Source organism: Pontibacter chinhatensis (assembly GCF_900113285.1).
In the GTDB taxonomy this organism is placed as follows: domain Bacteria; phylum Bacteroidota; class Bacteroidia; order Cytophagales; family Hymenobacteraceae; genus Pontibacter; species Pontibacter chinhatensis.
Genome location: NZ_FOOT01000012.1, coordinates 1 through 57,671, shown reverse-complemented (window position 1 = coordinate 57,671; position 57,671 = coordinate 1). Strand labels below are relative to the sequence as shown.

At 52.4% G+C, this 57,671-nt stretch carries 48 protein-coding genes and 1 tRNA gene (1 of these 49 running past the window's edge); 29 read left to right on the top strand and 20 right to left on the bottom strand.

From position 1 onward, the window contains the following. Together BM040_RS20205 and mutY are read right to left on the bottom strand one after the other, a co-directional pair. A protein-coding gene (locus BM040_RS20205) for a single-stranded DNA-binding protein (RefSeq protein WP_092105380.1) crosses the window boundary here: on the bottom strand, positions 1 to 180 show its 5' end (the start). 297 nt of this gene lie to the left of the window's left edge; the window shows 180 of its 477 coding nt (coding positions 1-180); the start codon lies at positions 178 to 180; its stop codon lies off the left edge, out of view. Between the two features lie 113 nt (positions 181 to 293). Continuing rightward, on the bottom strand, positions 294 to 1,385 hold the full coding sequence (mutY, locus tag BM040_RS20200) for an A/G-specific adenine glycosylase (RefSeq protein ID WP_092105378.1): 1,092 nt from the start codon (positions 1,383 to 1,385) through the stop codon (positions 294 to 296). Positions 1,386 to 1,707: 322 nt separating this feature from the next. Here mutY and BM040_RS20195 point away from each other — a divergent pair, with 322 nt between their 5' ends. From BM040_RS20195 to BM040_RS20185, 3 genes are all read left to right on the top strand, one after another. Next, positions 1,708 to 2,013, top strand: a complete 306-nt coding sequence (locus BM040_RS20195; protein ID WP_092105376.1) for an HU family DNA-binding protein — start codon at positions 1,708 to 1,710, stop codon at positions 2,011 to 2,013. 62 nt (positions 2,014 to 2,075) lie between these two features. Then, positions 2,076 to 2,939, top strand: coding sequence for a tetratricopeptide repeat protein (locus BM040_RS20190; protein WP_092105374.1), 864 nt, complete (start codon positions 2,076 to 2,078; stop codon positions 2,937 to 2,939). 227 nt (positions 2,940 to 3,166) lie between these two features. Then, a complete protein-coding gene (locus tag BM040_RS20185) occupies positions 3,167 to 4,765 on the top strand; it encodes an Rne/Rng family ribonuclease (RefSeq protein WP_092105372.1) in 1,599 nt (532 codons plus the stop codon). 79 nt (positions 4,766 to 4,844) lie between these two features. Here the strand turns inward: BM040_RS20185 and BM040_RS20180 are convergent, their stop codons facing one another. Next, positions 4,845 to 5,516: a porin family protein gene (locus tag BM040_RS20180; RefSeq protein WP_092105370.1), complete on the bottom strand. Its 672-nt coding sequence runs from the start codon at positions 5,514 to 5,516 to the stop codon at positions 4,845 to 4,847. A gap of 75 nt (positions 5,517 to 5,591) precedes the next feature. On the opposite strand from BM040_RS20180, the gene gldB reads away from it, so the two are divergent. The 4 genes from gldB (at position 5,592) to BM040_RS20160 (ending at position 11,623) form a co-directional block, all read left to right on the top strand. Further along, a complete protein-coding gene (gldB, locus tag BM040_RS20175; RefSeq protein WP_092105368.1) occupies positions 5,592 to 6,596 on the top strand; it encodes a gliding motility lipoprotein GldB in 1,005 nt (334 codons plus the stop codon). A 95-nt stretch (positions 6,597 to 6,691) separates the two neighbouring features. After that, entirely contained in the window at positions 6,692 to 7,906 is a 1,215-nt protein-coding gene (locus BM040_RS20170; protein WP_092105366.1) for a glycosyltransferase family 4 protein, read from the top strand. A gap of 164 nt (positions 7,907 to 8,070) precedes the next feature. Then, a complete protein-coding gene (locus BM040_RS20165; RefSeq protein ID WP_092105364.1) occupies positions 8,071 to 8,571 on the top strand; it encodes a DUF4890 domain-containing protein in 501 nt (166 codons plus the stop codon). Positions 8,572 to 8,833: 262 nt separating this feature from the next. Continuing rightward, positions 8,834 to 11,623 (top strand): outer membrane beta-barrel protein, encoded by a 2,790-nt coding sequence (locus BM040_RS20160; RefSeq protein ID WP_092105362.1) that lies wholly within the window; start codon positions 8,834 to 8,836, stop codon positions 11,621 to 11,623. Between the two features lie 213 nt (positions 11,624 to 11,836). On the opposite strand, the gene nth is transcribed toward BM040_RS20160, so the two are convergent. The 6 genes from nth to BM040_RS20125 form a co-directional block, all read right to left on the bottom strand. Beyond that, positions 11,837 to 12,520 (bottom strand): endonuclease III, encoded by a 684-nt coding sequence (gene nth / locus BM040_RS20155; protein ID WP_092105360.1) that lies wholly within the window; start codon positions 12,518 to 12,520, stop codon positions 11,837 to 11,839. A 225-nt stretch (positions 12,521 to 12,745) separates the two neighbouring features. Beyond that, positions 12,746 to 13,348 carry an RNA polymerase sigma factor gene (locus BM040_RS20145; RefSeq protein WP_092105356.1) on the bottom strand — a complete coding sequence of 201 codons (603 nt, stop codon included), beginning with the start codon at positions 13,346 to 13,348 and terminating at the stop codon, positions 12,746 to 12,748. Positions 13,349 to 13,891: 543 nt separating this feature from the next. Next, positions 13,892 to 14,284, bottom strand: a complete 393-nt coding sequence (locus BM040_RS20140) for a group III truncated hemoglobin (protein WP_092105354.1) — start codon at positions 14,282 to 14,284, stop codon at positions 13,892 to 13,894. A 261-nt stretch (positions 14,285 to 14,545) separates the two neighbouring features. Then, positions 14,546 to 14,884, bottom strand: a complete 339-nt coding sequence (locus BM040_RS20135; RefSeq protein ID WP_092105351.1) for a hypothetical protein — start codon at positions 14,882 to 14,884, stop codon at positions 14,546 to 14,548. Positions 14,885 to 15,295: 411 nt separating this feature from the next. Continuing rightward, positions 15,296 to 15,418: a 30S ribosomal protein THX gene (locus BM040_RS20130; RefSeq protein ID WP_092105349.1), complete on the bottom strand. Its 123-nt coding sequence runs from the start codon at positions 15,416 to 15,418 to the stop codon at positions 15,296 to 15,298. A 102-nt stretch (positions 15,419 to 15,520) separates the two neighbouring features. Further along, positions 15,521 to 16,570: a hypothetical protein gene (locus tag BM040_RS20125; RefSeq protein ID WP_092105347.1), complete on the bottom strand. Its 1,050-nt coding sequence runs from the start codon at positions 16,568 to 16,570 to the stop codon at positions 15,521 to 15,523. A 399-nt stretch (positions 16,571 to 16,969) separates the two neighbouring features. Here BM040_RS20125 and uvrA point away from each other — a divergent pair, with 399 nt between their 5' ends. From uvrA to BM040_RS20090, 7 genes are all read left to right on the top strand, one after another. Further along, positions 16,970 to 19,777, top strand: a complete 2,808-nt coding sequence (gene uvrA, locus BM040_RS20120) for an excinuclease ABC subunit UvrA (RefSeq protein ID WP_092105345.1) — start codon at positions 16,970 to 16,972, stop codon at positions 19,775 to 19,777. Positions 19,778 to 20,716: 939 nt separating this feature from the next. Next, complete coding sequence (gene tpiA, locus BM040_RS20115; protein WP_092105343.1) at positions 20,717 to 21,478, top strand: triose-phosphate isomerase; 762 nt, start codon at positions 20,717 to 20,719, stop codon at positions 21,476 to 21,478. Positions 21,479 to 21,568: 90 nt separating this feature from the next. Then, on the top strand, positions 21,569 to 21,922 hold the full coding sequence (locus tag BM040_RS20110) for a 7(1) septoil knot domain-containing protein (protein ID WP_092105341.1): 354 nt from the start codon (positions 21,569 to 21,571) through the stop codon (positions 21,920 to 21,922). Between the two features lie 8 nt (positions 21,923 to 21,930). Continuing rightward, entirely contained in the window at positions 21,931 to 22,758 is an 828-nt protein-coding gene (gene prmA / locus BM040_RS20105; protein ID WP_092105339.1) for a 50S ribosomal protein L11 methyltransferase, read from the top strand. A gap of 52 nt (positions 22,759 to 22,810) precedes the next feature. Then, positions 22,811 to 27,571 carry a hypothetical protein gene (locus tag BM040_RS20100; RefSeq protein WP_092105337.1) on the top strand — a complete coding sequence of 1,587 codons (4,761 nt, stop codon included), beginning with the start codon at positions 22,811 to 22,813 and terminating at the stop codon, positions 27,569 to 27,571. Between the two features lie 169 nt (positions 27,572 to 27,740). Then, complete coding sequence (plsY, locus tag BM040_RS20095; protein ID WP_092105335.1) at positions 27,741 to 28,388, top strand: glycerol-3-phosphate 1-O-acyltransferase PlsY; 648 nt, start codon at positions 27,741 to 27,743, stop codon at positions 28,386 to 28,388. A 96-nt stretch (positions 28,389 to 28,484) separates the two neighbouring features. Then, positions 28,485 to 29,849 carry a dipeptidase gene (locus tag BM040_RS20090; protein ID WP_092105333.1) on the top strand — a complete coding sequence of 455 codons (1,365 nt, stop codon included), beginning with the start codon at positions 28,485 to 28,487 and terminating at the stop codon, positions 29,847 to 29,849. A gap of 58 nt (positions 29,850 to 29,907) precedes the next feature. Here BM040_RS20090 and BM040_RS20085 read toward each other — a convergent pair whose 3' ends face one another. From BM040_RS20085 to BM040_RS20045, 9 genes are all read right to left on the bottom strand, one after another. Continuing rightward, complete coding sequence (locus BM040_RS20085; RefSeq protein ID WP_092105331.1) at positions 29,908 to 30,567, bottom strand: porin family protein; 660 nt, start codon at positions 30,565 to 30,567, stop codon at positions 29,908 to 29,910. Positions 30,568 to 30,692: 125 nt separating this feature from the next. Next, positions 30,693 to 31,361 (bottom strand): porin family protein, encoded by a 669-nt coding sequence (locus BM040_RS20080; RefSeq protein ID WP_092105329.1) that lies wholly within the window; start codon positions 31,359 to 31,361, stop codon positions 30,693 to 30,695. Between the two features lie 299 nt (positions 31,362 to 31,660). Beyond that, positions 31,661 to 32,239, bottom strand: coding sequence for a porin family protein (locus BM040_RS20075; protein WP_092105327.1), 579 nt, complete (start codon positions 32,237 to 32,239; stop codon positions 31,661 to 31,663). 241 nt (positions 32,240 to 32,480) lie between these two features. Then, on the bottom strand, positions 32,481 to 34,019 hold the full coding sequence (locus tag BM040_RS20070; RefSeq protein ID WP_092105405.1) for a YifB family Mg chelatase-like AAA ATPase: 1,539 nt from the start codon (positions 34,017 to 34,019) through the stop codon (positions 32,481 to 32,483). Between the two features lie 110 nt (positions 34,020 to 34,129). Then, positions 34,130 to 34,768: a hypothetical protein gene (locus BM040_RS20065; RefSeq protein ID WP_092105325.1), complete on the bottom strand. Its 639-nt coding sequence runs from the start codon at positions 34,766 to 34,768 to the stop codon at positions 34,130 to 34,132. A 140-nt stretch (positions 34,769 to 34,908) separates the two neighbouring features. After that, complete coding sequence (lpcA, locus tag BM040_RS20060) at positions 34,909 to 35,484, bottom strand: D-sedoheptulose 7-phosphate isomerase (protein ID WP_092105323.1); 576 nt, start codon at positions 35,482 to 35,484, stop codon at positions 34,909 to 34,911. 9 nt (positions 35,485 to 35,493) lie between these two features. Continuing rightward, positions 35,494 to 35,835: a hypothetical protein gene (locus BM040_RS20055; protein WP_092105321.1), complete on the bottom strand. Its 342-nt coding sequence runs from the start codon at positions 35,833 to 35,835 to the stop codon at positions 35,494 to 35,496. A 128-nt stretch (positions 35,836 to 35,963) separates the two neighbouring features. Then, a complete protein-coding gene (locus BM040_RS20050) occupies positions 35,964 to 37,802 on the bottom strand; it encodes an ABC transporter ATP-binding protein (RefSeq protein ID WP_092105319.1) in 1,839 nt (612 codons plus the stop codon). A gap of 352 nt (positions 37,803 to 38,154) precedes the next feature. Further along, entirely contained in the window at positions 38,155 to 39,816 is a 1,662-nt protein-coding gene (locus BM040_RS20045; RefSeq protein ID WP_092105317.1) for a hypothetical protein, read from the bottom strand. Positions 39,817 to 40,064: 248 nt separating this feature from the next. Here BM040_RS20045 and upp point away from each other — a divergent pair, with 248 nt between their 5' ends. Both upp and BM040_RS20035 read left to right on the top strand, forming a co-directional pair. After that, positions 40,065 to 40,721 (top strand): uracil phosphoribosyltransferase, encoded by a 657-nt coding sequence (gene upp / locus BM040_RS20040; protein WP_245756315.1) that lies wholly within the window; start codon positions 40,065 to 40,067, stop codon positions 40,719 to 40,721. 95 nt (positions 40,722 to 40,816) lie between these two features. Further along, entirely contained in the window at positions 40,817 to 41,302 is a 486-nt protein-coding gene (locus tag BM040_RS20035) for a hypothetical protein (protein WP_245756314.1), read from the top strand. 996 nt (positions 41,303 to 42,298) lie between these two features. Here the strand turns inward: BM040_RS20035 and BM040_RS20030 are convergent. Then, positions 42,299 to 43,657: a DEAD/DEAH box helicase gene (locus tag BM040_RS20030; RefSeq protein ID WP_092105312.1), complete on the bottom strand. Its 1,359-nt coding sequence runs from the start codon at positions 43,655 to 43,657 to the stop codon at positions 42,299 to 42,301. A gap of 256 nt (positions 43,658 to 43,913) precedes the next feature. Between BM040_RS20030 and BM040_RS20020 the strand changes: the two genes are divergently transcribed. The 8 genes from BM040_RS20020 to BM040_RS19980 all read left to right on the top strand — a co-directional run bounded on the left by BM040_RS20020 (position 43,914) and on the right by BM040_RS19980 (position 50,931). Beyond that, positions 43,914 to 44,351 carry a hypothetical protein gene (locus BM040_RS20020; protein WP_092105308.1) on the top strand — a complete coding sequence of 146 codons (438 nt, stop codon included), beginning with the start codon at positions 43,914 to 43,916 and terminating at the stop codon, positions 44,349 to 44,351. 339 nt (positions 44,352 to 44,690) lie between these two features. Then, complete coding sequence (locus BM040_RS20010) at positions 44,691 to 45,914, top strand: serpin family protein (RefSeq protein ID WP_092105304.1); 1,224 nt, start codon at positions 44,691 to 44,693, stop codon at positions 45,912 to 45,914. A gap of 74 nt (positions 45,915 to 45,988) precedes the next feature. Beyond that, the gene (locus BM040_RS20005) at positions 45,989 to 47,323 is read left to right on the top strand and encodes a dihydroorotase (protein ID WP_092105302.1); all 1,335 of its coding nucleotides are present in this window, start codon (positions 45,989 to 45,991) and stop codon (positions 47,321 to 47,323) included. Positions 47,324 to 47,328: 5 nt separating this feature from the next. Further along, a complete protein-coding gene (locus BM040_RS20000; protein WP_092105300.1) occupies positions 47,329 to 47,697 on the top strand; it encodes a DUF6980 family protein in 369 nt (122 codons plus the stop codon). 335 nt (positions 47,698 to 48,032) lie between these two features. Further along, positions 48,033 to 48,109: transfer RNA gene (locus BM040_RS19995), tRNA-His, on the top strand. Positions 48,110 to 48,250: 141 nt separating this feature from the next. Next, on the top strand, positions 48,251 to 49,174 hold the full coding sequence (locus BM040_RS19990) for a PfkB family carbohydrate kinase (protein WP_092105298.1): 924 nt from the start codon (positions 48,251 to 48,253) through the stop codon (positions 49,172 to 49,174). A 185-nt stretch (positions 49,175 to 49,359) separates the two neighbouring features. Further along, positions 49,360 to 49,560 carry a hypothetical protein gene (locus BM040_RS19985; protein ID WP_092105295.1) on the top strand — a complete coding sequence of 67 codons (201 nt, stop codon included), beginning with the start codon at positions 49,360 to 49,362 and terminating at the stop codon, positions 49,558 to 49,560. A gap of 132 nt (positions 49,561 to 49,692) precedes the next feature. Further along, positions 49,693 to 50,931 carry an NAD(P)/FAD-dependent oxidoreductase gene (locus BM040_RS19980; protein WP_092105293.1) on the top strand — a complete coding sequence of 413 codons (1,239 nt, stop codon included), beginning with the start codon at positions 49,693 to 49,695 and terminating at the stop codon, positions 50,929 to 50,931. Positions 50,932 to 51,268: 337 nt separating this feature from the next. On the opposite strand, the gene BM040_RS19975 is transcribed toward BM040_RS19980, so the two are convergent. Then, entirely contained in the window at positions 51,269 to 52,984 is a 1,716-nt protein-coding gene (locus tag BM040_RS19975; RefSeq protein WP_092105291.1) for a M61 family metallopeptidase, read from the bottom strand. 783 nt (positions 52,985 to 53,767) lie between these two features. Between BM040_RS19975 and rpmH the strand changes: the two genes are divergently transcribed. The 5 genes from rpmH (at position 53,768) to BM040_RS19950 (ending at position 57,424) form a co-directional block, all read left to right on the top strand. Further along, complete coding sequence (gene rpmH / locus BM040_RS19970) at positions 53,768 to 53,929, top strand: 50S ribosomal protein L34 (RefSeq protein WP_092105289.1); 162 nt, start codon at positions 53,768 to 53,770, stop codon at positions 53,927 to 53,929. Positions 53,930 to 53,970: 41 nt separating this feature from the next. Continuing rightward, entirely contained in the window at positions 53,971 to 54,378 is a 408-nt protein-coding gene (locus BM040_RS19965) for a ribonuclease P protein component (RefSeq protein WP_092105287.1), read from the top strand. Between the two features lie 30 nt (positions 54,379 to 54,408). After that, positions 54,409 to 56,058 carry a S41 family peptidase gene (locus BM040_RS19960; protein ID WP_092105285.1) on the top strand — a complete coding sequence of 550 codons (1,650 nt, stop codon included), beginning with the start codon at positions 54,409 to 54,411 and terminating at the stop codon, positions 56,056 to 56,058. Positions 56,059 to 56,197: 139 nt separating this feature from the next. Then, entirely contained in the window at positions 56,198 to 56,893 is a 696-nt protein-coding gene (gene tsaB / locus BM040_RS19955) for a tRNA (adenosine(37)-N6)-threonylcarbamoyltransferase complex dimerization subunit type 1 TsaB (RefSeq protein WP_092105283.1), read from the top strand. 15 nt (positions 56,894 to 56,908) lie between these two features. Next, the gene (locus tag BM040_RS19950; protein ID WP_092105281.1) at positions 56,909 to 57,424 is read left to right on the top strand and encodes a DUF2480 family protein; all 516 of its coding nucleotides are present in this window, start codon (positions 56,909 to 56,911) and stop codon (positions 57,422 to 57,424) included. Positions 57,425 to 57,671 lie beyond the last annotated feature (247 nt).

Below are 57,671 nucleotides of genomic sequence, written 5' to 3'. Positions count from 1 at the left end.
GCCTCGCCATACCACGATGTTATGCCACTCGGTGCGCTCCTGTCTCTGCCCGTTCTTGTCTTTAAACGTTTCAGAGGTTGCAATTGGGAAGCGGGCAACGGCCACGCCACCTTCTAAATGACGTACTTCAGGGTCTTTGCCCAGATTTCCGATCAAAATTACTTTGTTTACACTTGCCATGTCTTTTTTTGTCTAAATATTAAATTGAATTGGGCTACTCCAGCAACCAAGCTGGAGGCAAATATGGCTTTTACTGAACCTCTTAATGCTTTTGTTTAAAGAAAAGTTTCAGCCTATAAATATACTAAAATCTTAGCATCCTGCAAATAACTATTGATTAAAACTGGCTTCGGCAAAGCATCTATTTCTCCAACGTTATAAGCGGCTAATCTTGTTTCCTGGAGCACCTCATCTTTTAGCGAATCCTTGAGTTTTATACGGTAAAAACGCGCCGTTATTTTCTGGTGGCTCAGGATATGTTTGTAATCTTTTGCCGGTGGCTGCAGCAGGGCCGCCTGCACCGGAATGCCCGCCTCCTGCAGCTCGCGCAGCAGCTGCTCCATGGGCAGGTCTTTGTTCTCGCTCTCGTAGAGGTAAAAATCATAAAGCCCCTGCCAGATGTCGCCCTCAAGCCGCTTACGGAGGTAGTAGGTGCCGTTGAGCTCGAACACGATGTAGTGGAAAAAACGCGGCCGCGCCGCCTTGGCCTTTGATTTTACCGGCAGCTCCTGCACCATGCCGTGGTTAAAGGCAAAACAGCTTTGCTGCAGCGGGCAGAACATGCAATCAGGCATGAGCGGAGTACATTGTATGGCTCCAAACTCCATAATGGCCTGGTTGTAGGTATCGGGCTCCTGGGCAGGCACCAGTTCATCGGCCAGTTTCTGGAACACCTTCCGCGACGCAGGGGCCGCAATATCCTCCGTAATGCCAAATACGCGCGCCAACACCCGGAACACGTTGCCGTCCAGCACCGCCACCCGCTCCTGAAAGGCAAAGGCCGCAATGGCCGCCGCCGTGTAGCTCCCCACGCCCTTCAGCTTCAGCAACTCCTCATACTTGTCCGGAAACCGGCCACCGTGCTTTTCCACTACTAACTGGGCCGTGTGGTGCATGTTGCGAGCCCGGGAGTAATAACCAAGTCCCTGCCACAGCCGCAGCACCTCATCCTGCGGGGCGGCGGCCAAATCGTGTACGGTAGGGTAGGCGGCCACAAAGCGCTCATAGTAGGGTAATCCCTGCGCTACCCGCGTCTGCTGCAGAATCACTTCGGAGAGCCAGATAAAGTATGGATTTTTCGTGTCGCGCCAGGGCAGGGAACGTTTGTGCCTGCTGTACCAGTTAGTTAGAGTCGGCGCGAAAGAAGGGTTTGGAGCGGGTTGCATAAATTGTACAGTTTAGGTTCTGCAAAACAAACAGCGTAAGGTATTGTTTGCTCTTTGGGCAGGCGCAAGGTAAGTGGCAGACGTTAAAATATAAACAGTTAAGGCGCGTTAGGGAAGGGTGAATGCGGCAGGCAAGTTGTAGAATCGAAGGGCAGCTTTATAGGAGGCAGGAGGTTAATAGTTAATAATTTAGCGCTAAATCTTTTGCAATTCGAAAAGTAAAACTACCTTTGTGCCCCGAATTTCATCGTTCTGCGGAACCGCCTGATTTTCCAAAGATTAGAAAGTTAACATATTATTAATATTCTAAAAATTTAAGAAAGTGACTAAAGCAGAAGTAATATCAGAGATTGCTGATAAGACAGGGATTGATAAGGCAGATGTTCAGTCTACAATCGAGGCTTTCTTCAAGGTTGTGAAGGACTCTATGGCTGATGGTAACAACATCTATGTGAGAGGTTTTGGTAGCTTTGTGAATAAGAAGCGTGCGAAGAAAGTAGCTCGTAACATTTCTAAAAACACATCTATCATCATCGACGAGCATTTTATTCCAAGCTTCAAGCCGTCTAAGACCTTTATCCAGAAGATCAAGAACAGCAAAAAGATTCAGGAGCTAGCGCATTCTTAATTTTTTGTATCTTTGCTGAACGAACTTTATTTTCAGTAACATATTAACGTAGCGTAAAAAGAATGAAACGGTCTCAGGTATTGATAGTTGTTGTAGCCATCGCTCTGGTGGCCGTTTTATTCTTTTTGCCTAAGGTTGTTGTTAACAACGAAGATCAGGATAACTTAGCCAAAACTGAAGAAAGCAGCGGTTTACCGGAGGGCCACTCAGAAGACGATGGCCACGACCACGGGGCCGGTGAAGATGCAGTTAAAGCACACAGGGTTGCCACACCAGAGCAACTGATGGCGCTGACAACTGCGCGTTCTAAGTATAACAAAGCTACCGACGAGCAGACACGTAGCCTGGTGGCTGTGGAGCTTGCCGAAGCCTACTCCAACGCTGCCAGGTATGACAGCGCTGGGTACTACTACGAAATTGCTGCCAACGCCCGTGGAGGTGAGAAAAGCTTCAAGAGAGCCGGAGACGCCTACTATGAGGCTTTTACCTTTGCCGCCACTCAGGAGCGCGCCAGCGAGCTGGGAGCCAAGGCCCGCAACATGTATGAGCAGGTGCTGAAGAACAACCCTTCGGACAACGACGCCAAAACAAATGTGGCCATGACCTACATTGCCACTTCTAACCCAATGCAGGGTATCACCATGCTGCGCGAGGTGATTGTGGCGGATCCGAATAACCAGAAGGCTTTGTTCAACCTGGGCATCCTGTCCATACAGTCTAACCAGTACGACAAGGCGGTGGGCCATTTCGAGAAGCTGGTGTCGGTTAACCCGAAACACGTGGAAGGAACCTTCTACCTGGCGGTGTCGTTGGCTGAGACGGGCGAAACTGAAAGAGCCAAGGAGCTGTTTAACAAGGTGAAAGGCATGAGCAACGACCCAGCTTTGAATACCTCTGTGGACGAGTACCTGGCCAGACTGCAGTAAATGCTTTAAAAGTAACTGAAGAAATCATTTATAAAACCAAACCTACAAGAATATGCCTTGCGGAAAGAAAAGAAAAAGACATAAAATCGCTACGCACAAGAGAAAGAAGCGCCTGAGAAAAAACAGACATAAGAAGAAGTAATTTCTTCCGCGTTCAAGAGGGCCCACTTTACGCAAGTTAAAGTGGGCTTTGGTCTTATACATCCAACATAACCATTTGAGAGAAATTGAGCAACGAGCTAATCATCAATTCTACTCAGGATGGGGATCGCATTGCGCTTTTACAGGACAAACGATTAGTTGAATATCACTTCGAGTCGAAAGACACGGACTACATTGTAGGTGATATTTTTCTGGGCACTGTAAAAAAGGTAATGCCTGGACTGAACGCCGCTTTTATTGATATCGGTTACCAGAAGGATGCATTTCTGCACTACCATGACCTGGGAGCCAACATCAAAACACTGAACAAGTATGTAAAAGCGGCGCAAACACAGAAGAACGCAACACCCAAGCTAAACCAGGCAAAGTTTGAGCCTGAGATAGACAAACTCGGCAAAATAGCTGATGTGCTCAAAAAAGGGCAGCAGCTGTTGGTGCAGATCGTAAAAGAGCCTATCTCAACCAAAGGACCACGCTTATCCTGTGAGCTTTCTCTTGCCGGCCGTTACCTGGTGCTCGTACCGTTCTCAAACACGGTAAGCGTATCCAAGAAAATTGTCAGTAAGGAGGAACGCACCCGACTGAAACGCCTGATCACGAGTATCAAGCCGGAGAACTTCGGTGTGATTATACGTACAGTGGCAGAAGGCCGCGATGTGGCAGAGCTCGACAGAGACCTGCGCAACATGTTAGCAAATTGGGAAGAGGGCTTTAAAACCCTCAGAATAGCGAAGCCAAACGACAAGATCATTGGCGAGCTCAATCGTTCTTCCTCCATCTTGAGGGATTTACTAAACGAGAGCTTTGACAACATAGTGGTGGATAACACCCAGCTCTATGATGAGATCAAAGCCTATGTGCAAAGTATAGCGCCGGAAAGGGTTAAGATCCTGAAGCACTATACTGGCAAAACCAAGACCTTTGAACACTTCCACATCGAGAAACAGCTAAAGGCTGCTTTCGGCAAAACCGTGACGATACCAGGGGGCGGATACCTGGTGATAGAGCACACCGAGGCGCTGCATGTAATCGATGTGAACAGTGGGAACAAATCCAATACCGAAACCGATCAGGAGGCAACCGCACTGCACGTAAACATGATGGCCGCCAAAGAAGTGGCCCGTCAGCTGCGCCTCCGGGATATAGGTGGTATCATTGTAGTGGACTTCATCGATATGAAGTCGCCCGAAAACCGCCAGAAAGTATACGAGGTGGTGAAGGAGGAAATGAAGCGCGACCGCTCCAAGTCCACCATCCTTCCAATCTCGAAATTCGGCCTGATGCAGATCACCAGACAGCGCGTGAGGCCCGAGCAAAACATTGTAACCGGTGAGGTTTGCCCTACCTGCGGCGGCACCGGTAAAACATCTGCCAGTATACTGGTAACAGACGAAATTGACGCAGCGGTAGACGACCTGCTGACAAGCCACAACCATAAGAGTCTGGAAATATACCTACACCCGTTCGTGCATGCCTACTATACCAAAGGCTTGTTCTCACGGCAGGTGAAATGGTTCTTTAAGTACTTCAGGTGGGTAAGCCTGATCAAAGATACTTCCCTGGGCATCATGGAGTTTAAAGTGATGGACAGCAGGGGTGAAGAAATAGAACTACGCTCCGCCTTCAATGATATGAACGGCGTGCAGGACAAAGATGAAGAGTAAGCCTTGGCTTACGGGCACAAAAAAGCCGCTGCTAGTAAATAGCAGCGGCTTTTTTGTATTTTAGGTAAAGTATGGCAGGCTAGAACTTCAGGCCAAAGTCAACCGACACACCGTTGTTTTTCACGGAGATGTTCTTGTCGCTGAGCTTCTTCTTGTAATGGTCGTCGATATTGGTCAGGCCGCGGTGGTAGGTGAGGCCCCCGAAGATTTTCGTGCTCTGGCCCAGCTCAAACTCCACGCCGCCGCCAAGTATGGCATCCGTCTCGAAAATGTTGAAGCGCTTGATTACCTTATTCCCGTCTATTACCTTTTTGTTGTTTACCTGTGCGGCAACCTTGGTATTAAGCGCGCCACCCACCTGGAAGTATAAAATCGTGCCTGGGGCCACCTCGTTGGTAAAGAGCTTCAGCGTTATCGGGAGCTGGATATACTGTATGGAGATGTCGTCCTTGCCGCTGATGCGCTCTGTGGAACCGTCGCCAAGCTCACGGGTGTAGTTGTAAGAAATCTCGGAGCCCTTGCTGCGGTACATCAAACCGGTGCTGAAAGCATAGTTCTGGGCAAAGAAGTAATCTACTACCACGCCCACGCCAAGGCGCAGCTTGTTGTTCTCCTTCTCCAGGTTATACCTGTCCTCGGCCACAAAGCGGTTGCCAGAAATAGTAGGCGAGAGCTGCAGGCCAATCTCAACCTGTGCCATCGATGTGAACCCAACGCACAAAAACAGCATTAACAGTGTGATTTTCTTCATTAGCTTAGCTTTTATTATACTTTACGTTACCCTATTACAAAGTAACCCCTATTTTTGCGTAAAGATACAAAAACAATGTATTACAGATTACTTATACTTGCCATACTTGTGTTTGCCTTTGGCTGCGGCAAAAAGGGTTGCGAGCTACCCAAGGAGATAGCGCAAATCCCGATGGATGTGCAGATTGAGCGGCTGGAAAAACCATTCTTCGAGGCCAAAACAAAGGCCCAGATGGCAGGCTTTATCCAGGCCCATCCATACTTTGCAGAGCAGTACCTGCAGCGAAGCGAGTACCCTTCCGACTCTGCCTTCATAAACCCGCTGCATGGCCTGGCCACCAACCCGGAGCTGGACTCGCTGGCACAGCAGGCCATGCAAACCTTCGGCGACATGCAGCAGGAAGAGCAGCTGCTGGCGGATGCTTTCCGGGTGATAAAGTATAACTACCCCGATTTCAGGGCGCCGCAGGTGAAGACCTTTGTGACGGGTTTGGGCACGCTGGGCAACGACTTATACGTGTCAGACAGCCTGATCGTGTTCGGCATCGATTACTTTATCGGGGAAAAGGCAAAATACCGCCCGCAGGCTTACGAGTATATCCTGAAGCGCTATGAGCCGGAGAAGATGGTGCCGGCGGCCATGCTGCTGCTCTCCAACCGCTTTAACAGAACCAACTTTAAGGATCGTAACCTGCTTTCGGAAATGATTGGGATGGGGAAAGCCTATTATTTCGTAAAGTCGGTGCTGCCGTGCGTGCCGGACTCTTCCATCATTTCCTACACCGATAAGCAGATAGCGGATGTAAACTACAACGAAGGCCGCATCTGGGCGCATTTTGTGGAGAAGGAACTGCTGTTCGAGAAAACGCCTTTTGTGGTGAACAAATACATTGGCGAGCGCCCTAACACCCCTGAAATAGACGCTACTGCCCCCGGTCGTATTGGAACATGGGTTGGCTGGCAGATTGTACGCAAATACATGGAGCGTAACCCTAAGGTAATCTTGCCGGAACTAATGGCAGAGACGGACTACCGCAAGATTTTCGAGGAATCAAAGTATAAACCGGAAAGAAGGCGGTAGCTTTAGCGGTTACGTGGCTGAGTTGTTGACTGTGCGGAGAATCTACTTAGATAGCGTTTCAACAATTTAGCGAAGCAACAATTTAACAATCAAGAATGCACATTGCCCTCCTGAACCAGCACCACCACAACCCGGACTGCCCTGCTACGTGCCGCCACTACACGTTTATGCAGGAGCTGGTGCACAGGCATAAGCTAAGCCTGGTAACAAGCGATGGCTGGAGGAAGACCAGGGTAACCTACAATCATTTCTGGGTGCCGGAGGGAGTGGAGCTGCATGAGTGCCTGGCGCCATACTCGAACAAAATGGGGGTGCGCAAGCGCCTCAAAGCCTTTGCCGGATTTGCGGGGAGCGCCTTTAAGAAAACCATGCAGCTGCAGAAGCCTGATGTGCTATGGGCAGTGTCTACCCCGCTCAGCACGCCTTGGGTGGCGGCGCAGGTGTCCAGGTTGCGCGGTGTGCCGTGGGTTTTTGAGGTGCAGGATCTTTGGCCAAGCTTCCCGATACAGATGGGGGCGGTGCAGAACAGCTGGCTGCAGCAGCGCCTCTATACCATGGAGCAAAGCCTTTACGAGAGCGCCAGCCACATTATCACCCTTTCCCCGGACATGACGGCGTACGTAGCCAGCTTGGGCATCCCGAAGGAGAAAATCACAACCAACTACAATGGCACCGACCTGGATTTAGTAGATGCTGTGCAGGAGCAGGAGGTGGAACAGCTGCGGCAAAAGTATAACCTGCACGGAAAGCGGGTGGTGCTTTATGCCGGCACCTTCGGGCGGGCCAACAGCATGCCCACGCTCATGCAGACGATCCAAAATATGGCCTCAGACCCAAGTATAACGTTCATGTTTACAGGCAACGGGTACTATGAGCCACAACTTAAGGAGCTGGCTGCGCAGACGCCTAACCTGCTGTTACTGTCGCCACAGCCACGCCCCGATGTGTTCAGGCTCTTTAAGCTGGCCGATGTTTCTTTAGTGCCTTTTAACGACCTGCCGGTACTGGCCAGCAATTCGCCCGCCAAGTTCTACGACAGCCTTGCCTGCGGCACGCCTGTTATCGTCACCAACCCCGGCTGGACCAAAGCCTTTGTAGAAAAGTATGGCTGTGGCTGGTACTCGCCTGCCGAGCAACCGGAGCTACTTGCGCAGACACTGCGCGAAGTGCTGGCTGATCCGCAGCAACTGCAAACTGCCTCAGCCAACGGCGCTTCCATAGCCCGCCAACTCTTCGATCGCCAGCAACTGGTACTGCAGGTAGAGGAGGTGCTGGAGAAGGCGGTGAAGGACGCTGTTCAGTATTACTAGACTCTTCTGTTTTACCTGCTTATAATCAGTTGATTATGAATTTTTGAATTTTCGCTGCTGCTGTTCTACAGAAAGTGGCACAGCATTTGGTAATGTAGAGGTAGCAAACACACCGGGCCCGGGCTTTGCTGTTAATCTATCCAATCCCATAAAAGCAGAAGAAGATGAGAAAGAACATATTGATGCTGGCATTAAGTGTGCTGGTAGCAGGAAGCGCTGTGGCACCCGCAGTAGCACAAGGCCCTGAAATGCAGCGGCAGGAAGTACGGGTTAAAAAATACAAAGACGATCGCAAGCGAAAATCTCCTGAGGAAAGGGCAAAGCTGAGGGCGGAACGCATGACCAAAGAGCTGGACCTTAACAAGTCGCAGGCCCGGAAGGTGGAGGCGCTATACCTGAAAGAAGCGAAAGAGCGTGAATCGAAGCGGGGCGATTTTAGGAAAGGCGACAGGAAAAGCGCCGAGTCTCGTGAGGCCATGCGTAACGAGATGATGGCAGCCCACCAGCGCCACAACGAAGAGCTGAAAGATATCCTCAACAAGAAGCAGTACGCCAAGTATGAGGAGATGCAGGCGCAGAAACGCGAGCAAATGAAAGCCAGACACCACGAGAAAGGCGGAAAGGGCAAACGCGGCTACCATGAGAGAGACAGGTCGCAGTCCTAAGAAGTATATCCAGTAAAAGAGGCAAGCCGGTTAAGCTTGCCTCTTTTTTTGTTCTTTCGCTAAGGCTGTTGTTCCTGCGTCCATACTTGCAGTGCCCTTACTCGCTTGTAATTGTGTCTAGCTTTCAAAAGATTACATTTTGCGGTGCTTTATATTAGCTTTTACTTATATTGTAAAAGCACATGTCCTGTTTGCTCTCTAAATTCTACTGAATTTCCCGTGCAGGCAAGCAGTTACCCCTTCTACCTGACAAGCACTGCCTATGAAACTCCTCCTGATTTTCACGTTGCTGCTGCTCGTGCTGTACCCAGAGCACTCCTTCTCCCAAAGCCAGAAAGGCGAGCTAAAGGGCATACTCCTGGACGCGGAAACGAAAGAAGCGCTGCCCTATGCCGCAGTAGCGGTTTATACTGCCAGCGACACAGCGATGGTCACGTTTCGGATGAGCGATGAGAAAGGCGTATTCAGAGTGTCGGGGCTGCCCTTTGGCCGGGAGCTTAGGGCAGTGATTACGATGATGGGCTTTAAAGTATACCGCAAGGAGTTTATACTTTCGGCGGAGCAGCCCGTGCTGGACCTGGGCGAGCTAAAGATGGAACCAAGCTCCGAGCTGCTGAGCGAGGTGCTGGTGGTGGCCGAAACGCCGCCGGTGCTGGTGAGGAATGATACGCTGGAGTTTAACGCCTCCTCTTTTAAGACACTGCCCACCGCATTGGTAGAGGACCTGCTGAAAAAGCTGCCGGGGGTAGCGGTGGACGCGGCGGGTAACATTAGTGTGAATGGAAAAACGGTGCACAAGATACTGGTGGATGGGAAAGAGTTCTTCGGCAGTGACCCCACTATTGCCAGCCGCAACCTACCGGCCGATGTAATTGAGAAAGTACAGGTGATGAATGACCCAGAGGTAGTGCGACGGGACCCATACTTGCCCGAGAACGAAATCCCGCAGGTGGTAAACCTCACCTTCAAAAAAGGAGTCAAAAAGGGCATGTTCGGCAAAGTATATGGGGGTATCGGCACCGACAACCGGTATGAAGGCGGCGGCCTGATAAACACTTTCCGCGATACCACACAGCTAAGCCTGCTGGGTTACTCTAACAACCTGAACCGGCCGGGCTTTGGCATGGGCGATATGAGAAAGATAGGAGGGTTTGACCGGAGCGGGATGAACAGCGTTGCCATGTCGGGCAGCGGTTATGAGCTGAACGGAGTCTCCTTTGGCGGAATGGGGGAAGGGGTGCAGCAGTCATCCGGCGGAGGTGCAAACTTTAATACGGTCACCAAAAACGGCATCAAACTGAACCTGCAATACTTCTACGGAGGCATAGACGAAGAGGTAAGCCAACATGTAGATGCCAGGCAATCGTTAGGGCGCGATACCCTAATCACACGCCGCAGCCGGGACCAGAACAGCAGGAGCCATAAGCACCAGATAGGGGGTAAGCTGGAGTGGAAGCTGGACTCCCTTACGGAATTTTACTTCAGACCAAGCATATTGCTCGGCCAAAGCACTGCAAGACAGAAGGAGTTGACCAATACCTACCGGAATACCGGCAGAATGATAAATGAGGGAAATAATAACGAGCGTTTAGAGGGTGACACGGACAGCTTTGCCGGCACATATTCCTTAAGCCGCCTCTTCGCTAAGAAGGGTCGGGTGTTTAGTTTATTTGGCACCTATAAGTACGGCACCACACTTCAGGACAAGTATAACCTGGCCCTCAACCGCTTTTTTGAGCCACAGCCTCAAACAGCGGAGCTTAACCAGCTCCGGAACGAAGGCAGGGACAATCTGGGCGTCCGCAATACCCTTGCTTACATCGAGCCGCTTTCAAAGAACCTGGGTGCCGTTATCAGGCTGAACTCTCACTATTTTAAAGAAGATAACGCCGTAAGCACCTACGCCTATGATCCGGAAAACAACGATTATGATGTGCTGCTGGATGATTTTTCCACGCTTTTCGATCGGAAAGGCTGGCGAAACTATGTAACCACAGGCCTCAACTGGAAAAAGGGAAAGCTAACAATGGAGCCCGCAGTGGAGTTTATGTCGCTCAATATCAAGACCGCCTTCCGGGAAGGAAAACCCATTCTGCAGGACTACCTCTATGCCTTCCCATCGCTGCGCGTGCGCTGGAAAGAACTGAACTTAAGCTACTCATCCGCGCTACGTGAGCCGGGAGCTGCAGATATCCAGCCTGTGGTAGATAACGCTAACCCGCTGTTTATCCGGTATGGGGATCCGGCTCTGGCACCTACTGTCTCCCATACTTTTAACTTAAATTTCTATAAGTATGATTTCAACAAGTCGCTCAACTACAACCTCTTTGCCTACGGAAGTATAAACCGGGATGATATTACCAGAGAGCGGACAATCGGGCCTGACGGGGTGCAGACTTCCCGGCCTGTCAACACCGATGGGAACTGGCAGGTGAACGGAATGGCAAGGGTATCAAAGGAATTTAAGTATGATTCAGGCAGGCGGTTTTCGCTGGGAGCATCGGCTGGCGGGGGCTACCGTAAAATGCTGATCATCCTGAACGGGGTGCGGAGCTATGGGCAAATCGTCAATTTTAATCCTTCGGTAAACGCGGGGATAAACCTGAACGACAAGCTTGAGTTTTACCAGACGTTGCGGGTGAGCATGAATCGCAGCCGCTATGAGGAAGATGTATTCGATAGTTATAATACTCTGTTCAGAGCTGCCACTAGCCGCCTGGTACTTCGGGTGCCGAAGCGCGTGGTGTGGGAGGCGTACCTGGAGCAGTGGCACACTTCGGATGCCGTGCCTGGCTTGCAGGACAGTTACAGCAGGCTTACTGCCGCCGTTACCTTCCTGTTCCTGAAGGATGACCGGGCACAATTGAAGCTATCGGTATTCGACCTGCTGGACCAGAACATCAGCGCCAACCGCTTTATCCGCGAGAACATGATAGAGGATGTGCGGGCAACAGCACTAACCCGTTACGGCATGGTCACTTTCATCTACGATATCCGCAACTTTGGCGGCAAGGCAAGGAGCGAGAGCAGAAATACCCTCTTCCGGTTTTAGCAAGTATAAAGTATGGGGATAGTGCCAGATTGAAGTATAAAAGAATAGTCTCATGCTGAAAGAACCTGCTAGAATTTAAGCTTATGTGGCTACCCACAAGATCCTCTCAGGATGACAATAAAGTGTAAACGACTATTGCTCCGTACTTACCAAAGTATAAACTACAGGATACTACCCCATGCCGCTCATGATTTATACTTTATACTTCCACGCTTACACCCCGCCTAGCTTATTCTCCGGATCATCGGGGATGTTAGGGAAGTTCTTCTGAAAGAAGGCGCAGAAATGGGTAAGGGGGCACTCCTCGCACTTGGGCCGGCGGGCCAGGCAGATGTAGCGGCCATGAAGTATAAGCCAGTGGTGCGCTTTGGAGATAAGCTCCTGCGGGATGTTTGCCACCAGTTGCTTTTCCACCTCCAGCGGCGTTTTAGCGGTTTTGGTTACCAGGCCCAGGCGCTTGCTCACACGGAACACGTGCGTATCCACCGCCATAGCCGGCTGGTTCCAGATAACAGACACAATCACGTTGGCGGTCTTACGGCCCACGCCTGGCAGCTTTACCAGTTCCTCCACTGTGCTGGGTACTTCCCCGTTAAATTGCTCCACCAGCATCTTGCCCAAACCGGCCAGATGCTTTGCCTTGTTGTTGGGGTAAGAAATACTCTTGATCAGCGGAAAAACATCCTCGGGCGTAGCCATGGCGAGTGCCTCTGCCGTAGGGTAAGCCTCAAAAAGGGCAGGTGTTACCATGTTCACGCGCTTGTCTGTGCACTGGGCGCTAAGCACCACTGCCAGTATCAGCTCGTACGGGTTACTGTAGGCCAGTTCTGTCTCCGGCTCCGGAAAGTGTTGGGTAAAGTACTCTATCAGGAGCTTGTAACGTTCCTTCTTAAGCATAAAAAAAGTTTGCAATCTGGTTAGGACTGCAAACTTAAGCTTTTTGAGTAATTTAATATGTTTTGTACCGCGCGCTCATTGGGTGATTTCAGGGCACCGTCAAGCAGGTTCTGGAGCATAAGCAGGTCGGAGCAGCCCTCGGCTAGCTCTGAGTCTTGCAAAAACGCTGATTCCAGCTGTGCGCAGGCGTCGTCGGCCAACTCATCATAAACATACTGGATCAGTTCATTCTGTGTAGAGGTTTGTATCATACGCAATATTACTTTTCAGCATCTTTTTCCTGAGGTTTATCAGCGCATAGCGCATGCGCCCCAGGGCAGTGTTGATGCTCACACCGGTAGCGTCGGCGATTTCCTGGAAGCTCATTTCTGCATAATGACGCATCATGAGCACTTCCCGCTGCGCCTGTGGCAGCGTTTGGATTAGTTCGCGCAATCGGGCGTGTGTGTCCTCCTTTATCTGGCGGGACTCGATAGAGTCCTCCGCAAAAGACATGGTGTTGAACACGTTGCTGCCGTCTTCCAGCGTGATCACCGGGCTTCTCTTCTCTTTACGGAAATGGTCTATTGCCAGGTTATGTGCAATGCGGCAGATCCAGGAAGAGAACTTGCCTTCCTCGTTATAGCGTCCGCCCTTCATGGTATGGATGGCCTTGATAAACGCATCCTGCATGAGGTCCTCGGCCGTGTACGAGTCCTTTACGATCAATAAAATAGTTGTGTAGACTTTGTTTTTGTGCCTGTTTACAAGCTGTTCAAACGCACCTTCATTACCTGCGATGTAGAGCGATACTAATGCTGAGTCGCTCATCTGGGTAGTTGTATTCATCTTAAAGCTACATTAAGTTAACGTAGAGCTTTATATCATATTGTCGCGTTTACTTGTTTTAAACAGTTTTTTTCAGAAATGTAAATCAAATATATAGAACGCCTTTTGGATGTGCAAGCTTTGATGCCGGTAATAGACAAAAAAAGAAGTGGCCCTTATACTTGCCAATCCCCTAAAACGTTGCGCTTCAGACTTGTAAAGTTGTATATACGTAAGTAAAATGAAAGTTATAATGCGATGTGTTAAATTTTGTTTCCCACATATAGAAAAATGCTATCTTTTAAAGTGCAATTTGTTGGATGTGTGAGGCTTACAAAATAGAAGAAAAAACCTGGCGGGGCGATAGTGCATGCAGCTGGCGCAGGTAGCGGAGCAGAAAGTGACAATTATTGTGGGAATGAGCCTCTGCTTCGCAGACTTAACAGTTGAATTTACCTTCGGCAAAAGCGCCGCAACTATACCATAAAATACGGATGCAGAATAAGTATAAAAACAAAAGGCAGTAAGCCGGAGCCACTGCCTTAAAATTTGTGCTATGCAACGCTATTGCATCTCGGGCTCCTGGTCCAGGATGCTGAGCAGGCCCATGCGCATCTGGAAAATGCGGGCTATACTTTTGGCTTTATACTTGGCCTCCTCCGCCTTTACGCCCTCAAAAAGCTCTTCAATGGTTTGGGTAAAAAGTATAACCCAGCGCCCGAAGTGCTCCTGTTTGATGGGCAGGCGCGTGTGCTTCGGGAAAGGCTGGCCTTTGTAGGCCATACTTCCGAAAAGCAGCGAGCTCCAGAAGTTATACATCACCGGCAGGTGGTGCTGCCAGTTTACCTTTGCCACGTCATTAAATACAGGCGCCAATAACCCATCCTCGTTTACGTGGGCGTAAAAGGTGTCAACGAGCAGTTTTACGTCTTCCTCAGTCTCTATGTCTCTCTTCATCGTTGTTACTTTAGCAGCGCCCTCCTGTGGCAGACCGGCAGTAAATGCAGGGCTAATTGCCTTTAGCCGTTAAGTATGTTGTTGTTTAGTTGCCGTGTAGTAGGGCTATCCTGCAAGTATAGCAGGTGTGCTGCTGCAAAAAAATGACATGCATCATGTATGGCAGCGAGAGGGGAAAGAAAGGGCCGGAAATAAAAAATCCTTCGAAAGAGCTGAGGAATCTTGCGAAGGATAGTCTTTAAAAATGACAGGTGCCGGTTGCTATTTTCTGCTGTAGCCTTTCAGGCGGTTCAGGATAAGCAACAGGCGGCGGTTGATCTCGCGCTCCTCTAAGGGTTTGCATTGGGCCGAGATATCGCAGGGCTTGCGGAGTTTAGCCTCCACAGCCTTCAGGTGTTCCAGGTAACACTCCAGGGTGGTGCAGGAAACGTTTTTCAGCATATCTTCCTCGGCCTCGTTCTCCTTTTTATACTTCAGGTTGATGGCCTTGGCAATTTCAGCGTTGATTAGTTTCGTTACTGCGTCGTCAGTCGTGATTTCCTGCTGGTACACCTGCCGCTCAATGTTTTCTAGCAATTGTTTGATGTCCAGTACTTGCATGGATTGGTGTTAGTTAAGTTTTAAATGGGTTAATAAACGTCTTACTGTACTGAAGGCGTTTGCCTTGCAGCCAAGCGTTAGCTCGAGAAATTATACTTTACAAATTCCAGGCACGAGCCATTCTTACAACAGGTAGGTCGTGCGGTTGTTTCTGTGGGCTTTTTTTGCTGGCCAGAGGCGCCTTCGGGGAGCAAAGCCCGGAACTGAAAATAGGTAAATGTTTATACTTTTTTCAGAAACCATAGTTGCATAATCGGGCCTGTTTTTAGTAAGAATTTTGGATATGCCTAATACAGAGGTGGTACGGCGGTTTCAGCAGAAAAATAGCAGCATGGCAAGTATAAAAGCAGGTTCGCCCTGCCGCGGGAGTAGTTCCGGCGGCAGGGCGAACCTGTGTAGCGTTTACTTTACTTAAGAGGCATTATCCTTATTGGCGGGCTTCATTTTCAGGTTGTAGTGCTTGCGCGCGCGTCTCTTGCCAAAGGTGCCCTTGGCTATCTTGCCTCTCCGGCTCTTCTTATCTCCTTTTCCCATAGTAAAACGATGCTTTTAAGATTGGTTTAACAGTAACCAACCATACGTTTCAGGGGTGGGGGTGGGTTGTGCCTTGAGGCGCAGAAAAAGTCAGTTTATACTTTACTCCAGCACCACCCGCTGCCGCACTACCTCCTGTCCGGCTACAGCCGAAAGTATAAACACCCCGCGCAGCCGCTGCAGTTGCGCTTGTGTTAGCTGCAGGGGCTCGCCATCGTGCTGCATACTTTGCTCAAACACCACCCTTCCCGACAGGTCCTTCAGCTGCACCCGCACCGGCTGGCCTGCCGTGGCAGTAGCGATGCGCAGCTGGCAATCGCCATTGAGGCAGGGGTTGGGCACTACCTGCACCTGCAGCGCCTGCGTAGTCTCAGGGGCTGTTACGGCTATCACGTTGCTGTACTCATACTTTCCGTCGAAGTCTACCTGCCGCAGGCGGTAGTAGTTGGTGCCGGGGTTGGGGTGCTTGTCCAGGTAGCTGTACTCTATAGTTGCCACCGAGTTGCTGTGGCCGGCTACGCTGCCGAGTTGCTCGAAGGCGCTGCCATCGGCGCTGCGTTCAATCTCGAAGTGGCTGTTATTGATTTCACTGGCTGTTTCCCACTCCAGGCTGATGCCGCTCTGGGTTGCCTTTCCTTCAAACCGGGATAGCTCTACAGGCAGCGGGGTGATGGGCAGGCAGGGGTCGTCAGTGTCTAAACGGGCCTGGAAGTCTATAATGTAGAGCGGCCACGGAATAATTATTGTACCAATTAATGGAACATAATCGATGGCTGTAACAATTACATCCGGTGTGGTCAAAAACACCTCCCTATCTACTACAAGCTCTACGAATGGGTCTTCTATTAATTCATCAAGGGTATAAGTGACAAGAATGGCCCCCGGGCCAGGCGCTAAGAACGTTAGCGCATCTATGCCAGCTGGATTTGGCTCCGGCACAACAACGTTTAGTACAACTGTCAGATTTTCCGGGTCGGCCTCGTCTTCTGAAACAGCCTCATAAGATAAGAATAGAAAAGTAGTGTCTAACGCACAAACAGCATCTTCGAAGACAGGTGGATTTGGAAATTGCGCCAGTGCTTTGCCCTGAGGCAGCAGTAGCGCAAAAGAAGTAATTACGCACAACTTCAGCAGCGTGTAGATATTTTTCATAATAGGGTATGTTTTGGTTCAGAAGTAAGTATCAACAGAAGGCATACCCAGGAAGTGGGTACAGTGGTACTACTGAAGGGTGAGCAGCAGAGCACTACTCGGTGTGGTTGTTATGGTATTTACGAGCGCGGGGAGGGTATGAGTAGCCCTTGTGTTATATTTTAGTGAAAGCCCTGATTTTTTTTGTGAATCCACGCAAGGAGGCATCAGACCTGGTATTGCACTAATTACAGGAGAAGCCACTAACAAAAAGGGATATAAAGTATAAGCTGCCTGAGCACCAACTGCAACAAAGGCCTTCAAAAAGCGGTTATCTATTCGTATCTTTACAGATTGAAAATTAGCTTAAAACAGCCTCAGCAACGGCTACTTATACTTGCTGCAGAGGCTATCTAATGTATGGTAAACATAACCAAAGATAAACTGGACGAGCTCGATGCCCGTCAGCACATCATTATTAAAGGCGCGCGGGTGCACAACCTCAAAAACCTGAGTGTGGCGCTGCCCCGCAACAAGTTCATCGTCATTACCGGCCTTTCCGGCTCCGGCAAGTCGTCGCTGGCGTTTGACACGCTCTATGCAGAGGGGCAGCGCATGTACGTGGAGAGCCTGAGTTCTTACGCGCGCCAGTTCCTGGGCCGTATGGACAAGCCGGACGTGGACTATATCCGTGGCATCAGCCCGGCCATCGCCATCGAGCAGAAGGTAAGTATAAAAAACAACCGCTCCACGGTAGGCACCAGCACCGAGATTTACGATTACCTGAAGCTGCTCTACGCCCGCATCGGCAAAACCTATTCGCCCATCTCCGGGGAGGTGGTGCAGAAAGACACCGTTACCGACGTGGTGGACTTTATCTTCTCTTTAGAGGATGAGGCCCGCGTGATGATTCTGGCGCCGCTGCACCAGCACAAGGAGCGCAGCCTGGGCAAGGAGCTGGACCTGCTGCTGCAGAAAGGCTACTCGCGCATCTACGCCAACGGGCAGGTATACTTTATAGAGGAGCTGCTGGAGGAGAAGAAGCCAAACCTGGGCAAGGAAGTATACATTCTCGTGGACCGTGCCGTGATCTACAAATCCGACGAGGACCTGCAGTTCCGGATTGCCGACTCGGTGCAGACAGCCTTCTTTGAGGGCCACGGCGAGTGCCGCGTAAAGTATGGCGACGGCGAGGAGCGTGTTTTCTCCAACAGGTTTGAGCTGGACGGAATGACGTTCGAGGAGCCGTCGGTCAACTTCTTCAGCTTCAACAACCCCTACGGCGCCTGCCAGACCTGTGAGGGCTTCGGTAGCGTGCTCGGCATTGACCCGGACCTAGTAATTCCCGATAAAAGCCTGACGGTGTACGAGGGGGCCATTGCCCCGTGGCGCACCGATAAGATGAGCGAGTGGCTGCAGCCGCTGCTCAAAAACGGCATTCGCTTCGATTTTCCGATTCACCGGCCCTATAACGAGCTGACGGAGGCGGAGCAGGAACTGCTGTGGACCGGCAATAAGTACTTCTCCGGCCTCAACGCTTTCTTTAAGGAGATTCAGTCGCAAACGCACAAGGTACAGTACCGCGTGATGCTGTCGCGCTACCGCGGCCGCACTACCTGCCCCGACTGCAAAGGCTCGCGCCTGCGCAAGGATGCCAGCTACGTGAAAGTGGGCGGCAAAAGTATAACTGACCTGGTGCTGATGCCGATTACGCAGGTGCTGCCATTCTTCCAGAACCTGCAGCTGACAGAGCACGAGCAGAACGTGGCTGAGCGCCTGGTAACGGAGGTCACCAACCGCCTGGGCTATCTGGAGCGCGTGGGCCTCGGGTATCTGACGCTCAACCGGCTTTCCAACACCCTTTCCGGCGGCGAGAGCCAGCGCATCAACCTGGCTACCTCGCTGGGCAGCGCCCTGGTGGGCTCCATGTACATCCTGGACGAGCCAAGCATTGGCCTGCATCCTAAAGACTCCGAGCAACTGATTGGCGTGCTGCGCTCGCTGCAGCAACTGGGCAACACGGTAATTGTGGTGGAGCACGAGGAGGAGATGATGCGCGCGGCTGACCAGTTAATTGATATTGGCCCGGAGGCCGGCTCTGGTGGTGGTAACCTGATGTTTCAGGGAACGCTGGACGAGCTGACTAGAAAGGCAGATACCTATACTTCCAGGTACCTGAGTGGCCGCATGGAGGTGCCCGTTCCCACGCAGCGGCGCAAGTGGCGCAATGCCATTCAGATTATTGGGGCGCGCGAGAACAACCTCAAAAACCTGAACGTGAAGATTCCGCTGGATGTGATGACGGTGGTGACAGGCGTAAGCGGCTCCGGTAAATCGACACTGATCAAGAAAATCCTGGCTCCGGCCATGCAGAAGCTGCACGGCGCTACCGCAGAGGCTACCGGCAAATTCGACAAGCTGGCCGGCGACTACGGTAAGATTGAGCACGTGGAGTTTGTGGACCAGAACCCGATCGGCAAGTCGTCGCGCTCCAACCCTGTAACCTACGTGAAGGCTTACGACGCTATCCGTACCCTGTACGCCGATCAGCCGCTAGCAAAAGCGCGTGGGTTCAAGCCGTCGCACTTCTCGTTTAACATCGAGGGCGGCCGCTGCGAAGTATGCCAGGGCGAGGGACAGGTGAAGATCGAGATGCAGTTTATGGCCGACATCTACCTGACCTGCGACAGCTGCCATGGCCAGCGTTTTAAGCAGGACGTGCTCGATATCAAGTATAAGGACAAGAGTATCTCCGAGGTGCTGGATATGACCATCGCCGATAGTATTGGCTTTTTTGCCGATCAGCCGAAGATTATCGAAAAGCTGCGGCCGCTGAACGATGTGGGGCTGGGTTATATCCGACTAGGTCAATCGAGCAACACGCTGTCGGGTGGCGAGGCGCAGCGCGTAAAGCTGGCCTCCTTCCTGACCAAGGGCATACAGCCGCACCACGAGAACATCCTGTTTATCTTCGACGAGCCAAGCACTGGCCTGCACTTCCACGACATCAGCAGGCTTCTTACCTCCATCAATGCTCTGATTGAGAATGGCAACACCGTCGTTATCATCGAGCACAACATGGATATCATCAAGTCCGCCGACTGGATCATCGACCTTGGTCCGGAAGGAGGTTTAAATGGCGGCCACCTGTTGTTCGAAGGTACCCCAGAGGAAATGGCGAAGCTGGAGGACAACCATACGGCTCGGTTCCTGAAGGATAAGCTGTAGGCGAAGTATAAAGTATAAGTATAAAGCCGCTGCAAGTATACATGCAGCGGCTTTATCGTTTGCGGTGCCAGGCTAGATTGCCTCTAGCCAAGTATAAACCCCACCGCCCTTCCCTAAAAACAGGCGAGGGGGGCTATGTGCAATACCGGGTCCAACCACCCCTTACCCCTCCTTAGCCAAGGAGGGGAGTCTGTGATTACTGGTGCTGAAGTATAAGCTTTGTAGTTGCAGTTCTCGCGCGGACAGGTCGCGACCTGTCCCTACACAGTATAAACCTAACAGACGATTACACCCCACTTGAGCTTTGCTCGCAAGCTTCGAACTCGTACTCTCACTTGTCCTCAAGGGGACAGTTTATACTTGCCGCTCCACCTGTCATCTCGAGCAGGGCGAGAGAGCTATCCGGAATTCTCTTCAGATCTCTCACAGCTACGCTGGCTCTCTTCGGCTCCCGCCTCAAGAGGGTCGAGATGACAGCAAGGGCCGTGGCTATCGAATCTGTTCCCAGCCTTTGAGTTGAGCGCCTTGTGAGATCCGGTGCCCGTCAAGGGCATGCTGAGCGCTAGCGAGACAAGGAGGGAACACAGCGCGATGCCCGAAGGCGAGGCCTCCCGGCCTTGAGGGAGCCAAATATAGATGCAACGATAGGTATGTAAGTCTGGAGGATGAGCGGTAACTAGAAAGGATAGCTTGTTTCCAGCTGTGGGAAGCCGAGGCTAGGAAAGTATAGCTAAAGAGTAACGACACAAGCGGACGCTTTCGCCAGATAAGCATAGACGTATAGGCAAAGTATAAAGTATAGCGAAGTATAAACCAGCAAGTATAGAACTACTTAAATACTCCGGCAAAGTATAAATATCAGGTACACCATTTTTTCCTATCTTGCCGTAAAGCTTCGGAACAAGCCAAGTATAAAATCATCAATACAAAGTATAAAACATGAGAAAGAAGATTGTTGCAGGCAACTGGAAAATGAATAAAACAGCCGAAGAGGCGCTCTCGCTGGTATCGGAGATCGACAACATGGTGCGGGACGAGGTGAACAGCGAGGTGACCGTGGTAGTGGCCCCTCCGTTTCCGTTTCTGCAGAGCGTAGGCAAGCTGGTGCAGGGCAACGACAAAATGCACCTGGCCGCGCAGGACGTGAGCGAGCACGAGAGCGGCGCCTACACCGGCGAAGTATCGGCTGCCATGCTTAAGTCGGTAGGCGTGGAGTATGTGATCATCGGCCATAGCGAGCGCCGCATGTACCACCACGAGGACGCCCAAACGTTGTACCAGAAAATGAAAGCCACCATTGCCCACGGCATGAAACCAATCTTCTGCTGCGGAGAGCCGCTGGAGGAGCGCGACGCCGACCGCCACTTCGACTATGTGGGCAAGCAGCTGCACGACAGCCTTTCTTACCTCAGCAACGAGGAGTTTGACCAGGTGGTGATTGCCTATGAGCCAATTTGGGCCATTGGCACCGGCCGTACGGCCAGCAGCCAGCAGGCACAGGAAATGCACGAGTATATCCGGGAGCAACTGGCCCGCATGTTCGATGCCGAGGCAGCCTACAACGCCTCTATACTTTATGGCGGCAGCTGCAACCCGGGCAACGCCAAAGAACTATTCTCTCAGGCCGATGTAGATGGCGGTTTGATCGGTGGCGCATCGCTTAAATCAAGGGATTTTACGGATGTGATTAAATCCATTTAAAATACAATAGGAAATTGTTAAAAAGGTCGCTGGTCTGCTGGACGAGCGACCTTTTTTTGTATCTTGCCTATATTTTAACAAATTAATATTATGCAGTTACTGTTGACGCTCTGGATTTCGCTGCTACCTTACCTGGGTGCTGCTCCTGCGGCAGAGGCAGCCCGCAACCATTGCCAGGTGTACGGGGCCGTTTACCTGGAGCGTAACCCGCTGTATAAAAACACCGCCTCGCATGTGGTGTATTTGGGCGAGCAGGAAGCCTTTGCCGACATGGTCGTGTACCGTGAGAGCAACAAGCTTTTTGCCGACGCGCCTGCCGTGTGGTTCGTGACGCCCACCAAGGCTTTCGCCAGCCACGTGCTCTATGTAACTGACCAGCGCCACCAGGCCGATTTTACCGTGCATTTTACCGATGTACGCTCTTTTGCCACTTGTCGAGATTAATTTTTACCATGGATTTTTTAGAAGTAACCTTAAAAGTAAACGCTGATTTTGCGGATATACTCACTGCCGAGCTCGCAGAGCTGGGCTTCGATGCCTTTGTAGAGACGGAGGACGGCTTTAGTGCCTATGTGGAGGAGGACAAGTATAGCCAGCAGGATCTGGAGGAAGTACTGGCCCGCTACGCTGATTTTGTGCAGGTGGAGTACACGGTGCAGAAAATCGAGCGCCAGAACTGGAACGAGGAGTGGGAGCGGAACTTCGAGCCGCTGTTCATCGGCGGTCAGGTGTCGGTGCGCGCCTCGTTTCACGAGAAACCAGCCGAGGCAAAGTATGATATCGTGATAAACCCGAAAATGTCGTTTGGCACGGGCCACCACGAAACCACCACGCTTATGATTGAGAACCAGCTCACGCTGGACCACCAGGGCAAGCGCGTGCTGGACATGGGCTGCGGCACCGGTATACTTGCCATCATGGCCGGCGAGCTGGGCGCTACAGAGATTGTGGCGGTGGAGATAGAGGACTGGACCGTGGAAAACGCCCGCGAAAACGCCGAACTAAACGGTTACGCCAGTATAGACGTACGCCTGGGCGGTGCCGAGACCATCGCAGGTGATGAACCATACGATATCATCCTGGCCAACATCAACCGCAACGTTTTGCTCGAAGATATGCCGGCTTACAAGGCAGTGCTGAAGCCAGGCGGCTACCTGCTGCTGAGCGGCTTCTATACCGAAGATCTGCCCATGATACAGCAACGATGCGAGGAACTGGGCCTGACCTATGGCTCTCACCGGGTCAAGAACAACTGGGTTTCTGCCATTTTCAAGGCCTAGCCTACGCATCCAGAAGTATAAATTACCATCCAATCACCCAACCGCTACCTTTATGAAACAACTTTTACCCCTTATCCTGTTTTTTACGGTTCTGACGGCGCAGGCGCAGCAGGTAAAACTTTCTGCCGAGCCAGACAAGTTTGTGGCAGATGCGAAAGCGATGCTACTGGCGGGAAAGGTTGAGAACGCTGAGGCACTTTCTGCCGACCTGGAGGAAGTATGGAGCAGCGGAAAGCTTTCCTCCAAACAGCAGAAAGAGGTGGTGGAAATCGCGCAGCGCATGTACCGCAAACGCATGCGCACCAGCCCACACTTCTCCGACTTCTTTACCATGCTAACTGCCGGTGTCAAGAAGCAGAACCTGCGCCCGGCCCAGCTGGATAACCTGCTGGAGGTAACGGCAAAGGCAGCACAGCAGGAAGACGTGAAACAGCTGGAGCAGTTCCTGCGCACGCTCAGCCTGTTCATGGATCAGAATAAGTTGTTTCAGAACTCCTACTATAGCCTGCGTACCTCCGGGGGCAGCTTCAGTTTTGCCTACGAAGGGGCCAGCAAGGCGGTAGAGGAGCAGGCGGGGGACGCCGATGCCTGGGGAAGCGTGTCCTGGGACGATGAGCCGGCCGCAAGTGAGGATACCTGGGATGATGACGGTTGGGGAACGGTAGCGCCAAAGCCTAAGAAAGAGGAGAAGCAGAAGAACGCCCAGAAGCAGAAGGAAAGTATAAAGCGCATGTTTGTGCCAGCTATGCCCAAAGTATCGGGGCCTGTGCTGAAGCTGGAGAAGGTGGCACTCGTGTTCGTCACGCCCTGGGACTCTGCCGCTATACAGAACACCTCGGGCCAGCTGATGCTTGCCCAGAACATGTTTGTGGGCGAGGGAGGCGAGTTTAACTGGAAGGTAAAAGGAGAGCCGGCCAAAGCCGAGTTCAACAAGTATAGCTTTAACACCAGCTTTGCCGGTTTCAAGGCTCCTGATACCAAAGTAACTTATAATGCGGTGCTGGCAGCGCCTGTGGATGGCGCCCTGGAGTGGATAAGCAGCAAGCGCAAAACCGGCAGTTACCCTTATCCAAAGTTTACCTCCTTCACCAACGATGCCCGGCTGAGCAGCCTGGGAGGCGACATTGCCTATACCGGCGGCTTCTCGCTCAGCGGCGACATGATTGGCAGCCGCCCGCTGGATGGCAGCCTGTCGCAGCTGGTGGTGTCGAGGCAGGGGCAGCGGAAATTCCGCACCATGGCCCGCAACTATACCTTCGAGGACTCGGTGGTGGTGGCTAGCCGTGCCTCCGTGTCCGTGTACATGGGGCAAGACTCGCTCACGCACCCGGGCATGCAGCTGCGCTACTCCCGCGTAAACCAGGACCTGACCCTGACGAAAGACAAAGGTCCTTACGCCCGCACCCCGCTTTACGACTCCTACCACAACCTGGAGGTGACGGCGGAGCGCCTGCACTGGAACCTGAATCAGCCGGAAATCGAGTTCTCCATCCTGAACACCAAGACACTGATACCGGTGCAGCTGGAGTCCACGGAATATTACTCCAATGTGCGTTACCAGCAACTAGTGGGCATCGCGCCTTTCCACCCGCTGCAGGTGCTGGTAGGCTACGGGGCCAAAGTGAAGTCCAGCACTTTTTATACTGCTGACGTGGCCCGCGCCACCCGCCTGGATGAGAAGGCCGTGCGGGAGGCGGCCCAGAACATGGCCTACCAGGGCTACCTGGACTACGACCCTGCCTCCGGCTTTGTGGAGCTGAAAAACAAGGCCTGGCACTACGTTGGGGCCTCGCGTGACAAGAACGACTACGACCATATTGTGATAAAGTCGGTGGTGCCCTCCGGACGCAACGCCACCCTGAACCTGGAGAATAACAAGCTGACGGTGCGCGGGGTAAACAAAATCACGTTTAACAACGACACGGCCAGTGTATACATTCTGCCCCGCCGCCAGGAAATCCACGTGCTCAAGAACCGCGACATCGAATTTGACGGACAAGTATACGCCAGCCGGTTGGCCCTGCGCGGCACGGAGTTCCGGTTTAACTACGATGAGTTCTCCATCGACCTGACCAAGCTGGACACCATCGCCCTGGTGACCGACAACCGCAGGGCCAAAAACAATAAAGCCAGGGAGCAGGTGATGACCAGTAGCTCGTCGGGCAAGCTGTATATCAACAAACCGGATAACAAATCGGGGGAAAAGTTTATGGCGGAGTACCCCAAGTTCGATGCGGTGGCCGGTGCGCAGATGGCTTTCTCGCGCCCCGAGGTGGCAGGAGGGGCCTACGACAGCACTGTATACTTCGACATGCCTCCGTTTAAGCTCGACAGCCTCAGTTCAGGAAACCACAAAGTAGCCTTCGACGGCACTTTCCACTCCGGAGGGATTTTCCCGCCCATCAAGGCAAAGCTGCAGTTGATGCCCGATGAGACCATGGGTTTCTATTATCAGCCGTCGGCCAAGGGATTGGAGACCTACGGTGGTAAAGGGATGGTTTACGATACAATCATGCTGAGCTCGGCGGGTATCCAGAGCCGCGGTAAGTTAACCTACCTGGCTGCAACGCTCCATGCCCCTGAGTATACGTTCTACAAAAATGGAGCCGTAGCAGAGGGCGGCACAGAAGTAACCATCAGCGAAACGACGGTAAACGGCATTGCTTACCCGGCTGCCTCGCTCAAAGGCTTTAACATGAACTGGCAGCCTCAGGCGGATACCATGTACCTGCAAACCGCGGAGGAGCCGATGAACATGTACAAGGAAGGCTATACTTTCAAGGGAGTGGCCAAGATGTCGCCGGGCGGTTTGTACGGCACCGGCGTACTGGACAATGCAAACGCCAACGTTACGACCGATAAGTTCAGGTTCGACCAGCGCAGTTTCAGCGGCAACAATGCCCAGATGCTTGTGAAGTCGGACGTGGAGGGGCGCCCAGCCATTAAGGCGCAGGATGTGGCCTTTACCTACGACATGACCACCGGCTTTGTGGACTTTGCGAGTGAGCAGAAGGGAGCGGCCAGTATGGAGTTCCCGAAAACACAGTATAAAACCTCCATGAGTAGCGCCCGCTGGGACATGAACCAGAAAAAGGTAAACCTGAAAGCGGATGAGAACGGCGGCAAAAACTGGTTCTACTCCCAGCACCCCGACCAGGAAGGACTGCGGTTTATGGCCGAGGGCGGCGAGTTCAGCCTGCAGGATAACACACTGCACGCCTCTGGGGTGCCTTACATTGCTGTAGCCGACTCGTACGTGGTGCCGGACAGCGGCAAGGTGGCCGTGCAGGCCGGGGCGAGCATCCGCACCCTGCGCAATGCCCAGGTACTTACCGACTCCGTGCAGCAGCACCACAAACTATACGCCGGCAATATCGATGTGCTGTCGCGATACGAAATGCGGGGCGATGCCATGCGCGATTACTACAATGCCGCCGGCGACTCGTTTAAGCTGCACTTCGGAGACTTTGTGTACGGCAACCCGCAGCAGAAAAAGAAGCCGATTTATACGTATGCCACAGCCAGCGTGGAGGAAGGAACCGCACCGTTCTACATCTTCCCAAGAATCATGTACCGCGGCAAGGCTGTGCTGCATGCCTCTAACCAGAACATGGATTTTAACGGCGAGGTAAAGCTGAACTTCACCGGAAATCCGGAAGACTCCGACTGGTTCCCATACAAGAAAGACACCCTCGACCCGAACAACGTGCGCATCCCGATCCTGAAGCCGAAGGCCGCTGATGGCTTGCCGCTGCATACGGGCTTGCACGTAAGCGCTGGCTCTGGTACACTCTACAATACTTTTGTGTCCAGGAAGCAGGCGGAAGAGGACCTGGACCTTTTCACGGTGGATGGGCTGCTCTCGTATGACAAGGAAAGTGGGGAGTTTAAAATGGGGCGCGAGGCAAGGGCCTATGGCAATGCCTATGAAGGCAACGTGCTGCGCTACAACGAGGCATCGAACACCGTGCATTTTGAGGGCAAGCTTAACCTGGTGAAGCCGAAGAAAGGATTTAACATCACGGCCTCCGGCAGCGGCGACGCCAACGTGGACAGCAGCCGCTACAGCCTGCATACCCTTCTGGCTTTTGACATGGATGTGCCGGGAGCCGCCCTTGGCGCCATGGCAGGCAACTTGCGCGGCAATGCCGCCGGGGCACCCGCCATCAGCAAGGTGGATGATGCCCTGCTCTACCAGATAGGGGAATTTGTGGGAGACCGCGATGCACGCAAGTATAAAGAGCTGTCGGTGGTGGAGTACGTGCCGCTGCCGAAACTATCTAAAAAACTGGAGCGAAGCCTGATACTCTCTGACGTGAACCTGCGTTGGTCTAACGACCAGAAAGCCTGGTACAGCGTGGGCGGCCTCGGGGTGGCCAGCAGCATGAAGGAGGACATCAACGCGCGCATGAACGGTTACCTGGAGATGAAGCAGGACATGCACGGCGACCCGGTGGTGAATTTATACTTGCAGGCCGACCAGTATACCTGGTACTACTTCAGCTTCTTCGAGAATGGCCTGACCATGGTATCGTCTGACGACAAGTTTAACAAGGCAATACGCGGCAAGTCCAAGGGCAACCGCGGCTCCTCGGCCAGCTTCGGCATATACGAGGGCCTGACGATGGAGAAAAGCGAGTTCATCAACCACTTCCAGAACATGTACCTGGGTGGGCAGCCTGGCTTCAAAACCGCCACTGAGCAGGTTGTAAGCCAGCCTACAGGTAACTTCGACTTCATCTCGGAAGACGATGACAAGAAGAGCCGGAAGAAGAAAAAGAAGCAGGAGGAAGAAGGGGAGGGAGCCTTCTGATATAACCAGGAGGCATGAGCGGAGCGTATAGGTTAATGCGGCGCTTAATTATTAGTTAGGAAATCAAGATTTACCTATATTTGGGCTTGTTTTGCGCCTTTTTATGCACCTGCGCCTGCAAATCGGTGCTTTATGGCAGTAGCAAGCCCCTGGTTGTAATCTGAATTGTATGGAAATAGTAGTAATAGTTGCGTTTGCCATCGTGGCCTACCTCGTCGGCTCTATATGCTCGGCTGTGTGGATAGGCAAGGCATACTATGGCATCGATATCCGGCAACATGGCAGCGGCAACTCCGGTGCCACCAATACCTTCCGGGTGCTGGGCAAAAAGCCCGGTACCATCGTAATGCTGCTTGATATTTTTAAGGGTTGGACGGCTACCTCGCTGGCCGGCTTTCTGGTGATTTTTAATGCCATCGAGCCTGATAACCTGATCTTTTACCAGTTGGCTTATGGTGCCATCGGCGTGTTGGGTCATATCTTCCCGGTGTACGAGCGCTTTAAGGGCGGCAAAGGAGTGGCTACCTTGCTGGGCATGATGCTGGCCATCGAGCCGGTGGTGGCGCTGGTGTGCATTGCCATTTTCGTGGTGGTGCTCTTCACGTCAAAGTATGTTTCGCTGGGCTCCATGATTGCGGCACTGGCCTTCCCGATGCTGCTGTTGCTGGTGCCCCGCTTCCGCCCCGAAAACCCGATTCTCATTATCTTCGGGTTTATACTTTTCGCGGTGGTGGTGCTCACGCACCGCAAGAACATCAACCGCCTCATCGCCGGAGAGGAAAGCAAGGCCAACATCAAACTCGGCCGCAAACGCTAAAGTATAGCACGTATAAAAGTATGAGAAAAGCCGCCCCGCCTGTAAGGGGTGGCTTTTTTTTGTATCTTTATCCCTTACTGAGTAAACCCAAACGCTATGCTTAACCAATATATCAACGATAACAAAGATCGTTTTGTAGACGAACTGCTCGACATGCTGCGCATCCCATCGGTTAGTGCCGACCCTAAGTTTAAGGCCGATGTCATGCGCAATGCCGAATACCTGAAGGCGCGCCTGATAGAGGCCGGTGCCGATAACGTGGAGCTGGTGGAGACTGCCGGTAACCCGGTGGTGTACGGCGAGAAGCTGGTTGATCCCAACCTGCCGACCGTGCTGGTTTACGGCCACTACGATGTGCAGCCTGCCGACCCGTATGAGCTGTGGACCTCGCCTCCGTTTGAGCCCGTGATAAAAGATGGCAAGATATACGCGCGCGGCGCCTGCGACGACAAGGGCCAGATGTACATGCACGTAAAGGCGTTCGAGACGATGGTGAAAACCGGCACGCTGGCCTGCAACGTTAAGTTCATGATTGAGGGCGAGGAGGAAGTGGGCTCCGTGAACTTGGGCGCTTTTGTGCGCGAGCACAAAGACCGCCTGCAGGGGGACGTGATCCTGATCTCCGACACCGGTATGCTGGCCAACGACACGCCATCCATTACCACCGGCCTGCGCGGCCTGAGCTACCTGGAGGTAGAGGTGACCGGCCCGAACCGTGACCTGCACTCCGGCCTGTACGGCGGCGCCGTGGCGAACCCCATCAACATACTGTGCCAGATGATTGCCTCGCTGCACGACGAGAACAACCACATCACCATACCCGGTTTCTACGACAACGTGCAGGAGCTGAGCCAGGAGGAGCGTGCCGACATGGCCCGCGCCCCGTTTGACCTGGAGAAGTATAAAAAAGCGCTGAACCTGGGCGATGTACACGGTGAGGCCGGCTACGTAACCATGGAGCGCAACTCCATCCGCCCGACGCTGGATGTGAACGGTATCTGGGGTGGCTATACCGGTGAGGGCGCCAAAACGGTGATTCCTTCCAAGGCCTATGCTAAAATCTCGATGCGCCTGGTGCCTAACCAGACCTCAGAGGAGATTACTGAGAAGTTTAAGAAGCACTTTGAAAGTATAGCGCCTAAGAGCGTGAAGGTGGAAGTGAAGCCGCACCACGGAGGCGAGCCAGTGGTAACGCCTACCGATTCTCCGGCCTACCAGGCAGCTGCTAAGGCTTATGAGGAGACCTTTGGGGTGAAGCCCATTCCGGTGCGTAGCGGTGGCTCCATTCCGATTGTGGCCATGTTCAAGTCAGAGTTGGGGCTGGATTCGGTGCTGATGGGCTTTGGCTTGGACTCGGATGCCATCCACTCACCAAACGAGAGCTACGGCCTCTTTAACTTCATGAAGGGCATCGAAACGATACCTTTGTTCTACAAGTATTTTGCAGAGCTGAAGAAGTAATCTTAAAGTATAAAGTATAAAAAGGCCCGGTTGCTACTGCAACCGGGCCTTTGGTTTTTCAGAGCATCATTTCGTCTACTGAGGGTGGGCGCAGCAGGTAACCTATACTTAGCTTGAAGCCAAAGTTCTTCTGGTCCAGGGCTTTGGAGAAGGAGGTAAGGCCGCCCATGTTGTGCAGGCTCACGAAGAACCCGTTGTCCAGTTCCAAACCAATGCCGACCGTATAACCATAGTCCCAGCGCTCAAAATCCGTTAGGTGTAAGGAATAGTTTCCAAGTATAACAGGGTTGTCGCTGCCGGCGCTTTGGCTGTCTACGCGCTTCACCTGCGTAGACTCGCCCACCAGGTAGCCCACGTAGGGGCCGCCTTCCACAAACAAGCCCCCTTTCTGCAGTTTTAGCATCAGGGGCAGCGTCAGATAGTGTAGCCGGTGGTCATCAGTGAGTACCTCGTTCGTGCTGATGGGGTAGTTGTCGTAAACAAAGCCCTTCTGCTCGTACTGCAGCTCTGCCTGCAGGGCCAGCCGCGAGACAAACTCATAGCTAAGTATAAGCCCGCCATTAAACCCTGCCAGGTTGTTTGTGAGGCTGGAGGAGCCGTCGGAGCCCTGTACCCGGGACAGGTTGCCGCCCACCTTGGCGCCCAGGCGGGCGTATTGCGCCTGCGCCAGCAGTGCCGGCACAAGTATAAACAGCAGTAGTAATAGCGTCTTTCTCATAGCAGGCAGGGATTGTGTGTATAGTTTAATGATACTGCTGCCAATGAGAATAGGTTGAGAAGCAAAAAAGCCAGCCCTACCAAAATGGCAAGGGCTGGCTTAGGCATTACAGGAAAAGAAAATTCTTATCTGGAGGCCGAGAAGTTCAGGCCAAGCGTCAGCATGATAGTGGAGTGACGGGCGTCGGTGAAGTTCTCATCATCAAAAAACTCAGTGGAGGACTTATCCATAAAATCGGTGACACTGCCGTTGTAGCGCACGCCCACGCTCAGCATGCCGCTAGTAATACCTATACCGGCAGCGTAACCAAGCTCAAAGTCCTTGATGTCGCCTTTGCTGATTTCGGTGGTGGCGGAGCTGGTGCGGTCCCCGTTCATGTACTCCTTGATATTGTTGTTCACGCTGAGTAGGTAAGAGGCCTGCGGACCAGCCTCAAAATAGATGGGGCCGGCTTTGATGCGGGCCAGCACCGGCAGCTCGAGGTAGTTGTAGTTCATGTTGCCCTCCCGGCGGAAGGTGCCTCCCACCGGCAGTGTTACCTCGGTGTCCTCATACTTAAAGCCTTTGTTAGAGTATAAAAGCTCTGGCTGTATCGAGAAGAAGTCGCCCACTACCGGTATGTTGTAGGTAAGGCCGCCATGGAAGCCCACCTTGTTCTCATACCTCGACTCGTCTTTCAGGTCGCCGGAAAGGTTGGAGAAATTAGCGCCTCCCCGAACACCCAGCCCAGACTGGGCCTGCGCCACCGTAAATGATGCCAGCGCGATGGTTAATGATAATAATAGCTTCTTCATACTTTTATAGGTTAACGTATGCGGCACCCGGGGCCACATACTCTGTGGTTAATAAATTGTCCTGGAGCAGCCTTTCCTACAAGACTTCGGCGGACGGTGCGCCAGCGGCCTTCAGGTTCTCCTGTTCCGGGTATCTAGCAGATATCAACAAGCAGGCCAAAGTATAGCCTTATGGTATATAGTATCTGAAAATATGTGTGGGCACTATGCACAGGGAGGTGGCATAGGGGCAAAAAAAAGTTCGGCGCTTAGCCGAACTTTTAGTTTTTCGATAGTTTTATTTCATACTAAAGGCAATCTTACCGGCCAGGCAAAGTATAAGCCAGCGTGAGCATGAATACGCTGTTGCGGGCGTCGGAGATGTTATCGTTGTCGTAAAGTTTGGAGATATCGCCGTTATAGCGCACGCCCACGGTAAGCCCCGAGGCGCCGGCGGCAAAGCCCACACCTGCAGCGTATCCTAAACTAGTCCGCTTAAAGTCGTCGAGGTCATCCTGTATGTTGGTGCCGTTCAGTTCGATATCGCCCCCTACCCGGAAGGATACCTGCGGACCTGCCTCGAAGTAAATTGGTCCCGCATTAATGTGGGCCAGCACCGGCACATCGATGTAGCTCACCTTCACCTTAAAGTCGTCGTCATCCGACTCCGCCCCCTTCAGGGAGAACAGCAACTCGGGCTGTATGGCGAAGAACTCATCGGTGGTTAGGAAGAACTTGGAGGTTAGGCCGGCATGGAAGCGGAACATCCTGTCGCTGGCGAACGAGTCATCGCCCGAAAAACCGCTGTAGTTAACACCTGCCCGCACACCTATACTTTGGGCATCGGCGGCAAAAACGGTTGCCAGCAAGAGTGCAAAGATTAATAAGGTTTGTTTCATAGCTTTTCTTCATTGGTAAAAAACTTCTGTTCTTGTCAGCGCCTATCAGGTTCGTGGCTAACAGTCGTATGGTATTACGCAAGGTTCGCGGAAAAGTATAGGCTCAAAGTATAAACTTGGCGATGCAGGAGTACAATTTAGGGAGTATAAAGTATGAATAAGGTAAACAAAAAGCAGCAACCGGGTATGGTTGCTGCTTTTGTTAAGTTATTGTTAAACAGGTTTATTTGCTGTGCTGTTGTTAGCCTGCCCAGCCTTCGCGGTCGAGGCTGCGGTACTGAATAGCCTCTGCTAAATGTTCAATTTTTATCTCTTCGCTGCCTGCCAGGTCGGCAATAGTGCGGCTCACTTTCAGGATGCGGTCGTAGGCGCGGGCCGAGAGGCCCAGGCGCTCCATGGCCGTCTTCAGCAGCGTGCGCCCGGCTTCGTTTATCTGGCATACTTCCTTCACCATTTGCGAGGGCATCATGGCGTTGGAGTGGATTTGCGGCACGTCCTTAAAGCGATCCGTTTGCACGTCGCGTGCCTTCATCACACGTTCCCGCACGGAGGCGCTGTCCTCAGCCTTACGCGTAGCAGTCATCTCGTCAAACGTAACAGGGGTCACCTCCACGTGCAGGTCGATGCGGTCCAGCAGCGGGCCGCTTACCTTGTTTAAGTATCGTTGCACCACACCGGGGCCGCACACGCATTCTTTCTCAGGGTGGTTGTAGTAGCCGCAGGGGCACGGGTTCATGCTGGCCACCAGCATAAAATTAGCGGGGAAATCGATGGTGGTCCTGGCGCGGGAAATGGTCACGCGGCGTTCCTCCAGCGGCTGGCGCATCACCTCCAGCACCGTGCGCTTAAACTCGGGCAACTCATCCAGGAACAGCACCCCGTTATGCGAGAGCGAAATCTCGCCGGGCTGCGGCACGCCGCCGCCTCCCACCAGGGCCACATCCGAAATGGTGTGGTGCGGGGAGCGATAGGGGCGTGTGGTCAAGAGTGAGGCGGCCTCGCCCAGTTTGCCCGCTACCGAGTGTATCTTAGTCGTCTCCAGTGCCTCATGCATTGAAAGAGGTGGCAGTATGGACGGCAGCCGCTTGGCCAGCATGGTCTTACCGGCTCCCGGCGGGCCAATCATAATCAGGTTGTGGCCTCCGGCAGCGGCAATCTCCAGGGCACGCTTAATATTTTCCTGTCCCTGCACATCCGAGAAATCAGCAGCGTACTGGTCGGCGGTGTTGCCGAAAAGCTCGCGGGTGTTTATCACCAGAGGCTCAATCTCGCGCGCACCATCCAGAAACTCTATGGCCTCCAGTATGTTGTTCACCCCGATTACATCCAGGTTGTTCACGATAGCGGCCTCCTGCGCGTTCTGGGCCGGAAGTATAAAGCCTTTGAAGCCCTCTTTGCGGGCTTGTATGGCAATGGGCAGCACTCCTTTTATCGGCCGCAGCGAACCGTCCAGCGACAGCTCTCCCATGATCATGTATTGCGAAACCTTGTCGGCGGAAATTTGGCCGGAGGCGGCCAGGATGCCCATAGCCAGCGTGAGGTCGTAGGAGGAGCCTTCCTTGCGGATATCGGCGGGAGCCAGGTTGATGACAATCTTCTGGCGCGGTATTTTGTAGCCAAAGTGCTTCAGGGCCGACTCGATGCGCTGCTCGCTCTCCTTCACGGCGTTGTCGGGCAGGCCTACCAGGAAGTATTTGGTGCCGGGGCTAACGCTAACCTCTACGGTAATGGTGTAGGCATTGACGCCCTGCACGGCGCTGCCAAAGGTCTTAATCAGCATGTTTGCTTTCAGTTGGAAGTATAGGTTCTCGGGATTTTTTTTGATGCGGAACAACGCTGGCACCTAATTGATTCCGAGTTATACTTTTAAAAGTATGGCCTGTGGCAAAATTACTTAATTCGGGTCATGTCCGGGTGCAGGGGCAGGTAGATGTCGGCCATATCCTCGCCTTTGGGATGCACCGTGATGGCAGAGCACAGGCTGTCGGGCAGCGTTACCTCAAAGGCGATGCCCTGGGCCTGGTTGTCGAAAATATACACCTGTTGCTGCTGCGCGTTCTGGAAATAAGCCAGTGGCCGGAGCGGGCCATACTTCTGCCGGATCTCGGAGAGGGGCTTGCCCGTGCCAATGCTGTCTTTTGTCAGGAACCGCGGCGAGGTGATCTGTACCTGCTGCACCACCGGCTTCTCTACCTGGCCTCCGAAATCGGTTACCGTAAACACCGACACATAATGCGCCGGCTGTTCGCCTTCCCAGAAGTAGAGTGCCTTGCCCATCGCGGCGTCGCTGCTGTCGGGCTCGCCAAGTATACGCGCCAGTGCCTCGCCATACATCCCCACCTTCACCTTGCCTATACTTTCGCCTGGAACGATGAGGTAAGTCGAGTCCGGGGCGGGAGGCTTGGGTGGTTGTGCAGCCGTGGTATCTGCGGGTATGGTGTCCGGCTCGGTTTGCCTGCTGTTTTCCTGGCTTTGGCAGGAGGCGAGAAAGGCGGCCAGCGCAAGTATAAGGTATAGCGTGTGTTTCATCCGGCAGAGTATAAATTTATACTTACTACGTACGAGTTTTCTGTGTTTAGAATGCCCAGGGCAGGTTAAAAGTATAAATCCGGGTGGTAGAAACTGCGCTGCCACCCGGATTTATACTTTGGTTTATACTTGGAGGTGAGTTACACCAGCTTCTGCTCCAGCAAAAGTATAAAGATGTGGATGACCTTGATATGGATTTCCTGCACGCGGTCGGCGTAGCCAAAGTGCGGCACGCGTATCTCCACGTCGCAGAGCGGGGCCAGCTTGCCACCGTCCTTGCCGGTCAGGCCAACCACTTTCATGCCTTTGGCTTTGGCGGTTTCAGCAGCGCGCAGCACGTTGCCCGAGTTGCCGCTGGTGCTGATGGCCAGCAGCACGTCGCCCTGGTTGCCCAGCGCCTCCAGGTAACGGGAGAACACGTACTCGTAGCCGTAGTCGTTGCCCACGCAGCTCATGTGGCTGGGGTCGGAGATGGAGAGGGCCGGTAGGGCGCGGCGGTCGTTGCGGTAGCGGCCGGAGAGCTCTTCGGCAAAGTGCATGGCATCGCACATGGAGCCGCCGTTGCCGCAGCTGATTATTTTACCTCCGTTTTGGATAGAGGCGGCCATCGTTTCGGCGGCCTGTTCAATGGATGCGATGTTAGCCGCATCAGACAGAAACGCATTAAGCACGTCCTGTGCCTGCGTCAGTTCTGCAAGTATGGTAGTAGCTGTCATGTGGGTATGTTACGCCACCTCTGCCTGCCGCTCCTCGGCGTACACTTCTTTGTAGCTGTTGCTGCGGAACGCCTGGCGGCTCTCGTAGAGGGAGGCTTTCAGGTTGTTGATTTTAAGCTCGGCGCGGTACTGCTCGTGCTTCAGGTCGGCCACGTAAACGCTGCTCATCACCACTCGCGCCAGCATAATCACGCCGCCTATGGCTACCAGCCCTTTGTAGAGCGTGAGGACTTCATCCTCCGCATTTGTATTTAAGATAGCCGTTTCGTCTATAGCCCCCGCCAGGAGCAGTACCGTGAAGATGATATAACCAAACACAAGTACATCGAGAAGTGCTTTCAGAGCTTTCATGCTTCTTGAGCGATTTGCGTACAACAACTGTTTGGCTAAAATTAACAAAAAAATATTATTTACAAATACTATATAGTTGTAAGATTATGTTTTAGGCAGTGGCTATACTTCTGAAGTACAAAATCCGGTTAAACCGTTAGCTGCATTTGCGTTAGTTTGGCGTACAAACCGGAGTGCTCCAGCAGTTCTTCGTGGTTGCCTCTTTCTACAATTCTGCCCTGCTGCAGCACCAGTATTTCATCGGCATGCTGAATGGTACTTAACCTATGCGCAATTACGATGGAGGTACGGTTCTTCATCAGGTTAGTCAAAGCCTCCTGCACCAGCTTCTCCGATTCCGTGTCCAGCGCCGAGGTAGCCTCGTCCAGTATGAGTATCGGCGGATTTTGTAGGATGGCCCGGGCGATGCTTAAACGCTGGCGCTGTCCGCCTGATAATTTGCTGCCCCTGTCGCCAATCATAGTCTGGTAGCCGTTCTCGGCATTGATGATAAACTCATGCGCGTTGGCGATTTTAGCGGCGGCGATTACTTCCTCTTCCGTGGCATCCGTCTTGTTAAAGGCGATATTGTTGAAAATCGTATCGTTGAAAAGGATAGACTCCTGCGTCACTACCCCCATCTGCGCCCGCACCGACTCCATGGTATAGTCGCGGATGTCGTGGCCGTCGATGAGGATGGCGCCGCTGGTGGGGTCGTAGAAGCGCGGCACCAGGTCGGCCAGCGTAGATTTGCCGCCACCCGATGGGCCTACCAGGGCCACGGTCTTGCCTTTCTGTATACTGAAGTTGATGTCCTGCAGCACCGGCTTGTCGCCGTAGGCGAAGGCTACATCCCTGAACTCTATCTCATGTCTGAAGGCGGGCAGCACCTTGGCGTTAGCCTTGTTTTTGATCTGCGGCTCCGTATCCACCACCTGCAGCACCCGGTCGCCGGACACCAGGCCGCGCTGGATGTTGCTGAAGGCCGCTGACATGGCCTTAGCCGGCACCAGCACCTGCGAGAACAGGATGATGTAGGTGATAAACTCACTGGCCCCAAGCTCTGACTCATTATTAAGTACCATTGTGCCGCCGTAGAGCAGCAGCCCCGCCACCACCGACACGCCTAGGAACTCCGATAGCGGGGAGGCTAGATCGCGCTTGTTGGCAATGGAGCACTGGATGCGGGCGTAACGGTTGTTCTGATCGTGGAACTTGCCAAGTATAAACGGCTCGGCATTGAAGGCCTTGATCACGCGCATGCCGCTCAGGGTCTCATCGATGATGGTAAGTATAAAACTGAGCGAGTTCTGTCCTTCCTTGGCCTTGCGCTTCAGTCGCTTGGAGATGCCCGCAATGATACCGCCGGATAGCGGCAGAAGTATAAGCGAGAACAGCGTTAGCTCTACCGACATGTTAAAGAGAAGTATAAAAAAGGCAATGATGGAAACCGGCTCGCGAATGACCACCGTCAGCGTGCTCACTACGGAGCTTTCCACTTCCTGTATGTCCACGGTCAGGCGCGTCATCAAGTCGCCCTTGCGCTCGTTGCTAAAGTAGCCCAGGTGCAGCTCGGTTACGCGCTCGTACACAGTCCGGCGCATGTTGCGCACCACGTGCGCCCGCAGCGCTCCCACAATCCGGAAGGCCAGGTAGCGGAACAGGTTAGCCAGAAACACTGATACGATGATGATGATACAGACGAACATCAAAGCCCCCTGGCGCCCCTGCTCCAGGATAACATGACCGAAATGGTAGTAAAAAAAGTCCTTGAAGAACTCCAGGTTGAGCGCGAACACCGGCTTGGTGGCGACCATGGCCATTACCTCGTCGTTGCCAACTTTACCGAAAAGCACGTCCAGTAACGGAATGAGCAGGGTGAAGTTGAACAGGCCGAAAATGATGCCCAGGAAAGTATAAAGGGTGTAGAGCGGCACAAACCGGCTGTAGGGTTTGGCAAACTGTAGTATGCGAAGGTAGGTCTTCATGGTATGGTTGGGGTTGCCGGATGCTTCTTCTGCACAAGCCTTCTCTGCCCTCCGGCAATACGTATGGCTACGCTGTGGCAGCCACAAATCATGGGTTAAGTTGTTTATACTTTGGCTATTGCGGTGTGATTTCGCCCAGCCGTTGCAAAGATACTGAAATAGAACGGAGTGATAAATGTAAAGCGGAAGTTTTGACGGAGCTGATTAATAGGTGGTAGCTTCTAAGCAGCTACGTAGGTATAAGCGAGTCTGGAGACTCGCACACACCGTCGGCACCGGTCAGATGCCGGCGCCAGTGAAAGGAGAAGTATAAAAAAGCCCCCTCCTGTTTTTAGGAAGGGGCGGAAGAAGGTTAAAACTCGTGTAGCCGTTGCGGGATATTCCAGCGGAGGGCAAAGGAGGTAAAGGACGTGTTGTAGTCCGGAGCCTCACCTTCTGCCTTCACGCGGCGCACCACCTGCTTCAGGTCCACAAACAGGTTGTGGCGCACCTGGAACGAGGCCGTCAGGTCGGCGTGCACCTGGTTAGTTTTAACGCCCTGCCCAATCTCGTTACCGTAAGTAGACACGCGGTCGAGGTAGGAGAGAAGCACGTTGTTGCCGTAGTTCAGGGTATCAGTAGCAGAAACTACATCCTGGCCATACTTTGTAGCAATGGCTTTGGCCGTCAGGTGCAGGCGCGGGATGGGCTGGTACCGTACGATGCCTACCAGTTCCACCAGGTTGGCTCCCATGGGGTGCGCCAGTGGCTGGCGGTAGTGCTGGAAGTTAGAGAATTCATCCTCATACTGGTAAGTATATGGGCGGATGGCATTCACCTCGCCCTGCAGGTCCAGGTTCGGAATCCCGAAGGCGTCGATGTACTTGGCTCCGAACTGGCCACCGAACTTATTGCCCCACCAGCCGTTGCCGCCTTTCACCTCATCGAGCACAAACTCATCCAGCGCCACCTGGCCGTACAGCTGCAGGCGGTTCCAGAGGTTCCAGCGGAAGTCTCCGCCCAGCAGCATGTTGTCGGGGCTGCCCAGGCCGTGCTCCACACTGCGGTAGAAGATGATCGGGTTAAGGTACTGCAGCTCGAAACGGCCCTTGCCGCGCGCAAAGATCACTTGTTCGTAAAGGCCGAAGTTAAAGTTGTCGGTAATGTTCACGCCCAGGCGGTGCATGGCCATGTACTTTTTAGGGTAGAGCTCATCGCGGCGGTTAAACACCGGAATCAGCTCCTGGAAGAGGTTCATGTAGTGCAGCTTCCATACTTTAGTGTTGAGCTTGAGGAAGAAGGCCGGCGGGGCATAGTCGGAGTAAATGAGCGAGCGGTAGCCGTCGCCGATAAAGTGGCGGTCGTGGCCCAACTGCACCTCCACGTGCTTGCTCAGGGCATAGTTCATATAGCCACGTGCCGTGATGTAATCGGCCCCATCCTTCTTAAAATCCTTCCAAAAACCCTCGTGCGGCACCACGCCATCGCGCCGGATGCGGCGGTTCACGTACTCGGGGTAGCGGGCCTGGTTTTCGCCCACAAAAAAGTAAAAGCCAAACCGGTCGTCTATACTTCCCTCTATCTGGGCACCGCGCGTGTTCACGTAGCGCACCCCATCCGACTCGTTATCCACGCCCACCTCAAAATGAATCACCGGGTTTACGCGCAGCACAAAGTCCTCGGTATCCACATGGTAGAGGTCCGACACGTTGCGGTAGAAATGGGTAAGGAAAGGTTTGCGGCTCTCGTTCTGCGCCTGGTCGGTGTAGTTCCAGTTGTCGTTGAGCAGGTAAGCGGCGTTAAACTCGTCAGCCCGGGTTACAGCGTTGCGGGCGCTGATCTCGGCCAGCTCGGCAACCTCGGCGCGGCCGTACGCGCGAACGGCGGTGTGCATCTCCGGCACCTGCTTGCCAAACTTTATCTGGTAGCGGTCTATTAAGTGATAGGTGTCGCGGTCGTAGGGCATGTAGACGTCCTGCGCCTGCGCGGCAAAAGCGGCAAGCGAGAGGGCAAAAGCACCAAGTATGCGTTTCATGTATAAGTGGTTTGTGGCTATATCACTATTATTAAATGCGAATGTACTGTTTTTAAGGCTGATTCCGCTGCCCCGAAGGCTGAATTTATACTTGGCAGGGCCCTGACAGAACGCATCAGGGCGGCATGTACGTATGCGGTGTGTAAGATGTTAGGAGGAGAAGGGTGCGAAATATACCTTTCGGATTGGTGTAAGGCGCGTCCTTGTGTATCTTTGGGATGAAACCCGTTCATACTTTGGCAGCTATCATGGAGAATAAAAATGTACATATCCTGACCCAAACCCCTTCACTGGCGAACCATTTTGTAGCTGAGCTGCGCGACGTGCAGGTGCATGGCGACAGCCTGCGCTTCCGCCGCAACCTGGAGCGGCTGGGAGAACTGCTGGCCTACGAGATTTCCAAAACGCTGCCCTACCAGGAAGTAACTGTTACCACGCCGCTGGCCGAGACAAAGACGCTTCTGCTGGCCGAGCAGCCGGTGCTGGCCACTATCCTGCGGGCGGGCTTGCCGCTGTATAACGGCATGCTCAACTATTTTGACAAGGCCTACAGCACTTTTGTAGGCGCTTACAGGGTGGAAGAGGAGCACACAGCGCTTCAGATCAACATGGAGTACCTGGCCTCCACCGACCTGCACGATAAGATCCTGATCCTGGCGGATCCCATGTTGGCCACCGGCCGCTCGCTGGTGAAATCGTACAAGGGCATGCTGCGCCACGGCAAGCCGCTGCAGGTGCATTTTGCCGCGGCTATTGCCGCCCCCGAGGGGCTGGCCTACGTGCAGGAGCAGGTGCCGGAAGCGCATATCTGGTTGGGGGCGCTGGACGACCACCTTAACGAAAAAGCCTACATCGTGCCCGGCCTCGGCGATGCCGGCGACCTGGCCTTTGGCCCCAAAGTATAAACTGCCCATACTTTCTGTTGCGCCGGTGCATTTATTTTAGCCGGAAACGTATAAAGCATAGTTGCCCTTTTCATGCGACCTGAAACAGTTTACCCTTGTTACTGAGCCCTGTGGTGTTTGTGGAAGTATTAAAGTACCTTTCGGTGTACCTGATGAGTATGGTGAAGTTCATTGGGGGGCCGCTGACAGGTGTTTCGCTCGGCTTATCTTACCCTGAAACCGTGTTGCTGACGGTGGCCGGCATGATGACAAGTGTTACCATCTTCTCTACCATTGGCAAGGCGGTGGCCAAATGGATTTCGCAACGCAGACGGGCAAAGCAAAAGCCGGTATTCAGCAAGCGGACCCGCCGAATCATACGGGTGTGGCAGCATTTTGGCGTTCCGGGCGTAGCTTTTCTGACCCCCGTTATCTTTACTCCTATCTTCGGCACGCTGGTAGTAGCGCTATTCGGAGCCCCGCGCAAAAATATCTTTCTGCACATGCTCTGGAGTTCCATTTTCTGGAGCTCTGTCTTAAACCTGATGGTGTTTGAGTTCGGCCATATGGCTGAGCACTTGCTATTACATATCAAGCTGTGAGGCGTGGGGGTTAAATAGTGCCGGGTCCAACCACCCCTTCCCCCTCAGAGCTGCGCTCGCTACCTTCGAACTCGCGTTCTCGGTAGTCTAAGGCGGGGAGTCTGTTATTGCCACTGCTGAAGTATAAGTTTCATAGCCTTGGTTCTCGCGTGGACAGGTCGCGACTTTTACCTACAAGTATAAACCCACCCCTAGCCCCTCCGAGGAGGGGAATTCACTGCGGGCGATTACATCCCCCTATGTACCTTTGGTCGCAAGTTTCGATTCTCGTCTCACTTGTCCTCAAGGGGACAGTTTATACTTGCCACTTTCTCTGTCATCTCGAGTACTCTTGAGGCGAGAGCCGAAGAGAGCCAGCGTAGCTGTGAGAGATCTATCGGGAATTCTAACCAGATCTCTCCCCAAGTTCGAGATGACAGCAATGACTGGAGCAATCAGATTTGAACCACCTCATGTCCCAGCAGACGATTACACCCCTATGCTCCCCTCAAGGGGACAGTTGTAATAGCGGAGGCTATCGAAAGATTCCCAGTTTTTCTGTGAGGCGCCTTGTGAGATCCGGTGCCCGTCAAGGGCATGCTGAGCGGCAGCGAGGCAAGGAGGGAACACAGCGCCGAGCAGGAAAACGAGGCCTCCCGGCCTGGGAGGGCAGAAAGTAGGAAATGAAACGATAGGTATGTGGAAACTAGAGGATGAACGGCAGCTAATAAGGATAGCTTGTTTCAAATGGAAGTAAGCCGAGGCTATGGAAGTATAGCCAAAGTAGAAAAAGGCACAATCGGACGCTTGCGCCAGAGGAAGTATAAAGTATAAATCAGCAAGAATAAAAGTATAGCCAAAGTATAAAAGCACAGCCGAAGTATATATATGGCTTTTCAAGCCAGTTGGGTTACAAACCCAACACCATAGTAAGACACAAGTCTGAAGACTTGCGCCATAAGCGGGAAGAGGCGCACCCCTCAGTCAGTAGCCGAATAGAGTCCCTCAAAAACATCGTTACTTCCTGCGGCCGCCTTTTTTCTTAGTCTTCTGCCAGCCAGAGTTCTTCGGGTCGCCTTTCTTTTTGCCCTTCTCGAAATTAGACTTATGCTTGCTTTGCTTCTCATGGAAAGCACCTTTAAAGTCAGGGTTCTCCAGGCGCTTCTGGTGGTCAATGTCGCGGGCGATGGCCTGCTGCTCCTCAAAGGTTATTTCATGGATTTTTACCTCCGGCGGCATCGGCTGCTCCGGTATCTGCATCCGTATGAGTTTTTCAATCTTGCGGATATGGTACATCTCGGCCGGGTTGGCAAATGTGATTGCTGCCCCTTCGTTTTCAGCGCGACCGGTTCTGCCGATGCGGTGCACGTAATCTTCGTACACAAACGGTACATCAAAGTTGATCACATGGCTCACCATACTTACGTCAATCCCTCTTGATGCCACATCCGTAGCTACCAGAAAGCGCACATCGCCGCCTTTAAAGGCCTCCATGGAGTTGATGCGTGTGTTCTGTCCTTTGTTGCCGTGTATGGCCCGTACCTCGCCATACTCTTTTCGCTCCAGGAATTTGGCCACATCCTCCGCATTTTTCTTGCTTCTGGTAAAGATGATGACGCGGTTAAACACCTCCTCATCCTGGATGATGTGCTCGAGCAGCGCGATTTTGGTGCGCAGGTTCGGCACCTGGTACAAGGTCTGGCTCACGGTTTCTACGGGCGTGGCCTGCGGCGTAACCTCTATGCGGGTCGGGAACTCCAGAAACTCCTCCGACAGTTCCACTACCTTCGGGTGCATCGTAGCCGAAAAGAGCAGGTTCTGGCGCTTGCGCGGGATTACTTCCAGCATCTGGCGGATTTGGGGCATAAAGCCCATGTCCATCATTTTATCGGCCTCGTCCAGCACCAATGTTTTTACTTCCTTCAGTACCAGCTCGCCTTTCAGGTACAGCTCCATCAGGCGCTTTGGTGTGGCTACCAGGATGTCAATGCCCTTGTTTATTGTCTCAATCTGCGTTTTCGGGCCCAAACCGCCGTAGATGGCTGTGTGGCGGATGTCGGTATACTTGCCAAGGAGTGTGATGTGCTCCTCTATCTGCATGGCCAACTCGCGGGTAGGGGCCAGTATAATGGCGCGCGGGTTTATGCCCTGTGCATACTTCACCTTCATCAGGATAGGCAACAGGAAAGCCGCCGTTTTGCCGGTGCCGGTTTGGGCAATGCCCATCACGTCGTGGCCGCCCATTATCACCGGGATTGCCTTTAACTGTATGGGTGTTGGTTTCTCGTAGCCAGCTTCTTCAATGGCATTCAGCAACTGCCTGTTCAGTTTAAAATCCTCGAACGTGGTGATTTCTTTCTCCGCTTCTTCTGCCATGGTTATACTTTATACTTGGTGTTTTAATGCAAAGGTACGGGATTTTTGCGGGAGGGAAGTGTAGCTGGTGTAAAGCCGACCGGTAAAATGCGTATATTGTTGCTGATACTGATATGAAGTATGGAAAAAGTTGTTAGAAAAATAGGCCTTAAAGATCAACAGTCGGATTATGCGTACTGGCAGTCCAAATCGCCACAAGAGCGCTTGGCAGCTATTGAATTACTTCGCAGCCAATACATAAAATTCATAAAGAAAGATGTTGAGCCAAGACTTCAGAGAGTTTGTAGAATTATTAAACAAGCATAAGGTTAAGTATCTGATAGTGGGTGGTTATGCAGTTGGTATACACGGGCACCCCAGGTACACTGGTGATCTGGATGTATGGATAAGTCCTGATGAAGAAACTGCTAACACAATGGTAGAGGTAATGCAGGAATTTGGGTTTGGCAGCTTCGGTTTAACAGAGAAAGACTTTCTCACCAAAGAAAATATTATTCAGTTAGGTTACCCTCCCCTCAGGATAGATGTGCTTACAAGTATTGATGGTGTAAAATTTGAAGAATGCTATCCTAATAAAGTAGTGCTAGAGGATGAAGGTATACCAGTAAGTTTTATCAGTTTGAAAGATCTTCGTAAGAACAAGGAGAGTAGTGGGCGCAGGCGGGATTTGGATGATCTGGAGAATTTAACTTGACTATAAAAGCCTGTATTAATGAAGGGAAGAGACAGAGAATTGTATACGAAGCAGTATCCCGAAGTAAAGAAGTGGCTAAATCAATATATTTTATGTCAGACGATAGGGTATAAGCCCGAACTCCCTCAGAAAGTTTATCCGGGCTTTTTAGCAGAGCATATCAGGCAATACTATGGCCCATTAGAAGTAAATGAACTTGGTGTCTGTGCTGTATGTGCGAGACACCTCCATCAGTAGCAGCTACTTCTCGTAGGCATACTTCCTAAGCTTTTGCAACCCTTTGCCGGCCATAAGGGTCATTGGGAAAAGGACTTATACGTTGCCCATAACGCCACTGTCATGAACAAGAACATGCTCCTGTTAAGTATAGCCACCGCGGCAGCCACACTATTCTCTGGTTGCCAGCAAGACGAAGTCGCGGACAATACGCCCAACGTACGTGCCCTGACGGTGCAGGAGCAGAAGACTGTGGAAAGCTCCAACGACTTCGCCTTTCGCGCCTTTGCCCAGCTCAGCGAGGAAGAGCAGGACAACGTGTTTATCTCGCCGCTAAGTATAAGTATGGCCTTAACCATGACCTACAACGGGGCCAATGGCGCTACCAAAGAGGCGATGCGGGAAACCTTGGGCTTTCAGCTGAACTCGGACGAAGACATCAACAAATCTTACAAAGAACTGGACGCGCTGCTGAAGGGAGTGGATAAGAAAGTGGTTTTTACCTCAGCCAACTCGCTTTGGCATAGAAATGACTTTAAACTGCAGGCCCCGTTCGCAGAAACAAACAAAACATACTTTAACGCCACGGTGAAAGGCCTGGATTTTGCCTCGCCAACCGCCAAAGACCAGATAAATAGCTGGGTTAAAAGCAACACCAACGGCAAGATTGAGAAAATTGTGGAGGAGGTAACTCCGCGGCATGTGCTGTTTCTGGTTAATGCGATTTACTTTAAAGGCACCTGGACCTACCCATTCGATAAAAAGCTGACGAAGCCCGGGCCGTTCCGCAAAGAAGACGGCAACACCATCACCCATGACTTCATGACAATGAAGAATGGCAAGTATTTATACTTTCAGGACCAGACAAAAGAAGTAATAGATCTGCCTTACGGAAACCAGCAGTATAGCATGACGATCGTGATGCCAAAGGCAGATCGCACGGTGCAGCAGGTGGTAGAGGAGCTGAGTGACGCAAACCTGAACAGTTGGTTATCCGCCGCGGATACCTCGAAGCTGGAGCTGCACATGCCAAAGTTTAAGCTGGAGTATGGCAAAAAGCTAAACCAGATGCTGGAGCAGCAGGGGATGGGCATTGCCTTTAGCCCGCAGGCAGACTTTAGCAGAATGCTGGAGGGGCAGGCAGGCTTGGCGATATCCGAAGTAATGCATAAAACCTTTGTGGAGGTGAACGAGGAAGGTACTGAGGCGGCTGCTGCAACATCTGTTGGCATGGTACTTACTTCCATCCCTTCTTCCATCCGCATCGACAGGCCGTTTGTTTTCCTTATCCGGGAGAAATCTTCCAACGCCATACTTTTCATTGGCAAGCTGATGCAGCCGGAATAGCCCACAAACCAATAGGATTTCTGCCGGAAACTAAGATAATGTGTTAATTTTGCCTAACACGTATCTTAGCAAGTATGAAATCTATCCTCATCAAGAACGCTCAACTCGTAAACGAAGGAAGTATAACCACGGCCGATGTGCTGGTGCAGAACGGCCGCATCGCGCAGATTGGCCAAAGTATAAGTGCCGACGCCGACCAAACCATCGACGCCACCGGTTTATACTTGCTGCCCGGCGTTATCGACGACCAGGTGCACTTCCGTGAGCCCGGCCTGACGCACAAGGCAAACATCGAAACGGAGGCCCGGGCGGCTGTGGCTGGTGGTACCACTTCGTTTATGGAGATGCCCAACACGGTGCCTAATACCGTGACGCAGGAGCTGCTGGAGGATAAGTATAAAATTGCGGCGGAGACCTCGCTGGCCAACTATTCCTTTTACATGGGAGCCACCAACGACAACCTGGCCGAGGTGCTGCTCACCAATCCCAACACCGTTTGCGGCATTAAAATCTTCATGGGCTCCTCTACAGGTAACATGCTGGTGGATAACGAGCAGACGCTGGAGCAGATTTTCTCCAGGGCCAAACTGCCGATTGCAGTGCATTGCGAGGACGAGCAAACCATCCGCGACAACATGGCGCTGTATGAGGCTAAGTACGGAGAGGACATCCCGGTGAAGTGCCATCCGGAAATCCGCAACGAGGCCGCTTGCTTTAAGTCGTCTTTCCTGGCCGTGAAGCTGGCCGAGAAGTATAACACCCGCCTGCACATTCTGCATATTTCCACGGAAGAGGAGCTGAAGCTGTTCCGCAACGACATTCCGCTGAAAGAGAAGCGCATCACCGCCGAAGTATGCGTGCATCACCTGTGGTTCGATAAGGAAGATTACGATACCTATGGCACCCAGATAAAGTGTAACCCGGCTGTAAAAGAGGCGCGCCACAAAGCAGGGTTGCTGAAAGGGCTGCTGGAGGATAAGCTCGACGTGATTGCCACCGACCATGCCCCGCACCTGTGGGAAGAGAAGCAGGGCAAGTATAAACAGGCGCCATCCGGGGTGCCGCTTGTGCAGCACTCGCTGCAGATGATGCTTGAGTTTGTAAAGCAGGGCAAGCTGATGTTGGAGAAGGTGGTGGAGAAGATGGCGCATGCACCGGCCATCCTGTTCAACGTGCGCGAGCGTGGCTACATCCGCGAAGGCTACTGGGCTGACCTGGTGCTGGTAGACCTGAACAAGCCTTACACCGTAACCAAAGAGAACACCTACTATAAATGCGGCTGGTCGCCGTTCGAGGGGCACACGTTTAGCTCCAGTATTACCCACACGCTGGTTTCCGGCCACCTGGCCTTTGCCAATGGTGAGTTTGACGAGAGCAAGAAAGGCGAACGAATGCTGTTCGACCGGTAGCAAGTATGGAACTGGAGAAGTTTAAAAAACTGCACGCCCGCTTTTTCGGGAAGGAGCTGCCGGAGGAGGTAACTGCTTCGGAGGAATATGAGGCGTATGTAGATGCCATCCACGAGGATGAGGCCTGCTACAACTGGGCCACCGCCGAAAAGCTAAAGGCCAACGGCTTCGACTACGAAAACTACTGCTGCCTGATGCTGGCCGACAAAGTATACCAGAGCTTGGACGAAGACGGCGATATAAAGTATGACGACCCGGACGTCATCATCAACAAGTGGGATGAAGGACTATACGGCATCCCGGTGCACGATGGCAGCGCTACCATGGTTGTGATTAATTACTGCCCGTGGTGCGGTACGAAGCTTAGCAGGTAAAAAAGTATGGCGCGAGCGTCCTCGCTCGTGCCGGACTATAGTTGGGCCTCCGGCCCGGTTATAGATAAAACATTATTCTCTGGTGTGAGCTGTCCGGCGGCCTCTGGCCGCTATGGTAAAAGTACAGCAACTATTCTTAGCGTGGCGGGACGCCACATGATACCCACACTCGCCAGAGGCGAGCGAGAGTATAGAATCAGATACATATTCATAAAAAATATACTTCTGATTTATAGCTTTTTGCGTTTCTGAGCTCTTTTTTGAGCTAAAAAATGCGCGCAGAGTATTGCATTGTCTGAAATGCTATGTATATTTGCACACTCAAACGAGACACGGTGGTTGTAGCTCAGTTGGTTAGAGCACCAGATTGTGATTCTGGGGGTCGTGGGTTCGAGCCCCATCTTCCACCCCAAGCCCTTGAAGCGAACCTTCAAGGGCTTTTTTTATTTAGACAAATTGCGAAGTGGCTGAGCTGCTAAATTTTTAGTAATAAGTACTTTTGTGGAGGCAGCTATTCAGCAATTAAACTGTGTAACAATCAACAATTAAAAATATGAGCTTAGTAGTAGTAGGTTCGATGGCGTTTGATGCGCTGGAGACTCCCTTCGGAAAAACAGATAAGATCGTGGGTGGTGCGGCCACTTATATTTCTCTGTCGTCGTCATACTTTGTAAAGCCGGTAAACGTGGTGTCGGTAGTGGGAGGTGACTTTGACCAGGACCACATCGCCCTGATGCACGAGCGTAACATCAGCACCGAAGGCGTGCAGGTAAAGGAGAACGAGAAATCCTTCTTCTGGTCGGGCCGCTACTTCAACGACATGAACAGCCGCGAAACGCTGGCCACCGAGCTCAACGTGCTGGGCGATTTCGACCCGATTATCCCCGACAGCTACCAGGGCTGCGAGTACCTGATGCTGGGCAACCTGGCGCCGCAGGTGCAGAAAACCGTAATCGAGCGCCTCAGCAGCCGTCCTAAACTCATTGTGATGGACACCATGAACTTCTGGATGGACATTGCCCTGGACGACCTGAAGGAAACCCTGAAACTGGTAGATGTGCTGTCGATTAACGACGAGGAGGCGCGCCAACTCAGCGGCGACTACTCATTGGTGAAAGCGGCCAAAAAAATCATGGCGATGGGGCCTAAGTTCCTCATCATCAAAAAAGGCGAACACGGCGCCCTGTTGTTCCACGAGGAGAAAGTGTTTTTTGCGCCAGCCCTTCCGCTGGAAGAAGTGTTTGACCCAACCGGAGCTGGCGACACGTTTGCGGGTGGCTTCATCGGTTACCTGGCCAGCACAAAAGACATCAGCTTCGAGAGCATGAAGCGCGCCGTAATTTATGGCTCGGCCATGGCCTCGTTCTGCGTGGAAAAATTCGGTACAGAGCGCCTCAAAAACCTTTCGCAGGAAGAGATTGACGCCCGTGTGCAGCAGTTCGTGAACCTGGTGGCGTTTGACACGGTGCTGCAGTAAGTATAACCAAGTATAAAGTATAAAAGGGAAGCTTCGGCTTCCCTTTTTCTTTTTAGATATAGTACAATTTTAATGCTCTTAAAAAGCCTGCAGGTGGCTTCTTAGCTTAAAGGCGCAGCAGCTAAGTGCAACAAAGTATAGTCCGATGCGGTAAACTATACCATACACTAAGAGAAAAACAAGCTATGAGCATCAAGAATGAGAATAAGAAGACGTTGGATGAGCTGAAGAAGAACAATCCAAATCAGGAAGACCCAAATAAACTGATGGGCAACATTGAGAAAAACCCGGTGCGCAGCGCACTGAACAAAGACGATACTAAAGTGCAGAACCCGAACCGCAACCTGGCAAAGGGCGGTAACAACACGCCATACGATAAAAAGTAAGGCGCCTTTCCAAGCAAAATAGACTATGAAAAACTAAGGAAGGGGAAGTCCTGTAACAGGGCTTCCCTTTTTTGTGTCCGGTTTGTGCCGGTTGGCTGCTTCTACTATCTTTAGCAGACCTTATACTTTCCCATGCACCAAACCGACATCTGTATACTTGGCGCAGGCCCTGCCGGAGCCACTGCCGCCCTTCACCTGGCCAACAAAGACATCCCGTCGCTTCTGCTCGATAAGGCCGTCTTTCCGCGCGACAAAGTATGCGGCGATGCGTTGAGCGGCAAAGTGGTCAACGAGCTGCGTCGTATTTCGCCAGGTTTGCCACAGCAGTTGGGCGAGTTGCAGGAGGCACTGCCTTCGTGGGGTATCCACTTTATCTCGCCGGGCGGGCATAAGCTGAGCGTGCCCTTCAAGTATAACTACCAACCTGAAAAGGACACACCAGCCGGGTACATTTCCAAACGTATTCATTTTGATGATTTTTTGGTGCAGCAGGTGCGGCAGCGGCCGGAAATCGAACTGCGGGAAAACCTGGAAATTACCAAGTATGAGCGCGTACCGAGAGGCGGATTTATACTTTCGGATAAACTTGGCAAGCCGCTGGTGCAGGCGAAGCTGCTGCTGGTGGCCAACGGGGCGCAATCGGGTTTTTCGCGGCATGTGGCAGGGCTGGAGCAGGAGCCGGAACACTACTGCGCGGGCCTGCGCGCCTACTACAAAGGCGTGGAAGGGATGGATGCCGATGGGTTTATAGAGCTGCACTTCTTCAAAGATTTTCTGCCGGGTTACTTCTGGATATTCCCCTTGCCGGGTGGCCATGCCAACGTGGGGGTGGGTATGCTGAGTAGCGCTGTGAGCCGCAAAAAAGTGAACCTGAAAAAGGAAATGCTGCGCATGATAGCGGAGCATCCCGAACTGCAGCGCCGCTTTGCCAAAGCCGAACTGGTAGATGAGATACGGGGCTTCGGATTGCCGCTCGGCTCCAGAAAGCGCACCCTCTCTGGCGACAACTACATGCTCCTGGGCGATGCCGGCGCGTTGATAGACCCTTTTACCGGCGAAGGCATCAGCAACGGCATGATAAGCGGCAGGTGGGCGGCAGCACAAGCGGAAAAGTGCCTGCAGCAGCAGGATTTCTCTGCCCAATTCATGCAGGGCTACGATAAAGCCGTTTATAATCGCCTCTGGAAAGAGCTCCGGCTAAGCCGCCAGATGCAAAAGCTGCTAAACTATCCCTGGCTTTTCGATAAAGTGGCCAGCAAGGCAAGTAAGAACCAAGCCCTGGCCGAGACCATCTCCTGCATGTTCAACGACCTAGACCTGCGCGAGCGCCTCCGTCAGCCCTCGTTCTATGCTAAGCTGCTTTTTAACTAGAGGGCAATCAATGCAAGTATAAATCATATCATATGCCTGCAGAGGTGGCTGGGGCGATCATACTTTTTTATTTTATCATCCTGAAAGGTTCTTGGCAGCAGGTAGCAAAAACATATTCTCCCCAGAGGTAGGTTCTTATGTTTTGGTAAACCGGCTCATTATGGCGCGAGCGTCCACACTCGTGACCGGCTATCGTTGAACCTCTGACCCAGTTGGATTGCAAATCTGACATTATAATGAGACACAGGTTGCAAACCCGCGCCAGCAAGTGAGATGTAGTCGCCTACGGATAATTCCCCTCTTGAGAGGGGTAGAGGTGGGTAAAGCATTATGCATCTTAAAACGCCTGCTTCAGCCACAATCTGAAGTTCTCCATTTCTTCCGCCGTCGCGTCCTGCCGTTTCTGCACCGTATACTTGCTGTAGTAGCTTTGGCCGTTGGGTTCCAGCCTTACCACGCGCAGCTGCTTCTCCCGGAACAAGGTTAGCTCCATTTCCTGTGGCTCCAGCGCCAGCAGCTGTTGCAGGTTGTTCTCCAGTTTGCGTCCGTTCAGGGCCACCAGTTCATCGTCTATACTTAAAAGCTCACTGGCCGGTGAGCCTGGGGCAATGGCAGTTACTTTTATACTTCCCTCAGAAGAAACCTTAAAGCCATACTTGCTCTCATAAATAAGCGGGTTCTGGTGTTCGGCCAGGGTGCAGCCTACATAGCGCAGGGCTTCGTCCAGGGCATGTTCAATAGGTTCAGTGCCGTGGATGTACCTGTCAAAGTATGGCTGAAACGACTGTGCTGCCACTTCCTCTACTAGGTTAGCGTAGTCCTGCTCCAAGTAGCCGATGTTCTTTTTGCCGAAACGCTCCCATAGCTCCCTCATCACCACATCCATACTTGCGCTGTTACCGGTAGCTTGGCGTAGCTGCAGGTCCAGGAGCAGGGCGGTGAGGGCGCCTTTGATGTAGATGGATACCTTGCGGTCGGGGATGCCCGGCTTGTAGCCGTCCAGCCACAAATCGAAGGAGGAGTCTGCAACGGAGAGGTTATGGCGGCTGTAGTCGGCGAAGTAGCGCTGCAGGGTGGTGTTGAGTTCTTCAAAGTATGCCTCAGCAGTAAAGAAGCCGCTGCGCGCCAGCATGTAATCGCCGTAGTAGGTAGTGATGCCTTCGGCTACATAACCTGTCTTGAAGTAATTCTCCTGCGCGAAGTTGTACGGCAGCATCTCGGCAGGGCGTATTTTCTTGATGTTCCAGGTATGGAAGAGCTCGTGCGAACTCACGCCCACAAACTCTTTGTACAAGGCCGGCGACATAAGCAGCTCGCCTGGCCCCAGCGTGATGACGGTAGAGTGGCTGTGCTCCACGCCGTGGTAATAGCGGTAAGGCAGAATCTGGTTCAGGTAATGGTACTCTTTTACCGGAAAATCGCCGAACACTTCTAACTGCTCTTTTGTAAACCCGATAAAGTCCTGCTTTATTTTCGCCCAGTCCGGCTGGCAGTCGCCCTGTATCCAGACGTGGAAAGTATAACCGCTTACCTCAAACGTTTCCCGCTTCAGGCTGTCGCTCGCAATAAAAGGACTGTCCACCAGCTCGTCAAAGGTTGCCGCCTGCAACGTATGCTTCTCCACTTCGGGCAGCCCGCAGGCAATCTGCCACTCTTCCGGCAGCTGCAGTTCTAGCTGGCATTCCTCTTGTTCGCGCCCTTCTACCGCCATCAGGCAGTTAATCGGGTTGAGGTAAAGCTGCTCCTCATCCAGCCACGAGCCACCGGCATCCATCTGGCGCGCAAAAAAGCTGTAGCGGATTTGTACCTCCGAGGCATCTCCGGCCTGCACCAGCCAACGGTCCTTGGTCACTTTCTCGATGGTGATACCTTCTCCGTCGGCAGAGGCTGTCACGGCCCGCAACTTTTGGGCAAACTGCTGCAACTCATACCGCCCAGGGCGCCAGGCGGGCAGTTGCAAGTATAGCTCCTGCTGCTGGTTACCTATTATCGTGATAGTGATATCCACAAAGTGCGTTAGCGGGTTCTGAAAGGAGAGGCGATAATGTATCATGATGCGTCAGGTTATACGTTCGTTTTGCAAAGCTATGTACGTGGATTGAAAAGTCGGAAGTTATTATTGGAAAGGAGTGGAATAGCTTTTGCAGTGCCGGGTCCAACCATCCCTCCTTAGCCAAGGAGGGGAGTTCTGTTCAAGTTGCATTAGCAGCAGCTATCGAATCTGTTCCCAGCCTTTGGGTTGAGCGCCTTGTGGATGTTGCGGTGCCGAACGAAGTGAGGCAGCCGGAGCAGCGCGGAGGCAGCTTCAGGCACGCCGCGCGATGCCCGAAGGTGAGCCCTCTCGGGCTTGAGAGCTCCATAGTCAGAGATGCAACTTTAGGTTTGTGGGAACTATAGGATGAACGGAAGCTGGTAAGAATAGCTTGTGTCAAGCTGCGGGAAGCGATAGCTAAAAGCGGCACAAGCGGACGCTTGCGCCAGAGACGTATAAAGTATAAATCGGCAAGTATAGAAAGTACAGCAAAAGTATAAGTATGGCTCTGCGAGCCAGTTGGGTTACAAACCCAACACCATAGTAGGTACGAGCTACAAACTCGCGCCAGCGACAAGGCTATAGGAGGCACAAACGGACGCTTGCACCAGAGAGTAATGTATAACTTAAGTATAAAGCATAGCCAAAGTATAAAACCGATCCGGCCACGCCTACCTGAATACCAGTTCTCTCAACACCAAAACACAGCGCTGTAGCATCTTTTTTTAAAATTTATGAACCAGACTTTGCGATTCATTAAAGGTTTACTAATTTTGCAGGCCATAATAAAACCATTGGCAGACGATGAAAAGAACATTCCAGCCTTCTCAGAGAAAAAGAAGAAACAAGCACGGTTTCAGATCTAGAATGGAAACCGCTAACGGTAGAAGAGTATTGGCCAGCAGAAGAGCCAAAGGCAGAAAGAGACTGACCGTTTCTAGCGACAAAAGACACAAGGCAGCTTAATTCCTGATGCAGGAATAGGCTTCGCTATTGCATAGCCGCTAATGAATACAGCTGCTACCAATGAGCCAGCCGGCCAGCCTTTAAACTATACATTTTCAAAAGAAGAACGCTTGTGCCAGAAGCGGCTTATCTCGCTGCTTTTCGCCAAGGGTTCTTCTTTTAATTTGTATCCGCTGCGGTTTGTGTACTACACGCCGCAGGACCTGCCGCCTGGGCAAACCCAGGTGCTCCTCTCCGTTTCAAAACGCTACTTTAAGCGCGCCGTAGACCGTAACCTGCTGAAGCGGCAGATGCGTGAGGCGTATCGCTTAAACAAGCACATTATCATCCAACAACCCGACCAGGCTCCCCGCCTGCTGGGCATCCTTTATATCGGGAAGGAAAAAAAATCTTTCCACTCTATCCAGAAAAAACTAATTTCAGGTTTGGCGCGTTTTGTAAGTAAATAGACTTACCTGCGTCTCCTATAGCCTGACATTATGCATAAGAAAACTATAACCGGCCTTTTCATCGGCGTTTTCGCCCTTGGCCTCTTTTCCTTTAAAACAGATTCCGAGCGATACTTTGAAATAGCCAAAAACCTGGATGTTTTTGCGACCCTTTTCAAAGAGGTAAACACGTACTATGTGGATGACGTGCCGCCTGCGCAGATGATGCGTACGGGCATTGATGCCATGCTCAAGTCGCTCGACCCCTATACTAACTATATTCCGGAGGATGATATTGAGGATTTCCGCACCATGACCACTGGGCAGTATGGCGGTATTGGTGCCGTTATCGGTAGCCGCGACGGGAAAGTGGTGGTGCAGATGCCCTACGAGAACTCTCCGGCGCACAAAGCAGGCCTGGCTATCGGCGACGAAATCCTGAAAGTAAATGGCGTGGATGTGCGGGGTAAGTCTACCGAAGAGGTGAGCAAGTTGCTGAAAGGGCAGGCCAACACCTCCGTTAAGCTGGAGATCCGCAGCTATGGGCAGAACAAGTCCAAGACCCTGGACCTGCTGCGCGAGAATATCATGGTAGAAAACGTGCCTTACTACGGCATGCTGGATGGCGAGATCGGCTACCTGCAACTTTCAGGCTTTACTGTGGATGCAGGCAAGGAGGTAAAGATGGCGGTGCAGAAGCTGAAGGAGAAAGGCGCCCAGAAAATTGTGCTGGACCTGCGCGACAACCCGGGCGGTTTGCTGCATGAGGCTGTGAACATCTCAAACATTTTTGTGGAGAAGGGCAAAGACATCGTAAGTACCAAGGGTAAGGTGGAGGAGTGGAACAAAACCTACAAAGCCCTGGATGAGCCGCTGGACCTGGAGATGCCGCTGGTGGTGCTGACCAGCTCACGAAGCGCGTCGGCTTCCGAGATTGTGGCCGGCGTGATGCAGGACTATGACCGCGCCGTGCTGGTAGGAGAGCGCACTTTTGGCAAAGGCCTGGTGCAGGTGACGCGCCCGCTGTCTTACAACTCCCAACTTAAAGTAACCACAGCTAAATATTATATCCCAAGTGGCCGCTGCATCCAGGCCATCGACTATGCCCACCGCAACGAGGACGGCAGTGTAGCGATGATACCTGATTCGCTGCGCGCGGCTTTTAAAACAGCAGCCGGCCGTGTGGTATACGATGGTGGTGGTGTTAGCCCTGATGTAGAGGTAGAACAACCGAACTTCTCCGAAATAATCCGGACCATAGCTGCCAAAGGCTATTTCTTCGACTATGCGAACAAGTATAAACTGGAGCACCCCAGCATTCCGGCAGCCACAGAGTTTAAGCTGACTGATGCAGAGTATAAAAAGTTTGTAGCCTACCTGGATGATAAAGACCTCTCCTACACAACTGCTATCGAGAGTGAGCTGGAGGATCTGGCTTCAAAAGCGAAGGAAGGGAAGCACTATGATGATATACAAGCTGAGTTAGCGGCCATCCGTAAGAAAGTATCGCACAACAAGGCCAACGACCTGATGCGTTTCCGCGCCGAGATTCAGGAGATGCTGGAGTCGGAGATAGCCTCCCGCTATTACCTGCAGAAAGGTTATATCGAGTCTTCTTTTGATGATGACCCGGATATCCTGGCAGCTGTGCAGGTGCTGAAGGATCCTGTAAAGTATAAATCATACCTGAAGGCTAATTAAATAAAAGTATAAAAACACAAGCAGGGGAGGGAGGCGCAGCAGTGCTTCCCTCTTTTGCTATACATAAGCTATACTTTTGGAAGCTTTACCAGTGTAACGTAATTTTGTGGTATCTTTCATACTATAACTATACTTGCCCATGCCGCTGTTGCTCGCGCTCGAAACCTCTACCACTGTCTGCTCCATCGCATTATATAAAGATCAGCAGTTGCTGGGGGCCTCTGAGCTGCAGATAGAGAAGTCGCACTCTTCCCACATCACCGTCATGGTGGCGCAGCTGGTCGAAAATTGCGGGTATACTTTGCAGGATCTAAGCGCAGTAGCGGTATCCGGCGGACCTGGTTCTTATACAGGCCTGCGTATCGGAACATCCACGGCCAAAGGTTTGTGCTTCTCGCTCAACATACCGCTGCTGGAGGTTTCGACCTTATATGGCTTGGCGGCACAAGTTATAGGTATGACGCCGAACCCGGAGCGTTACTTGTTCTGCCCCATGCTGGATGCGCGCCGGATGGAGGTTTATACTTGCCTGCTCACGCATGAGCTGCAGGAGGTGGAGCCGATAGCACCGGTGGTGCTGGATGAGCAGACTTTTAGGGCAAGGCTGGAGAAGCAACCAATCATCTTCTTCGGAAGCGGCGCTGCTAAGTATAAAAGTATAGTAAACACTGAGGCCAATGCCTTGTTTATAGAAGGCGTGCTCCCGAATGCCAAAACCATAGGAGCGTTGGCGCTGCCAAAGTATAAACAGCAGGCCTTTGAGGATGTAGCGTATTATGAACCCTTCTACCTGAAGGATGTTTATATAACAAGCCCGGGCAAGGGCGCAAAATAATTAGGAGGTATAACCATGTCAGAAGAGATCATAAACCGAGTGGCGCAAAGTGCGCTGGTAACCCTAAACCTGGAAGAGCTGATTCATCCGGGAGAGCGGGTAGTGTATGATATTAAGGATAACCTGTTTCAGGGACTGATCCTGCGCGAGAAGGATTTCCGTGCCTTCGTCAAAGATCATGACTGGTCGCAGTACGAAGGTAAGAACGTGGCTATCATCTGCTCAGTGGATGCCATCGTGCCGACCTGGGCGTATATGTTGCTGGCCACAAAACTGCAGAATTACGCCAACTACTATGTGTTCGGCAACCTGGAGGCGCTGGAGCAGGCGCTCTTCCTGGAGGCGATAGCCAAAATTGATATGGAGGAATACCGCGATGCGAAGGTGGTGGTAAAAGGATGTGGAAGCGCACCGGTACCTGCTTATGCTTATGTGGAGATCATGCGAAAGCTAGTTCCGGTGGCATCCAGCGTTATGTATGGAGAGCCGTGCAGCACCGTGCCGCTCTATAAAAAGCCGAGAAACGCATAGTTTAAAAAATATTTCCAGAAAAAAGGGGGCATGATGAACTTAATCATGCCCCCTTTATGTTACCCTTAAGCGTCCGGGAGAAATAGGGAAGAGAGAAAGGGGCGGGCTCCTTGAAAACTTTCCCCCTGACCTTGAGCTATTTCCGCTGTTGTGCCATCTTTTTTTAGGCGGGGCGTTTGCGTTTCGGGAAAGGTTTTCTACTTTTGCCCTCCCGTTCAGCAGGAGCGGGGCAGGGGATGAGGCGAAG

Excerpts from the sequence above, each read along its gene's own strand:
- mutY (WP_092105378.1), bottom strand. The coding sequence starts at position 1,385 with ATGCAACCCGCTCCAAACCCTTCTTTCGCGCCGACTCTAACTAACTGG.
- BM040_RS20190 (WP_092105374.1), top strand. The coding sequence starts at position 2,076 with ATGAAACGGTCTCAGGTATTGATAGTTGTTGTAGCCATCGCTCTGGTG.
- BM040_RS20180 (WP_092105370.1), bottom strand. The coding sequence starts at position 5,516 with ATGAAGAAAATCACACTGTTAATGCTGTTTTTGTGCGTTGGGTTCACA.
- gldB (WP_092105368.1), top strand. The coding sequence starts at position 5,592 with ATGTATTACAGATTACTTATACTTGCCATACTTGTGTTTGCCTTTGGC.
- BM040_RS20170 (WP_092105366.1), top strand. The coding sequence starts at position 6,692 with ATGCACATTGCCCTCCTGAACCAGCACCACCACAACCCGGACTGCCCT.
- BM040_RS20165 (WP_092105364.1), top strand. The coding sequence starts at position 8,071 with ATGAGAAAGAACATATTGATGCTGGCATTAAGTGTGCTGGTAGCAGGA.
- BM040_RS20160 (WP_092105362.1), top strand. The coding sequence starts at position 8,834 with ATGAAACTCCTCCTGATTTTCACGTTGCTGCTGCTCGTGCTGTACCCA.
- nth (WP_092105360.1), bottom strand. The coding sequence starts at position 12,520 with ATGCTTAAGAAGGAACGTTACAAGCTCCTGATAGAGTACTTTACCCAA.
- BM040_RS20145 (WP_092105356.1), bottom strand. The coding sequence starts at position 13,348 with ATGAATACAACTACCCAGATGAGCGACTCAGCATTAGTATCGCTCTAC.
- BM040_RS20140 (WP_092105354.1), bottom strand. The coding sequence starts at position 14,284 with ATGAAGAGAGACATAGAGACTGAGGAAGACGTAAAACTGCTCGTTGAC.
- BM040_RS20135 (WP_092105351.1), bottom strand. The coding sequence starts at position 14,884 with ATGCAAGTACTGGACATCAAACAATTGCTAGAAAACATTGAGCGGCAG.
- BM040_RS20130 (WP_092105349.1), bottom strand. The coding sequence starts at position 15,418 with ATGGGAAAAGGAGATAAGAAGAGCCGGAGAGGCAAGATAGCCAAGGGC.
- BM040_RS20125 (WP_092105347.1), bottom strand. The coding sequence starts at position 16,570 with ATGAAAAATATCTACACGCTGCTGAAGTTGTGCGTAATTACTTCTTTT.
- uvrA (WP_092105345.1), top strand. The coding sequence starts at position 16,970 with ATGGTAAACATAACCAAAGATAAACTGGACGAGCTCGATGCCCGTCAG.
- tpiA (WP_092105343.1), top strand. The coding sequence starts at position 20,717 with ATGAGAAAGAAGATTGTTGCAGGCAACTGGAAAATGAATAAAACAGCC.
- BM040_RS20110 (WP_092105341.1), top strand. The coding sequence starts at position 21,569 with ATGCAGTTACTGTTGACGCTCTGGATTTCGCTGCTACCTTACCTGGGT.
- prmA (WP_092105339.1), top strand. The coding sequence starts at position 21,931 with ATGGATTTTTTAGAAGTAACCTTAAAAGTAAACGCTGATTTTGCGGAT.
- BM040_RS20100 (WP_092105337.1), top strand. The coding sequence starts at position 22,811 with ATGAAACAACTTTTACCCCTTATCCTGTTTTTTACGGTTCTGACGGCG.
- plsY (WP_092105335.1), top strand. The coding sequence starts at position 27,741 with ATGGAAATAGTAGTAATAGTTGCGTTTGCCATCGTGGCCTACCTCGTC.
- BM040_RS20090 (WP_092105333.1), top strand. The coding sequence starts at position 28,485 with ATGCTTAACCAATATATCAACGATAACAAAGATCGTTTTGTAGACGAA.
- BM040_RS20085 (WP_092105331.1), bottom strand. The coding sequence starts at position 30,567 with ATGAGAAAGACGCTATTACTACTGCTGTTTATACTTGTGCCGGCACTG.
- BM040_RS20080 (WP_092105329.1), bottom strand. The coding sequence starts at position 31,361 with ATGAAGAAGCTATTATTATCATTAACCATCGCGCTGGCATCATTTACG.
- BM040_RS20075 (WP_092105327.1), bottom strand. The coding sequence starts at position 32,239 with ATGAAACAAACCTTATTAATCTTTGCACTCTTGCTGGCAACCGTTTTT.
- BM040_RS20070 (WP_092105405.1), bottom strand. The coding sequence starts at position 34,019 with ATGCTGATTAAGACCTTTGGCAGCGCCGTGCAGGGCGTCAATGCCTAC.
- BM040_RS20065 (WP_092105325.1), bottom strand. The coding sequence starts at position 34,768 with ATGAAACACACGCTATACCTTATACTTGCGCTGGCCGCCTTTCTCGCC.
- lpcA (WP_092105323.1), bottom strand. The coding sequence starts at position 35,484 with ATGACAGCTACTACCATACTTGCAGAACTGACGCAGGCACAGGACGTG.
- BM040_RS20055 (WP_092105321.1), bottom strand. The coding sequence starts at position 35,835 with ATGAAAGCTCTGAAAGCACTTCTCGATGTACTTGTGTTTGGTTATATC.
- BM040_RS20050 (WP_092105319.1), bottom strand. The coding sequence starts at position 37,802 with ATGAAGACCTACCTTCGCATACTACAGTTTGCCAAACCCTACAGCCGG.
- BM040_RS20045 (WP_092105317.1), bottom strand. The coding sequence starts at position 39,816 with ATGAAACGCATACTTGGTGCTTTTGCCCTCTCGCTTGCCGCTTTTGCC.
- upp (WP_245756315.1), top strand. The coding sequence starts at position 40,065 with ATGGAGAATAAAAATGTACATATCCTGACCCAAACCCCTTCACTGGCG.
- BM040_RS20030 (WP_092105312.1), bottom strand. The coding sequence starts at position 43,657 with ATGGCAGAAGAAGCGGAGAAAGAAATCACCACGTTCGAGGATTTTAAA.
- BM040_RS20020 (WP_092105308.1), top strand. The coding sequence starts at position 43,914 with ATGTTGAGCCAAGACTTCAGAGAGTTTGTAGAATTATTAAACAAGCAT.
- BM040_RS20010 (WP_092105304.1), top strand. The coding sequence starts at position 44,691 with ATGAACAAGAACATGCTCCTGTTAAGTATAGCCACCGCGGCAGCCACA.
- BM040_RS20005 (WP_092105302.1), top strand. The coding sequence starts at position 45,989 with ATGAAATCTATCCTCATCAAGAACGCTCAACTCGTAAACGAAGGAAGT.
- BM040_RS20000 (WP_092105300.1), top strand. The coding sequence starts at position 47,329 with ATGGAACTGGAGAAGTTTAAAAAACTGCACGCCCGCTTTTTCGGGAAG.
- BM040_RS19990 (WP_092105298.1), top strand. The coding sequence starts at position 48,251 with ATGAGCTTAGTAGTAGTAGGTTCGATGGCGTTTGATGCGCTGGAGACT.
- BM040_RS19985 (WP_092105295.1), top strand. The coding sequence starts at position 49,360 with ATGAGCATCAAGAATGAGAATAAGAAGACGTTGGATGAGCTGAAGAAG.
- BM040_RS19980 (WP_092105293.1), top strand. The coding sequence starts at position 49,693 with ATGCACCAAACCGACATCTGTATACTTGGCGCAGGCCCTGCCGGAGCC.
- BM040_RS19975 (WP_092105291.1), bottom strand. The coding sequence starts at position 52,984 with ATGATACATTATCGCCTCTCCTTTCAGAACCCGCTAACGCACTTTGTG.
- rpmH (WP_092105289.1), top strand. The coding sequence starts at position 53,768 with ATGAAAAGAACATTCCAGCCTTCTCAGAGAAAAAGAAGAAACAAGCAC.
- BM040_RS19965 (WP_092105287.1), top strand. The coding sequence starts at position 53,971 with ATGAATACAGCTGCTACCAATGAGCCAGCCGGCCAGCCTTTAAACTAT.
- BM040_RS19960 (WP_092105285.1), top strand. The coding sequence starts at position 54,409 with ATGCATAAGAAAACTATAACCGGCCTTTTCATCGGCGTTTTCGCCCTT.
- tsaB (WP_092105283.1), top strand. The coding sequence starts at position 56,198 with ATGCCGCTGTTGCTCGCGCTCGAAACCTCTACCACTGTCTGCTCCATC.
- BM040_RS19950 (WP_092105281.1), top strand. The coding sequence starts at position 56,909 with ATGTCAGAAGAGATCATAAACCGAGTGGCGCAAAGTGCGCTGGTAACC.